A 43888-nucleotide genomic window follows, 5' to 3' on the forward strand; every position below is an offset into this window, starting at 1 on the left:
ATAGTGCGGTGCTCAGTGTAATAAATACACTAAGAATAGCCAATTTAAAGTATGTTGCCCTGGTAAACACGCACGGCAAAAATACAATCATTTTAAAAAACAAGAAGTGTTGGGGCTATTATTTCTTGAGGCAGTTGTTAAATATTTCAGAACTTCGAAAGTATTAATCAATATCTAATCTAGCAGCATATAATCGTTTTTATGGTTAAGACAATTTTGTGAATTGATAAATGGAGCGGATTCGATATATGTGTGCGGAGGTTGTTCTTAAATATGAATTTTAAACAGACTCTATAAGAGTCAAGTTTTTTTAGTTGTTTCAACATACATTTCTACTATGTAGCTTGTGTTATTCTTCTATTTCAAAACAGCACATAAATTTAGGTTTTTCTTACTCTCACAAAATTACATTAACTTAGTTACCTTTTAAAAATGCTAAAAAAAGAATTTAATTTAAGATAACATGTTAGATTTTATAACAAAATCCATATCAAAACTTTTCGGAAATAAATCAGATAGAGATGTAAAAGATATATATCCTATTGTAGAGCAAATAAAAGAAGAGTATGCAAAATTGCAGTCCATTTCCAATGATGAGTTGCGTAATAAGACAGCAAGTTTTAAAGCTGCAATTGCCGAAGCTTGTAAGGAAAATACGGATAAAGTAGCTGCGCTTAAAAAGCAAACGGAAGAGGATACCACACTCTCTTTAGATGAAAAAGAAAAGCTATATAAGCAAATTGATGAAATTGAAAAAGAAACGCTTTCAATAATTGAAAAAACATTGATGGATATTTTGCCGGAAGCATTTGCTGTGGTGAAAGAAACTGCAAGACGTTTTTCAGAGAATAAAACGATAGAAGTTAGTGCCTCGGATTTAGATAAAGAGTTTGCTGTTACTAAGGAATATGTAAAGGTACAGGGCGATAAAGCGTTGTGGACTAATTCATGGATAGCGGCAGGAAGTCAAATTACTTGGAACATGGTTCACTACGATGTGCAGTTGATTGGTGGTGTGGTGTTGCATCAAGGGAAAATTTCTGAGATGGCAACAGGAGAGGGGAAAACATTGGTTGCTACATTACCCTTGTATTTGAATGCATTAGCCGGAAGAGGCGTGCATGTAGTTACTGTAAATAACTATCTTTCGAAACGCGACTCGGAATGGAACGGTCCATTGTTTGAGTTTTTAGGATTAACAATTGATTGTATTGATAAGCATGAACCTAATTCCGAAGAAAGACGAAAGGCTTATTTGGCGGACATTACATACGGCACAAACAATGAATTTGGCTTTGATTATTTAAGAGATAATATGTCTCGTACTCCAGAGGAATTGGTGCAACGTAAACACCATTTTGCCATTGTAGATGAGGTAGATTCGGTATTAATTGATGATGCGCGTACTCCACTTATTATTTCAGGGCCTGTGCCTAAAGGCGATAAGCAGGAGTTTATGCAAATGAAACCCAAAGTAGAAAAATTGGTTAATGCTCAAAAAACATATTTGAATACCGTTTTGGCAGATGCAAAACGATTGCTCACAGAACAGAAAAATGAAAAAGAAGGAGGATTGGCTTTGCTGCGTTGTTACAGAGGATTACCTAGAAACAAAGCCTTAATTAAATTTTTAAGTGAACCGGGTATTAAAACTACTTTGTTGAAAACTGAAAATCAATACATGCAGGATCAGTCAAGAGAGATGCATAAGGTGGATGCTGAATTGTTTTTTGTGATAGATGAGAAGAATAATTCTATCGAGATGACTGATAAAGGGATCGATTTAATTACCTCAAATGACGAAGACTCTAAATTTTTCGTATTGCCTGATGTAGGTGCCGAAATAGCGGATATAGAGCGGTCTGCAGCTACTGCAGAAGAGAAAATAACACGAAAAGAAACAATGCTTCGTGATTTTGCTATTAAATCGGAGCGAGTACATACCATCCAACAATTGCTTAAAGCATATGCATTGTACGAAAAGGATGTAGAGTATGTAGTAATGGATAGCAAAGTGAAAATTGTTGATGAGCAAACAGGGCGTATCCTTGATGGTAGGAGGTATTCAGATGGATTGCATCAAGCAATTGAAGCGAAGGAAAACGTAAAAATTGAAGCTGCGACACAAACCTACGCAACTATTACATTGCAGAATTATTTTAGAATGTACCATAAACTTGCCGGTATGACAGGTACTGCAGAGACAGAGGCAGGTGAGTTGTGGGATATCTATAAGTTAGATGTTGTTGTAATTCCTACAAACAGAGGAATTGTTAGAAAAGATATGGAAGATTTGGTTTACAAAACCAAACGAGAAAAGTATAATGCCGTAATTGATGAAGTTGATAAATGTGTAAAAGCCGGAAGGCCGGTATTGGTGGGTACTACATCGGTTGAAATATCGGAAGTGTTAAGTAGGATGTTGAAATTGCGAGGCATTAAACACAATGTGTTAAATGCTAAGTTGCATCAAAAAGAAGCAGATGTTGTGGCAGAAGCTGGTAAGCCGGGAACCGTTACTATTGCTACGAATATGGCTGGTAGGGGTACAGATATTAAGTTAGGTGAAGGAGTAAAGGAGGCCGGAGGTCTTGCTATTATTGGTACAGAAAGACACGAGTCTAGACGTGTGGATAGGCAGTTGCGAGGTAGAGCCGGAAGACAAGGAGATCCGGGTACCTCACAGTTTTTTGTTTCGTTGGAAGATGATTTGATGCGTCTATTTGGATCAGAAAGAATAGCTGCTATCATGGACAGAATGGGGGCTGAGGAAGGAGAGGTAATTCAACACAGCATTATTACCCGTTCGATAGAAAGAGCACAGAAAAAAGTAGAGGAAAACAACTTTGGTATTCGTAAGCGATTGATTGAATACGATGATGTGATGAATGCGCAACGTGATGTAATTTATACAAAGCGTAAACATGCTTTATTCGGAGAGCGTTTGTCAATTGATATTGCAAATAGTATATACGATATTTGTGAGTCATTGATTACTGAAGCTAAAGAGGCTGCCGACTACGAAACGTTGAGTTTAGATTTTATCAAAATATTTTCAATGGAAGTTCCTTTTACAGAAGAGGAACTTACTAAGAAAGCTACAGCCGAGTTGGTAGATAAGACCTATCATATTTTGCAAGCTAGCTATACCAAAAAAACAGAGGATGCTGCAACTAAGGCGTTTCCTGTAATAAGCAACATATTTTTGAATGCGACTAATAATTTTGAAAATATTGTTATTCCTTTTTCTGATGGAATCAAGACATTAAGCGTGTATGCTAATTTGCGTAAGTCTTTTGAAACCCAGGGTAGAGAAGTGGTATTGTCTTTTGAGAAAGGTGTAACGCTTGCCATGATTGACGATACCTGGAAAGAACATTTGCGAGAAATGGACGATTTGAAACAATCGGTTCAGAATGCGGTGTACGAACAAAAAGATCCGTTGCTGATATATAAGTTTGAGTCGTTTAAACTATTTAAAAAAATGTTGAGCGAAGTAAATAAGGATATTGCATCGTTCTTGTTTAAAGCTCAATTACCTACTTCTACCGATCAACCATTGCCACAGCAGCAAGCTAGGGTTGTTCCGCAAAAACAACAGCTTAAAGAATCACGTGCAGAGCAAACTACCACAACATCTTCTGATGGAACAACTACTGCCCAACCTAAAACTCAACCGGTACGAGCAGAAGTAAAAATTGGCAGAAACGATCCTTGTCCTTGCGGAAGTGGCAAGAAGTTTAAACAGTGCCATGGGAAGTAATAGATAGAAGTGGAACATGAACAACATCAGACGATATAGAAGATTATGGCCAATTTTAATTGGACTATATCAATTAATCAAAGGAGGGTATTCTTATTTTACAAGAGACGATGCTCAATGGCATCATATTGTTTCTCCTTTTGTTGCATTAGGCTTTTGGATTGTGTGTGCTTGGTTAAATAATGGATATTCTTTTAAGGGTAGAGATTGAAAAAAATGGAATCAATTTATTTCTGAATCGGTACTCTGCTCGTAACCTCCACCGGAATGGTTCTTCTAAATAAGAATTTCCCAACGGTGATAGTTCCTTTTACTTGTACGGTGGCATCTTTGCTTTTTGCCAGTTGTGTAGCTTGAGCAAGCAAACCCATTGAAATTCCGGGTAATTCCCCGTGAATGTCAAATTGTATGGTGTGTTCTCCTTTGGCTTTTATTTTAATGTTTTCATCTAGTTTTACTAACCCTAAATCTATATTGTTAATTTTTACATTTAATGCAGAACCATAAATTTTAACCCCCATTTTATTAGGGTTATCAATTGTTGCATTAATAGTGGCATCAATACCCTTGTCTAAAGAAATACTTTTAACTTTTGCTTCGTTCAATTTCTTAAAAACAATTGGCTCTATTGGCTTGCAGGATTGCATAAAGCTACCTATAATGAATACCAACAGAAACTGTACCCCGTATTTTATATTTTTTCTCAATTTGTTTTCGTTTTAATTAAACATTCATAATTCTTAATTCGCAATTTCCTCAATACCCCCAAGCACCCCTAAATGAATCGAAAATATCAATTCCGAATTTTAACATTCCGGAAACGTCTGCATGTGCACTTTTAGATACAACATAATATGTGCCAATTTTAAAACGAAGTTTCCATTTGTTTATGTTTATAGGTTTTTCAATGCCTCCGTAAACTTCTGCATGTTGAAAATTATTTTTATTTATCGCTAAAAAGCCTGCTCCGGCAACTTCCATTAATTTCAATTTTTTTAGTAATGGAATTTTATTTAAAATTTTTCCATTGAACCGATGTAAGTAGTGAACTTGAAAATACTCGTTAGTAGTATTCAAAGAAGTATCTAGCAATTGAAAGGAGCGCAACGGGTCGGAAAAAAAGTAATTATCGGATCTTCTAAAAAATTTATTCTCGGTAAATAGCAATGATTTACTGTTTAAGAATTTACCAGTGTACACTTTCCATTTCGATTCTCCGAAGGAGCCAAATTTCCATGTGTCCCAAACTCGGAGTTCTATAAATTCGTAATTGGAAATACTTTTAAGAATGTTTGGAATGCCCTTTTTATAAGCTACTGCAAAGGTTGGATATTTAGAACCAATCACAATTTTTTTGTAAGGCTCGGTGTAGAACTTCTGTGCGGGTGTATATTTCAAGGTGAATTCTAATGCAAATTTTGTAAAATCAGGAAATGCAGCTCCTTGATTATTGCTGCCAAATGCGTCATTCGACCAGCTACTATATTTTAAATTGGTAATCGTATTTACTTCGGTATATTCAGCCGTTACATCCAGATACGCACCGTTGAATATTTCGATTTCATTTCCAATATCGTAGCCAACATTGTTTACAATATTGCTCATGCTTAAAATGTTTGCAAACGATTCGTACCCATTTACAAATCCATAATCATTGGAATATTTGGTATGAATGCGACCAAATTTTTTGGGCAAATACGTGTACGAAACAGACGCATCGCCTTTTAAATCATTATTGGTAAATCCGTAGTGCAATGCGGTTCCTATTGTTAATTTGTATCCCTTTTTAAATTCTTTGGTATAGTTTCCCGCCAAGCGCTGCCTATATCCGCCAACTCCAAAAATTCCGAAGAGGGTATTATTTATCATTCCATCAATGTACCAGTCTTGCTTTTTAAAGCTATTTTCAAACGATACGCCTCCGAGAAATTCGTACCAATATATTTTATTGGTTAACGAGTCTTGCATAGCCAAATATTTGGGTGATTTGTAGTAAGTGTCTATACTATCTGTGGTAGCAATGAATTTTTGTTCTTCTTCTTTTAGCGTTATGGGTCTTTTGCTATTCCAGTAGGATGTGTCTTTGTCGTAAGCATTATCTGTAATTACACTTAGCTCGTTGTTAAAAAAATTCTTTTTAAAAACCGGATTCAAATTATAATTGCTATACTGAATATAGGTGCTGCCAATCATGGTGGCTTTGCCTTCTTTTGTGTTATAAAAAAATTCTTCTTTTGTTAAAGCCCATTTATTGTTATTTAGTTGTGAGTATTTTTGAAACAGTCTAAAATAATTGAAGTGCGTAAGTACTGATTTATCAATTTCTAAATCGACTGCTTTAATGCACCAAATACTATCTACAATATAAATATGTCCGCTAAATAGTGCTGCATCAGTTCTTCGTGGTGTAACCTTTATTTTATTTACCCACACGTTGTCTTCCCAAAAATACTCTTCCAGTTTAAATCGGTACGACAAAAAAGTAGCATTGTTTAAAGGAGATACTAATGGAGAGCTTAATAGTGTTGGGTTTGCAATCAAGTTGTCGTAAAAATTAAATTCGGCATCTGCAATACTTGTTTTAAATAAGTTGAGATTTACAGCTGCTTGTTTTGGTTTATCCTTGTCATCGTAAAATGATATTGTAAAATTATTATGAGTTGATTTATCTGCCAAATCTTTGTACGCTTCTTTAATTTCTTTTAAACTGTTGGGTGCAGAAAAATAAACAGTAGCAAACGATTCAATAAAATTCATACGTTCTTTTGTAAGCTTTTTTTCTTCCTCCTCTTGTAATGAATCTTTTTTTATTTTTTTAATGTATTCTTTTTCTAACGAAGATTTTATGTATGCATTGCACGTATAGTTGTCGGACAATTCTCTGAAATTACTTTTTGCACCAAGTGCTTTCCGAATAATGGCATAAGCAGGATCTTCTTTTTCAGTAGTAATCGTAACTTCATTAAGCTGCGAAACAGAAGGCAATAGTGTAATATTTAGAATTTCATTTTTCTGAAAAATGGTAATGGGTACAATTTTTTTTTCGTAGCCAATCATGGAGAAAACGATTTCGTAATTACCATTATCTAACTCGATAAAGTAATCTCCTTTGATGTTAGACGAAACACCGTACGTGGTTTTATTTATGTACACACTTACGTAGGGAATCGTATTCCCATCGCTATCTTTTATATTTCCACTTAGTCGGTAGGCAACTATGTTGGGGGATATTAGCAGGAATGCCATTGCCAGTAGCGGTTTCAATGCAATAATAGGAATCCGGAAATTTAGTTGTCTTGGGATATAAACACGCATATTTGCTAATTCAGCAACAATTTCATACTTTAAGATACTAATAAACTGTTAGTTATGAAATTAGGAATTCCTAAAGAAACAAAACTGAAAGAAAATCGTGTTGCACTTAGCCCCGATGTTGTAAAAGACCTTGTGAAAAAGGGATTTGAAGTGCAAATAGAAGCTGGAGCCGGGATAAATTCTTTTTTTGCAGATGAACAATATCAAACAGCAGGTGCAACAATAGTTGCAGACAAGAATAAAATTTACTCCGATTCTGATGTGGTATTAAAAGTAAATGCACCAGCTGTTGACGAAATTGCAACTATGAAAAAAGGTGCAGTTTTAATGTCGTTCATGTGGGCAGCCACAAATCCGGAAATGGTAAGCGCGTGCGAAAAGGCAGGTATATCGGCATTTTCCATGGATGCAGTGCCCCGTATTTCTCGTGCACAAAAAATGGATGCACTTAGTTCACAAGCAAATTTGGGCGGTTATAAGGCCGTATTGCTTGCTGCAGATACCATTGGAAAAATATTGCCAATGATGACAACTGCGGCAGGAACAATTCGTCCAGCTAAGGTTGTAATATTTGGAGCGGGAGTAGCAGGTTTGCAAGCAATTGCAACTGCTAAACGTTTAGGTGCAGTAGTAGAAGTAAGTGATATTCGACCAGAAACAAAAGAACAAGTGCAGTCGTTAGGAGGAAAATTTATCGAAGTAAAGGGCGATGAAAGTATTAAGATGGAAGGTGGCTATGTAAAAGGAGTGTCTGAAGAATTTTTGAAAAAGCAGCAAGAGCTTGTTTCTAAACACGTGAAAGAAGCGGACATAGTTATTACTACAGCATTAATTCCGGGAAAAAAAGCGCCTCTATTAGTTACAGATGAAATGGTAAAAAGCATGCGATTCGGCTCTGTAATTGTTGATATGGCAGTTGAGCAAGGAGGAAATGTGGTGGGTAGCGAATTAAATAAAACAGTTCAAAAGCACGGTGTTACAATTATTGGAGAAGGTAATATTCCAAGTTTATTGCCTATGAATGCAAGCGATTTGTATGCACGAAATATGCAAACACTTTTTCTTCATTTAGCAGATAAAGATAAATTTAAGTGGGAATTAGACGAAGAAATTACGAAGGGTTCGTTGATTGTACACAACGGTGTAGCTGTACATCCCAGTGTTAAAGCCAAAGTAGCTTAATATTTAATTTAAAAAATAAATTTATATGGAAAACGTATTAACTCTTTTTTCAGAACATCGTGATTTAATTTACTTTGTGATACTCTCTATTTTTGTGGGAATCGAAGTTATTGGTGGTGTGCCAACAGTATTGCATACTCCACTAATGAGTGGTGCCAACGCTATTCACGGAGTTGTAATTGTAGGTGCTATTCACGTAATGTTGAATGTAGATACCACAAATTATATAGCACTCGGATTAGGATTTTTGGCAGTACTACTGGGAACATTAAATGTGGTTGGGGGATTTGTTGTTACAGACAGGATGTTGGAAATGTTTAAGAAGAAATAATGTTCTTAAAATTCTAAATACTAAACACTAAATTCTAAGAAATGGGAAATAAGGTGTATGATTTAGAGGAAAGGACATTTTTATTTGCAAAGAAGACTAGGGAATTTGTTAAAAAGCTAGAAAAAAATGTTTGGAATAAGGAAGATATAAAACAGGTAGTAAGGGCATCCGGCTCAATAGCTGCAAACTATATAGAAGCGAACGAAAAATTAGGAGATAAGGATTTTTTAATGAAAATTAGAATTTCAAAGAAGGAATGAAAGGAAAGTATTTTGTGGCTAAGATTACTGGATGTTGAGGTAAAAACAACTGACAAAGAAAGGGTTGATTTAATAAATGAAGCAACTGAATTGAAGAATATATTAGGCGCAATTTATAAGAAATCATTAATCAAGACTACTAATTTTTAGAATTTAGAAATTAGGTATTAGAAATTAAAAAAAAGGTATGAAACACGCACTACTCGAAATTTGTTATTTAATTGGATCGGTAACTTTTATTCTTGGACTTAAAATGATGGGCAATGCCAAAACTGCTCGAAAGGGTAATTTGGTGGGAGCTGTGGGAATGACAGTTGCTATTATTGGCACCATATTTTTGCACGAAGGAGCTGTATCTCCTATTATATATAGTCTAATTTTTTCGGCTATTGCGTTAGGTACTATTATAGGTTGGTTTACCGCAAAGCGAGTTCAGATGACTAAAATGCCTGAATTAGTTTCTATGTTTAATGGTATGGGTGGGGCTTGTGCTGCGTTAATAGGGCTGATGGAATACGAACACAATTTAAATAATACAAGTGCTTTAATTCCAATTGTAGCAGGGTTGGTAATTGGTAGTGTTTCTTTTTCGGGGTCAATTATTGCATATCTGAAGTTGAATGGAACTATGAATAAACCTGTTCGATTGCCTTCCTATAATTTAATTAACAATGTTGTAATGCTTACGCTGCTAGTGTTTGCAGCATGGATAGTAGTTGCATCTCCTTCAGGTGCTGCAATGTTATATGCATTATTTGTGCTAGCTATTTTGTACGGAATTTTATTTACAGTTCCAATTGGAGGTGCAGATATGCCGGTTGTAATTTCGTTGCTTAACTCATTTACCGGATTAGCTGCGGCTTTCGGAGGATTTTTATATGATAATTATGTAATGCTTACTGGCGGTATATTAGTTGGCTCTGCAGGTACATTACTTACATTGGCTATGTGTAAAGCCATGAATAGGCCATTGAGCAATGTAATATTTGGTGCATTTGGTGGTGGAGCTGCTGCTGCAGGTGCTGGCGATGACACAAAAGGAAGTATAAAAGATGTAACAGTTAGCGATTTGGCAGTAATGATGAATTATTCCAAAAAAGTAGTAATCGTACCAGGTTATGGATTGGCTGTGGCACAAGCACAGCACGTTATTCACGAGTTAGAAGTTTTATTGGAAGAGCGAGGGGTAGAAGTTAAGTATGCAATACATCCTGTAGCAGGACGTATGCCTGGACATATGAATGTGTTGCTCGCAGAATCGAATGTAGATTATGGAAAGTTAATTGAGATGGAAGAGATTAATCCTGAGTTTGACCAGACAGATGTAGTGCTTGTAGTAGGCGCGAATGATGTTGTGAATCCTGCGGCAAAAACAGACCCATCTTCCCCTATTTATGGAATGCCAATTTTGGAGGTAGAGCGTGCTAAAAATATTATTATCAATAAACGCTCTATGAATGCCGGTTATGCCGGAATTGATAATTTATTATTCTACAATCCTAAAACAAGTATGTTTTTTGGAGATGCCAAAAAAGCACTCACTGATCTTGTAGCAGAGCTTAAAACACTTTAGCTTACAAATTGTTTAAAGTTCAATTTTGTAACCATTATATGTCATTCCCGCAAATGCAGGAATCTCTTCCAAATAGGCCGGAGATGTCAATTTTCATAGGCATTACAGTTGAATGGACTTTATTCACAGCCTGACTTTAAACAACTTCATTTTAAAATGGAAAACAACAAAAAGACTTCCGTTAATTAATGTTAAATAATTTTGGCACAACTATTGATACACTATGTATAAAAGAATAAGTTTGTATCTTTAGGTTAACAGATTGTTAGGAATGAGAAATATTGTCATAGTTGTATTTACTTTAATTAGTTGGGGTTTTGTTGCGCAAACAACCTTTAGCGATCCTTTTGCTCCAATTATTAAATTTGACAACGAAACATATGATTTTGGTTCGATAAAAAAAGGAGCTGATGGTAGTTGTGAGTTTAAGTTTAAAAATGAAGGACAAGACCCTTTGATAATCGATCGCGTAGAGCCCGGATGTGCTTGTGTAGTTACAAAATGGCCTAAAAGACCAATACGAAAAGGAAGAACAGGTAAAATAAAAGTTAAGTATTACACAGAACGTGTCGGACCAATTGACAAATACGTAACCATACGCTCAAATTCACAAACCGGACCAATTATATTGAAGCTGAAAGGCAATATAGGCGGGTAGTTCCAAACTAAAGTTTGAAATTATAAATGAAGAATTAAAAATTATAAATTGAATAAAATGAAAAAATTAGTAATTACAGGAGCGTTAGCTTTAGCTTTCTTTGCAAATTATAACGCACAAGAAAAAGTAGCACCAAAAGAATCTACACCTGCGGTTGCTGTAAATCCAAATGCTGCAGAACTAAAATTTGAAAAAGAAACACACGATTATGGCACCATAAAACAAGGCGCAGATGGAAATTGTGAGTTTAAATTCAAAAATACAGGAAAAGAGCCCTTGATAATTAGTAATGCACAAGGATCGTGTGGTTGCACCGTGCCAATTTGGCCTAAAGAACCAATTAAGCCGGGAGAATCAAGCACTATTAAGGTTCATTATGATACTAAGCGGGTAGGTGCAATTAGTAAAAGTGTAACCATTACATCTAATGCCAAAAATAGCCCTGCTGTTATTAAGATAAAGGGATTGGTAGAAGCAGCTCCTGCTGAAGAGCCATTTCCAACTAAGAAAACAGACAATGGCGCAACACCTTTTGAAAAAACAACAACCGGATTTAACTAAAAACAGATTATAAAAAAGAAAACTATGAAAAAAGCAATTTTATCAATTGGAGTAGTACTTTGTTTAGTATTTGCTTCTAATGCACAGGAATCTACTACTACATCTATTAATCCGAACGCTCCGGATATGAAGTTTGAAACTGAAGTGATGGATTATGGTTTAATAGAGCATGGATCGAATGGAGTGCGTGAGTTTAAATTTAAAAATGTAGGTAAAGAGCCTTTAATCATTACTAATGCTGTTGGATCTTGCGGATGTACTACTCCGGAATGGCCTAAAGAACCTATTAAGCCAGGTGGAAGTGGTGTAATTAAAGTAAAATACGATACACAACGTGTAGGTAATTTCGAAAAAACTGTTACTCTAACTTCTAATGCAAAAGAAGCTAATAAAGTAATAAGAATTAAAGGGTCTGTAAAAGCGGCACCTGCTGCTCCAGCTGAAGGAGAAAAGAAAGCGAACTAAGCTAGTTAAATTTTTATAACAAAAAAGCCGTTAGATAAAACATCTAACGGCTTTTTTGTTATAATGTTTTTCCTCAAAAGCCAACTGCATATAACTAAAGATTAGTAAGGAGTTTGGTATTTTGAATAAGTAAAATGCCTTCCTAATACCAAATTGAGGCTGCACCTACTAAGATAGATAGTGCGCTTATTACAATAGCTTCTATGATTTAATAGCAACCAAAGCACCATCTTGTAACACAGGAATAATGGACGTTTGATTAGGAGTTAAGCAAAAACGAATGTCGTTTTTTAGTCCTAAACGAGCCAAGCGTTCTTTGTGTGAGGAGTAATTTAAAAATTTAAGGGGATCTTTTTCGGCTATTTGGTATAAATATTTAAGAGCTAGACATCCGTCTCCGTGCGCATATTCTGCTGAACGTTTTTGGATTTCTTCTGTTACGGATCCTGCAAATAGTGCATCTTCCAAGTTGAATTTGTTTTTCCACCCGGAACACAACAATAATATGTTTTTATTTTGCTTTACCAACCAATCACACAACGCATCAATATTTAAGAACGAACCAATTACCACTTTGTGTGATTCTTTGGCAGCTTCAATAGCTTGTGTGCCGTTTGTGGTTGTAAGTACCAGCGTTTGTCCCTTTATGTTTTCACCCATGTAATCGTATGGAGAGTTCCCAAAATCAAAACCATCGAGCTTTACCGCATCGCGCTCTGCACCTACTAAATAGCCTTGTTCTTTGTATTTTCTAGCTTCTTCAACCGTAGCAACTGGAATTATTTTTTCGGCACCATTTTCAAAAGCGATACAGATAGCAGACGTAGCACGAAGTATATCAATGATTACAACAATGTTGTCATCATTCCTGTAAACAGGATATAAGTAAGGGGAGAAACAGGCGTCTATTGTTAAACTCATTGATTGAAAAAATTACTTTCCTAAAAACGGTATTTTTACCACTTTAGCTTTTAATTGTTTATCGCGGATTTTTATAAAGATTTCTGAATCTATTTTGGAGCTGCCTGTAGCAACATATCCTAAGCCTAACCCTTTTTGCAACGTAGGCGATTGTGTGCCCGAAGTAACAACTCCCAAAAGAGCACCTGTAGCATCAACAATTTCGTAGCCATGACGAGGAATGCCTCTGTCAAGCATTTCGAAGCCAACCAGTTTTTTTGTTACACCTTTTTCTTTTTGATTTTTTAAATATTCGCTATTGGTGAATGTTTTGGTAAACTTTGTTATCCATCCCAGTCCAGCTTCTATCGGTGACGTTGTATCATCAATATCATTGCCATACAAACAGAATCCCATTTCTAAGCGCAGGGTATCACGTGCTCCAAGACCAATTGGCTTTATTCCAAATTCTTTTCCGGCATCTATAATAGCGTCCCACATTTTTTCGGCATATTGGTTTTCAAAATAAATTTCAAATCCTCCTGCGCCTGTATATCCTGTATTTGAAATAACCACATTCTCTACACCGTTAAAAGTTCCTTTCTTAAAGCTATAATAAGGAATCTCCGAAAGATTAATAGAAGTAAGCTTTTGCAAGGCTGTTATAGCTTTGGGGCCTTGAATTGCAAGCAGAGAAGTTTTTTCGGAAATATTTACCATCTCTACATTGTCGGAATTAAACTTCTTAATCCAGTTCCAATCTTTTTCTATGTTAGATGCATTTACTACCAACATATAGGTTTTTGCATCAATTCGATAGACCAATAAATCATCTACAATACCTCCTGTTTCATTTGGCAAGCAAGAATATTGAGCTTTGCCGTCTGTTAATGCGGCAACATCATTGGATGTTACACGTTGGATTAAATCAAATGCTTTTTCTCCTCTTATAATAAACTCTCCCATGTGCGATACATCAAACATTCCAAGAGCGTTGCGAACGGTAGCATGTTCGTCATTCAATCCGGTATAACTTACAGGCATATTGTACCCTGCAAAAGGAACCATTTTAGCTCCCAATGAAATATGTTTTTTTTCTAATGCTGTGCTTTTTAGTTCGTTTACTACAGTCTCCATAGTATTGTTTTTTTTAATGATTTTGGATAAGTAAGATACATATTTTTGCTTATAACCCCTTGTAAACACTATCGTATTTTTTAACACCTACTGTCAAATCCCAAATTGGCTGTGCATTTATGCGAATAGTTCTGCTTTCAATAGTTAGCAATTGTGGCAATGCATCTACCACTTTTGCAAAAGACAATTCAGAAAAATCATCTACCAATAATCCACATTTAGTAGCTTGAATTATTTCTTCTACATCGCCAATTTTATTGCCTATCATTGGAATCCCTAATGCCGATAATTCGCCCATTTTAATGGGAGAACTGGCAATCTTGGAATACAAAGGTTTTATAAAAAGCGGACTTACATCAAAAGCACAAACCAATTGCGACACTTCTTTTTTTGTTGCTTTTTTAATAATCAATTTTGAGGTGTCAATTACTAATTCTTTTGCAGCACGTTCTATTTCATGGGCTGGTGTTGCTGTTAGAAAAATAAAATATGCTTCGGGAAATTTTTTCAAAACAGCATTGTAAAACTTTAGCAATTCCGGTAGCATATACCAAGTTCCCAAAGAGCCCAAATAGCCTACCGCTAAAGCATTTTCAGCAACGCCCAGTATTTTTTTTGCCTTTTCTTTTTTCTCAGGAGTATTTACTTCAAAAAAAGAAAAATCGGCAGCGCAGGGTATAACTGTAATAGGAGCATTTGCGTAACTATCCCAACGCTGAATTTCTCTTTGACCTGCAAAAGTTAATGATACAATGGCATCTGAGGTGTTTATATAGTTGGCTTCTTTTCGTTTATATCGTTTGTATAAAAACTTTCCTAGCAAACTTTTTTTATTCCAAATGCCGCCATCTACACGTTCGTCCACCCAAAAGCCGCGCATGTCAAACAAAAATCTAGTTCCATATTTTTTTTTGAATAAATAACCAATCTCTGCTGCTACATAGCTACGACAATGAATAATATTTATTTTATGTTGCGAGCAAATGCGATTGGCTTCTTTTTTCAATAAATGTAAATCGTACAACTTAGCAACAATAGGTGGTTTGGAGTGAAATAAAATGGAATGCCACTGAATATTTTTCCCTTCAAGTAAAGAAAGTATTTCGCTTTTTTTTTCGTTAAGTATATGTTCTTTTTCACAACTAAGGATATGAAATTTATATCCCAGCTTTTCCAATTCTATAACATAAGGAAGAATTTGAGATTGCCCTACTTGGTCGGTTAAACCATCGTAGGTTATGTATAAGATAGTTTTCAAGATTTTATTAAATCGTTCAAGATTCGCAAATAGTTTTGTTTTTGAGAATCGACAGAATAATTCTCTACTATTGTTTTTCTGGCTTCTTTTCCCATTTGTTCTCTAAGTCCTTTCGAATCAATTAACTTAGACAGTACTTCTACCCATTGCTCGTCTGTTGAAGCCAAATAGCCATTTACACCATTGTTTATTATTTCGGTATTCATCCCAACTGGCGACATTACAGCCGGAATTTCCAGTGCCATGTATTGTAATCCTTTAAATCCACATTTCCCTTTCGACCATTCATCGTCTGGCAAAGGCATAATGCCAATGTCAATTTCTTGCAACTGTTCCATTTCGTCCTTCAACGACCATTTTACGCCATTAATTCCCAGAGAATCGTTTTTGTATGTTTCGTCTCCAATTACTTTAAAATAAACACTGTCGCCATATTTATTTTTTATTTGTCGTAAAAAGGAAACTGCAAGCTCAAAATGTTTAATGGTAGTATGGCTACCCGTCCAACCAATGCAAATTCTGTTTTTGCTTTTTCTGTTAGAATAATGGTAATTCAAGTCGATGGTAGTTGGAATGATTGTTACATTGGGATTGTATTTTCTTGCATATTCCGCTAAATAAGCATTCCCAGCAATTACAGTATCGCTTAGTGCAATTAACTTGGCTGTTTTTGCTGGATTTTTTAGCCATTTTAAACTTTTGTTTGCTTCAGAAATATCCATTAACCAAATTGAATCATCAAAATCAAAAACAATTTTTTTCCCAACTCGCTTCAGCATTTTTTCGAAAAAGATAGAGCCAGTCATAAATGCTTCTCTCTGAATAAATATTGCATCGTATGATTTAGCGGAACAGATGTCCCGCAATCTCCTATAGATAGCCTTGATTAGAATAATAAATTTAAAAATCCAATTACCGGAAGAATAAAAATACTTGTCATCAAACGCATCAAGTAAATAGGATAATTGACAGGTGTAGCCTTGCTCTTCTAAAAAAGAAAAATATTGTTCGAATCTAAATCGCTGACTTGGCGACCTGTTAATTCGATGTGCTCCGATAAACAATATTTTTGGCATTTTACACTCTTGCAATTTTTAACGCACAAAAGTAATTATTTAAGCCTATTAATAGCATCTTCTATCGAAAATAAACTACCGTTAAAGCTGACAGAAACTTATTAAATTTGTTCAATGTTTATTTTTGAAAAAAACACACCTAGGTGGATTATATTTTTTATTGATCTTGCATTAGCTTGTGCATCGCTAACATTGGCGTTTTTGTTGCGTTTTAACTTTGCTATTCCTGAAGTTGAGGTAGAGCGCTTTCCTATTGCATTTTCAGCAGCACTGGTAGTTCGCGCCATTAGTTTTTATATTTCCAAAACATACAAAGGAATTGTTAGATACACCGGCAGTAAGGATGCGCAGCGTATTTTTATAGTAAATACACTTGTTTGTGTTTTCTTTTTTGCGGCTAATTTTATAAACGTAAAACTTATTGGTGCCGAACTGTTTTTAATTCCAACCTCGGTAGTAATAATTGATTATTTGGCACTAACTTTCTTGATGATATCGCTGCGAATTATGTTTAAGGCGTTGTATTTTGAATTGAAAAACCCGGCTAAAAGCAAACGAAGTGTAATTATATATGGTGCAGGAGAAGCCGGCATTATTGCCCAAAGGACATTAGATAGAGACTTAGGAACGCGATACCATTTTCTTGGATTTATTGATGACGACAAATCGATAAGCGGACGAAAAGTGGAGGGTGTAACAATTTATCCACTTACTAAATTGGATGAGTTGCTTCAAAACAATGATGTAGCGCATGTAATAATATCGGTTGCAAATGTTCCAATAAGTACTAAGCAAAAAATAGTGGAACTTTGTCTAAAATACAAAACAAGAGTATTGCACGTACCTCCTGCAAGTAGTTGGATAAATGGGGAATTGAGCTTTAAGCAAATTAAGCGGATTAATATTGAAGATTTGCTGCAACGAGACCCTATTAAGCTGAATGAAGATGCTATTCGTAAAGAGATTGCTAATAAAGTGGTTCTTATAACAGGTGCTGCCGGCTCTATTGGAAGTGAATTGGTTAGGCAGGTTGCTCAATACAATCCTATGCAAGTTATTTTGCTAGACCAAGCAGAATCTGGCTTGTATGATATTGAGATGGAGCTTTTGGAAAAATACCAAGAGGAAAAAATTGAAGTTGTAATTGGCGATGTGCGCAACAAAGAACGAATGCGCAATCTTTTTAAAACTTTTAAACCAGCGGTAGTGTTTCATGCTGCGGCATACAAGCATGTGCCTATGATGGAAAATAATCCGTCTGAGTCTATATTTACCAACGTGTTGGGTACAAAAACGGTAGCTGATTTATCGGTGGAGTTTGGTGTTGAAAAATTTATAATGATTTCAACCGATAAGGCGGTAAACCCAACCAGTGTAATGGGAGCATCAAAACGTATTGCAGAAATTTATACCCAAGCGTTAAATAAAAACAACACGGGCACTCGTTTTATTACCACTCGATTTGGAAATGTGCTTGGCTCGAGCGGCTCTGTAATTCCAAGGTTCCGACAACAAATAGAGAAGGGTGGCCCAATTACCATAACTCATCCCGAGATAAATAGATTTTTTATGACCATTCCGGAAGCTTGCCAACTGGTTCTGGAAGCTGCTGCAATGGGCAAAGGCGGAGAAATATTTATTTTCGACATGGGAAAATCTGTTAAGATTGTTGACTTAGCAAAAAACATGATTGAACTATCCGGATTAACACTAGATAAAGACATTCAAATTGTATATACCGGATTACGGCCGGGGGAGAAACTATACGAAGAGCTTTTAAACAATAGCGAAAATACAGTGCCTACACACCATTCGCAAATTATGATTGCCAAGGTGCAAGAGTACAGTTTTGATGCTATTAATAAGCAGATTGAAGAATTAATTTCTTTATTCAACCAACAAAATAACAATGCAATTGTAAAGAAAATGAAACAGATTGTGCCTGAATATGTAAGTAACAATTCTGTTTTTGAGAAACTGGATTAAATAGCTTTATAAATAAAATTAGTATGAAACACCAAACACCTATTCAAATACGTTTTAAAGATTTAGATTCCTTAGGACATGTAAACAATGCAAACCATATAACATATTTAGAGTTGGCTCGTGTCAAGTATTTTCACGAAGTAATTAACGAGCCCATAGAATGGAATAAAGCCGGATTTATTATTGCACGCCACGAAATAGACTATAAACTCCCAGTTTTATTAGAAGATAAACTTGTGGTGCACACATCCGTTACACGAATTGGTAGCAAGAGTTTTGATTTTGAATATCAACTAATTCGTGAAAATGCTCCGGAACATGCTAAAATTGCGGTAGTAGCAAAATCTGTAATTGTATGTTTTAACTTCGAAACACACCAGTCGGTTGCTGTGCCGGAAAGTTGGATAAATAAAATAAAAGCATTTGAAGGCAATTAATCCTTCATTATCATTTTAACAATAGTGTCGCCTTGTCTTAATTTGTCAACTACATCCAATCCTTCTACAACTTTTCCGAAACAAGTATGTTGACGGTCTAAGTGCTGGGTATTTTTTCTCGTAAGACATATAAAGAATTGCGACCCGCCTGTATTTCTTCCGCGGTGCGCCATGCTAAGTACACCTTTGTCGTGGTATTGGTTTTCTCCTGTTAATTCGCACGGAATTGTGTATCCCGGACCACCCGCACCCGTCCCATCCGGACAACCTCCTTGTACAACAAAATCTGGAATTACACGGTGAAATTTTAAACCATCATAATACCCTTTTTCAATAAGCTGAATAAAATTAGCTACTGTTTTAGGAGCATCCTTATAAAAAAATTCCAATTTCATTATTCCTTTATCTGTATGAATTTCTGCTGTTCTCATAGTTTATTTATTTCGATTTTATGGCACAAAAATACTTTTTATTTTTTCATATTCTAACTATATTGTGGTTCACAAAAATTTAATTGTGAGGAAATATATCTTGCTTAACAAGGTAAGGTGAAACTAACAATACAATTCTCATAAAAACACAAGTCTAATCACAGTCACATGAAAAAAATAATTTTTACACTAATTGTAATTCTTTCTTCTCAATTTCTATTTTCACAATGCTCCGTTGGTGTTTCTTCTACTAGTGTTACCTGCAATACATTGTGTAATGGAACTGCCGTGGCAAATGCTGTAGGGACTGGAAGTATATCGTACAGCTGGAGTCCGGGGAGTTTTTCTACACAACATATTTCTGCATTATGTGCAGGTACCTATACTGTAAATATTACAGATTCAATTGGTTGTACAACACATACAACTGTTGTTATAAATGAACCTTCTGCGTTAAGTGCAACTATTACACCTATTGGCATTACGTGCTATGGTGCAAAGAATGGACAGGCGGTTGCTTCTGTATCTGGCGGCACACCCAACTATTTTTTCTTATGGAGTACACTTCCCATAGAAACCTCACCAGTTGCTATAAATTTAGATGCAACTACCTACAGTGTTACTATTACAGATATGAATAGCTGTACACTTTTGAAAACAGTAACGTTAGTAGACCCTCCCCTAATTAATGTAACGATTGCAACCACTGCCAGTGTTACATGTTATGGTGGCACAGACGGAGCCGCAAGTATTACGCTCAGTGGAGGATTGCCTTACAGCAATGGATATAAATATAGTTGGTCGCCAGATGGACAAACAACCAATAGTGCAGCCAATCTAACAGCAACAACCCATACTATCGAAATAAGAGATTCGTTAAATTGTGTTAGAGATACATTTGTTACCATTGCAGGACCTGCACCTTTTGTTGTAGATGCTTATCAAACCGGATTTTGCGGCAATGGAAATAGCGGAGTAGCTACAGTAAGTGTTACTGGTGGAGCACCTATTTATTTTTATCAATGGATATCTACAGGTCAATTTACGCAAATTGCAACCGGTTTAGCTCCAGGTACTTATTCTGTTTTTGTTATTGACAGCAGGTCTTGTTTTGCTTCGGATACACTCAATGTAATGTTGTATCCAGAATTAACGGCAACACTTACATCAACTGATATTGATTGTAATGGGAATCAAAACGGAAGTGTTAGTTCCTCTGTAAGTGGTGGAGGTAATTCGTACAGTTATTTGTGGTTGCCAAGCAATTCAACAACTACAGCTATTTCAGGTCTCTCCGCAGGCACATACACACTACATGTTTCTGACACTTTGGGATGCTTTGCCAAGCAAACAGCAACAATTGCGGAGCCTAGTATTCTTACGCTTTCTATTTCACATTCATCTATTACTTGTGGTTCTAATTCGACTGCCTCAGCTACCGCTGTTGCAATTGGTGGTAATACAGGAGCGTTTAGTTATTTATGGATGCCTGTAAACCAAACAACCGCAAGTGTTTCCGGGTTAGCAGCAAGCACCTATACATGTGGTGTAATGGATAGCAAAGGTTGTGTTGCCGCAAAAACTATTACCATTTCTGTTTCATCTCCAGTGTCGGCATCTGCTACCGCTATCGATGTTTCGTGTTTTGGATCTTCGGATGGGCAAATACAAGCCACACAAAGTGGAGGTGTAGCTCCTTATTCGTATTTATGGAACAATAATTCTATGTATACTACTCAAGCTGTTAGCGGTTTAGTAGCCGGAAGCTATACAATAACTGTAACAGATTCGTTAGGATGCTTTGGTATTGCCACAACTACTGTCAATCAGCCAACAGCTATAACATTTAGCAGTACCGTTTCTAATGCGAGTACTGTAGGTGGAAGTGATGCTGCTATTGCGTTGAGTTCAATTTCCGGAGGTAACGGACAATTTACATTTTTATGGAGTACGAATGATACAACAGCTTCTGTTACCGGCTTATCAGCAGGAACTTACAGTGTTTGTATAGCAGATGCTAAGGGATGCGATACCTGCACCACATTTATAGTTACAGAACCGGGAATGGGAATAACAAACTCGATTGCCGAACAAACAACTATTTACCCGGTTCCATTTTCTAACGAATTAACAATTCGTGCAACTTCTGCTCTAATTGATAGAATAGAAATTTTAGATATGCATGGGAAATTAGTTTATACCAACACCTATCCAACTAACGGAATGGAAATAAAACTGGATACAAAAAATTACGAAAACGGAATATACACGTTGTTAATCCACTCATCAAAAAACAATTTTAGCAGAAAGATTGTAAAGATTAGTCAGTAAACTTATAGCCTACGCCTCTTACAGAGTGAAAGTAAGTTGGCTGTTTGGGGTCTTTCTCGAAATATTTTCGAAAAGCTAAAATAAAATTATCAATCGTTCTGGTAGAAGGATACACATCGTATCCCCATACTTTTTCTAAAATTGTTTCGCGAGATACTACTTCGTTTTTTCGTTCAATTAATAGTTTCAAGAGCAGCACTTCTTTTTTAGATAGTGTGCTTTTAAATCCGTTAACACCTTGTATTTCGTAGGTGGTGAAGTTTATTTTATTCGCACCAAACAAAAATTCATTCAACTGATTCTCCACTTTTTTATTTGCACGCTTCAGCAATATTTGAATACGTAACAAAAACTCTTCTAAATTAAATGGCTTGGTTAAATAATCATCTGCTCCCATTTTTAGTCCTAAAATTTTATCGCTGCTTTCATTTTTGGCTGTTAAAAATAGGATAGGCACTTCGGTATTTTCAATTCGTATTGTTCTACAAACATCGTATCCGTCAAGTTCCGGTAGCATTACATCCAAAATAACTAAATCGAACCGCTCCGCTTTAAATTGCGAAACAGCTTTTGTTCCTGTTCCTGCCACCACTACCTGGTAGCCATCCAATTCTAAATTAAGTTTTATGGTAGCCTGCAAACTAGGTTCGTCTTCTACTAAAAGTATTTTTATCACAGGGTAATTTGTATGAAAAAGTTGTTTTCTTGTTTAAACAAAAATAACAGATATTACTGTAATTTAAACATTACAGGTATTACCTTTGATTATTATAGAAAAAGACATGGACACTTCACTATTACAATTTATCAAAACAGATGCCGTTTTATCGGCAATAACAGATAAAGTAAAATCGAACACCAGAATATCCGATGAAGATGCGCTGTATTTATATAAACATGCAGATGTAGGAGCTGTAGGGGCATTAGCCAATTTTGTTAGAGAGCAAAAAAATGGAGATTATACTTTTTTTAATAAAAATTTTCATATTGAACCTACTAACATTTGCGTATTTGATTGTAAATTTTGTTCGTATTCCAGATTACTAAAACAAAAAGAAGGAGCGTGGGAATTAAACGAAGAAGAGATTTTAAATTTGGTTCGCAACTACGATGGTAAGCCCGTTACAGAAATTCATATTGTAGGTGGTGTACATCCCAAAATGGGGTTGAAGTACTTTGGCGAGTTACTAAAAAAAATAAAAGAACTGCGCCCTGAGATTCACTTAAAAGCATTCACCGCAGTAGAATTGGAATACATGTTTAGAAAGGCAAAAGTGAGTGTTAAAGAGGGATTGGAGTACTTAAAAAGCATGGGGTTGAATTCACTACCGGGTGGTGGTGCCGAAATATTTGATGAAGAAATTCGAAAACAAATTTGTGAAGACAAATGTACTTCTGCTGAATGGTTGGAAATACATGAAACAGCGCATCAAATAGGTGTTCCATCCAACGCAACCATGTTGTATGGACATATAGAATCGTACGAGCATCGTATTGACCACATGAAACGCCTGAGAGAACTGCAAGACAGAACAAAAGGATTTAACACGTTCATCCCTTTGAAATTTAGAAACAAAGACAATCAAATGTCGAATGTGGCGGAGGTGAGCGTTATTGAAGATTTAAAAAATTATGCAGTAGCTAGAATTTATCTAGATAATTTTGCGCATATAAAAGCCTACTGGCCAATGATAGGAAGAAATACCGCCCAGCTTTCGTTAAATTTTGGGGTAGATGATATTGATGGAACTATTGACGATTCTACCAAAATATATACCATGGCCGGATCTGAAGAGCAATCTCCTGCATTAACTACACAGCAATTGGTTGAGCTCATAAAGCAAGTAAACAGACATCCAATTGAGCGAGACACGCTTTATAACACCGTAACAGATTACAAAGATTACGTATTCAATTAGAATCCAATTCAATTCTAATTCTGTGTTTAACCCTAAATACGCAGTTGTATTTTCAATTGCCTATTTATGGCTTAGTAACTCAATGAAACGAAGCTTATTTTCCTGCAAACTTCAGTAAAATATCTTTTGCTGCATCTTTATGTAGTGTCATCGTTGTCATCTTTAATTTTACATAATCTTCGTGGTAGAAATAATATCCCGGGCTGTTTTTATTATTATGTCCGCTGCTGCCGGAATCCTTCAGTAAAAACCAAGTTCCATTCGATTTTTCGGTGTATCCAACTAAGTGCATTGCATGATCGTCTGTTGTACTTTTGTTGTAAAAGCGAAATTGACGTGCATATTCATCAATATACTCAGACGGAATATCATACGTTGGAACCATTGCCACGCCTAGCGTTGAATTGATTCCGCTTTCGCTTACATCACCCCCGATCGAAATAGAGAATCCATTTTTGCTTGCACTTTTTATGATGCTCATAAATTCATTTAAGGGAACGTTGTGGTAATCGTTTGAATGCCACCAATTGTCAGGCACTTCGTACTCCGCCTTTGTCCAATAAGGTTTTTCTACGAACGACATAAAATCTACATAATCATCAGGATTAAGTTTAGTTACATTTTTTAAATACTCTTGAGGTGTCATTGTTTTCCCATCTATAGTAACTGTTGTAGGAGGGACACCGATATAATAATTTAAAATTGATTTGATGGTAGCAACAACAGTTTCTTCATTCCATGCATTGCTTGCTTTAACGCCTTGCAGGTAAGCGTTCATCTCATCATACATTTTGCTATGGTCATGAAATTTTTGTCCGATCTTAACACCGCTGTAGGCACTGTGTGGAACTAAACCATATTTTTTCATCATTAGTTGTACTGCGTTGGTTTGCGAGCCTTCGCCAAATTCCGACTTTCCACGCGCGTTTACAAAATAGCGAGCCTTTTCAACATATTGCCAATACACAGTGAATAGTTCAGATAAGGCAATTTTTTGTTTTGTTAATCTGTAAATTTCTGATTCGTAAAATGAAGTAGTAGAGAAACACCAGCATGTGCCGGTTATACCTTGCGATTCAGGATTTTCGGTATAAACTTTTGTGAACTCATCTGCTGACTTTGGAATGTCAATGCCTGTATAGTCCATCATAAATCGCTTTTCTGGTTTTGGTTTGTCTTCGCTAAACAGTTTGGCGTTTTTTTGAATTTCTTCGTAAAAAAGATTTTTATGTTCTTTGAATTCGGCTTTGTCTTTACGAGTGTTTTGAGCAGTTGTGGTTATTGTTATAACAATAGTTACAAGAAGTAAAAGTGTTTTTTTCACAGTTTTATTTTTTAGAGTTTAAATTTACTAAAAAGGGTTGGCAATTGTATCTGTAAAATGAATATTAAACAGCAAATCATTATAAATATTCTGTTCGGGCAAGTAATAAAGTTGGTAGTTTTGTGCAGTTAGCGAATCCATTTTAAACTCATTTGCATAACCAAGAAGCAAGCCGTTGTTGCATTGTACTGAAAAGCCATTTCTTACCACTAACTCGTTATACCACCAACCACAAATGATTGCTTGCTTTTGGGTAGCTTGTTTGCATTTTGCAAGAACACTTTCTGTGTACTTTTTTTTATTTTTTCTTTTTGTGTAATCTGCATACAGAGGACCTGTTATAGGGTCCAAGTAAATTTCTTGCCCTGATATACTTTTTTTTAATGCAAATTCAGAATGTTCTGAACCTCGCAATTTGTCTGTAATGTTTATGCCCAGAATAAAAGAAGAACTGATGATTGATATACAAAGTGTAATAAATAGTCGAGGTCTTAAAAATTGGTTAAGTAAAATAAGTGTAAAAGGAATAATGGTAATTAAGTACCCGCTTTTTTGAGGTAACCGAATGTAGGAAATACAAAATAAAAGTAGAACGACCAAAGATGCTTTCCCAAGCCTATCAATTGTTAGCAGCTTGCGCAAATAGCGGATTAGAAAAACAGAAAAACTAAGGCAAATTAAAATAAATCCTAAAAATCCCCACACTCCGAAGGAGGCTTTGTAAAACACTTTGGGCAGAGAGGGGTAGGGGAATTGGTCGTAATAATCGAAAAATTGTTGGCCATATTGCATATAGATAGGTAAGTAGAATAGTGTACTCACGAGAACGCATACAATACTCAATTTAAAAAAATTTAGATAAAAGGTTTTATTGTTTTGCCATGTGTAAATTAAAAAAGGAATAAGCATTGCGCCTGATGTTACTCGACAAGCAATTGCAAATCCTAAGAACAATCCCGAAACCCAATAGTTGTTTTTTAATAGTGCTAAAAAAGATAATAGAATAAATGCTATCGTCCACATGTAATCAATAGTATAGGTACTGCTTATAAATACAATGGGAGTAAAAGCAAAAGTGAGCGCTGCTAAGAATGGATATTTCAACTTGTGAATTTTTACGATTTCGTAAAATATCACTGTTGCTATCGCAGAAAAAAGTGCACTAAAAAAATTAAATACGAATGGACTTGCTGAAAAAAAAAGTATGTAAAGTAACTCTTGAAGCGGATGTCCAGGGAATCTTGATACTTCGTATGTTCCGGTTCCTCGTGTGTTATACGCAGATAATGCCAATCCCCAAGAATCTTCTTCCGCCCCAAAACCCTCAAATAAAAAAGGTATCCTAGTCAATAGAACTAGAATGAACAATGCTAAGTGTGTGCTGTATTTTGTCATGCAGAACTAAATGAAGTATCTGTTTTTTGTTTTTTACTATCCTGCAAATAGGGCGCTTTAATGCAACCTATTTCACAATAATATTCATTTTTAATAGCAATTGAAAATGTGTGGTTAAAGACAGTTAAGGTTTTCCTATTTAATCAAGTAAGCTCAAGGTATTATTAAATCTAAGTCTAAGAAAATTGAATTTTAAACTGCCTATTAGGGGAGGAAGTCCGATTTTTTTGTAATTCGGTCTTTTTTGTTGCAAAATATACTGTAAAACGCATGGGGAAGTGCCAAATTGGCTTATTTTTGCGTTGGCAAACAATTTGCTAGTAAACTGACAAATAAAAGATTATGAGCACCAACGATAATAATACCGTAGAAGAAACTACCAATTCAGCGCAAGAGGAAGCAATTAAAAACGAAGTGAAAGAAAATGCCGAGGAGCAAACTGCTCAAAAAATGCCCGAAGAAGCTGAAAAAGAGAAAGATTTGCAAGCTAAAATAAACGAGCTAAACGATCGTTATTTGCGGCTATATTCCGAGTTTGATAATTACCGCAAACGTACGGCTAAAGAGCGAATTGAGCTTTCGAAAACTGCTGGCGAAGATATTTTAAAATCGTTTTTACCCATTGTAGATGATTTTGAAAGAGGAATAAAAATGAATGAAACAATTTCGGATGTTAAAACCATTAACGAAGGATTTCAATTAATATATAACAAATTAAAAACCACTTTGGTTCAAAAGGGTGTTGAGCCTATGGAGTCTATTGGGAAAGAGTTTGATGCAGATATACATGAGGCAATTACCAATATTCCTGCTCCATCAGATGAATTAAAGGGCAAAATAGTGGATGAAGTGGAAAAAGGATATTCTTTACACGGAAAAGTGATTCGCTTTGCAAAAGTAATTGTAGGTAATTAAAATAATTTGAGGATGTGATAATTTGAAGATTTGAAAAATGAGAGAATAATGTCTTCATTTTCAAATTGGCACATCTTCCAGATTTCAAATTTATAGTTTTATGGCAAAAAAAGATTTTTACGAAATATTAGGTGTGTCGCGTAGTGCAAGTGCAGACGAGATAAAAAAGGCATATCGAAAATTGGCGTTGCAATACCATCCGGACAGAAATCCGAATAATAAAGCAGCCGAAGATAAATTTAAAGAAGCGGCCGAAGCGTACGAAGTGCTAAGCGATAAAGATAAACGTGCTCGTTACGATCAATTTGGGCATGCCGGAATGGGTGCTGGTGCCGGAGGTTTTGGAGGTGGTGCCGGAGGAATGAATATGGAAGATATCTTTTCAAATTTTGGAGATATTTTTGGCGATGCTTTTGGGTTTGGCGGTGGCGGTGGCAGAGGCGGTAGGAGAGTTCAAAAAGGAAGCAACCTTAGAATTAAAGTTAAACTTACGTTAGAAGAGATTGCAAACGGAGTTGAGAAAAAAATTAAAGTACACAAACATGTAAGTTGTAAATCCTGTCATGGCTCCGGTGCTGCTTCCGGATCTGGAACACAAAATTGTTCCACTTGTCGTGGTTCGGGCTATGTAAATAGAATTACGAATACCATATTAGGACAAATGCAAACTTCTGCACCTTGCCCAACCTGCCATGGGGAAGGACAAACAATAAAAGATAAATGTAAGCCTTGTGGTGGAGATGGAATTGTACGAGACGAAGAAGTAATTGCCATAAACTTACCGGCAGGAGTAGTAGAAGGAATGCAGCTTTCTATGGGTGGTAAAGGGAATGCTGCGCCCAGGGGCGGTGTGAATGGCGATTTGATTGTGGTAATAGAAGAAATAGAACACGAGTTTTTAAAGCGTGAAGGCATTAATTTGTTTTACGACCAATATATAAATTTTGCCGATGCTGCTTTAGGAACTAGCGTTGAGGTGCCTACCATAGATGGGAAAGCAAAAATAAAAATTGATTCGGGAACACAAAGTGGAAAAGTGTTGCGTTTAAAAGGCAAAGGAATACCGGATATAAATGGCTATGGACGTGGCGACATGTTGGTAAACATAAATGTTTGGACACCGCAAAATTTAACGTCCGAAGAAAGAAAAATTTTAGAAAAATTTAAGGACGCAGAAAACTTTCATCCACATCCCAACAAGAATAATAAAAGCTTTTTCGAGCGTATGAAAGAGTACTTTGAATAATTCTTAATTTATTGGTATATTCTAAGAATGATTAGACGATTTATATTCCGTTTTGTTTTACTAGTATGGGTAATACCTGGTCTAAGTGTTGCCCTTCCTCCAGGTTGTTCCACTCCCGGAACAGACGGACCTTTAGCTCCTAACGTAACTTATACTGTTGCAATTGCAGGGTCAACGTCTGTTTGGAGTAATGTTGATAATGCCAAAGTTTCAGACAATGCCTATGCTACAAATGCTACTGATTTGGCGAATAATAATGAATATACAGACTATTTATGTGCACGTGATTTTGGTTTAACATATCCTGCAGATTGCAATGCTAATGTTGTAACTTTTTCAGTTGAAATTAGTAGTGCAAATGCAAGTACGATTAAAGACTATCAGTTGAGATATATTATTAACGGGGGGATTCAAACTCAATGCGATCATATTAATACTTCGTTTTGGTCAACAACGGACGCTAATAGGGGATATACATTCCCATTGGGAAATTATTGTATTTCGGAATCTTATGTAAAGTCGGCTTATTTTGGCATTGCCATAGCGGCTAAAAGGGCTGCGGCAGCCGGGTCTGCCGGAACTGCAAAAATAGACCGTTTTACACTGTCTGTCCAATACGGAGGAGGTGTTGTTCCTTGTGCTCCTGATGACCCATGTAGCTACTTGTCAAATTTGCCAATAGAACTAACCTCCTTCGAATTATTTTCCACCAAAAGAAATCAAGTAGATTTAGAGTGGACTACCATAAGTGAGAATAACAATGATTTTTTTTCCATAGAAAGATCTTCGGATGGAGTGAATTTCACACCGGTAGGTACAGTTGACGGGGCAGGAAATAGCATGTCAATGCTTCACTATAAGTTTTCCGATGTTTCAGCACCGGCAGGAGAAAACTATTATAGATTAAAACAAACCGATTTTGACGGACAGGTTACCACATCAAGATTACGTTGGGTTTGGGTAAAGAGTGATAATGATATTTTTGTAACCTATTCGGACGATGCAAAAGAGGCCACCATTCATTTTTTAGAATTACCACAAGTTATGCCCCATATTGTTTTTGTAAATGCTATGGGTCAATACGTAAAAGTTCCTGTAAATACAGAAGATATGCTGGATGGGCATCTGAAAATAGATTTATCTACCCTTTCCTCAGGTGTTTATTATATATCCGTATTTGATAATACGCTTAAAGCCAGCAAGCCGATTGTTGTTTCCAATTAAAAGCAATTACTGAAAAGTAGTATTTAAGATTATTTACCATTGTTTTTATAAATAACTTATATTTGTCTAATGAAAAATAGCATTGGTCGATTCGTTTTTTTATTCCTTTTTCTTATACTCTTATTTGTTTTCAATAGTGAATCTCAAAATAAGATGCTTATGCCTCCATGCGGAGGTACTGTAGGTCCAAATAACCCAGGTACAACTTATACAATAGCTATTGGAGGTTCAACTTCTACTTGGAGTGATATTACAAATGTAGCCTCTTCGGACAATGCTTATGCGACCAATACAACAGACTTGGCTGCTAACGGGAATTATACAGACTATTTGTGCACAAGAAATTACGGAATTAGTATAGGGTTGTGTGATCCAAATGATATTACTTTTGGTGTTGAAATAAGTAGTGCAAATGCAAGTACAATTAAAGATGCCAGAGTAAGGCTAATAGTTAACGGTGGCATTCAAACACAGTGCAATCATGCCACCAATTCAGCTTTTTGGACAACTACAGATACGTATAGAAATCATGTTATACCCCTGCCTGTATATTGTGGTTCTCTAACAAAAGCCATCGTTGAGTCGGAGTATTTTGGGCTTGCTCTCGCTGTAAAAAGGGCTTCAGCAGCCGGTGCTGCCGGAACTGCCAAGGTGGACCACATGCGACTTACTGTAAGTTGGGGTGCCGCACCGATGTGTGTGCCAGATGGAGACGATACTTGTCGGGTATTAACAAATTTGCCGGTAGAGCTAACCTCCTTCGAATTATTTTCCACCAAAAGAAATCAAGTAGATTTGGAGTGGACAACTATAAGCGAAAATAATAACGATTATTTTACCATAGAACGCTCAGCAGATGGAGTAAATTATACACCGGTAGGTACAGTTGATGGAGCCGGTAATAGCATGTCAATGCTACAGTATAAGTTTACCGATGTTTCAGCACCCGCAGGAGAAAATTATTATAGGTTACAACAAACTGATTTTGACGGACAGGTTACCACATCAAGATTACGTTGGGTTTGGGTAAAGAGTGATAATGATATTTTTGTAACCTATTCGGATGATGCAAAAGAGGCCACCATTCATTTTTTAGAATTACCACAAGTTATGCCCCATATTGTTTTTGTAAATTCCATGGGGCAATACGTAAAAGTGCCTATCAATACGGAAGATATGTTAGACGGGCATTTGAAAATAGATTTATCTCCCCTTCCAGCCGGAGTGTATTATATATCTGTGTTTGATAATACACTCAAAACTAGCAAGCCGATAGTGGTTTCTAATTAATTTTTGAGATTGCTATATTTATTTTCTCAATCTATTGATTATTAGATTTTTGTCCAATATTATTGTTTTTATCAATCTTAGAACTTTCCAAATTTAGATTGACTAAAATTGTGTTCGGTGGTACTTTTAGTACAACCACCAATTATCTCTATGAAACCGCATATCTTAAACTGCAACAAGCCTATTATTTTTGTAGCCTTTTTTGTAATTCTAAATACACCTTTTTTTTCTCAAACTAAGAATGCAAACATCTGGTATTTTGGTAATAAAGCCGGTTTAGATTTCAATTCAGGAAATCCGGTTGCTCTTACCAATAGTGCTATGAATACAACAGAGGGCTGTGCCAGTGTTGCAGACGCTGCCGGACAATTGTTGTTTTATACGGATGGTCAAAATATTTGGGATAAAAATCATCAAATGATGCCGTTGGCTAATGGCACAACAAATGCAGATTGGAACAGAATGCTATCCGGAACATGGAGTTCTACCCAAGCTGCTATTATTGCACCGGTGTTAAACTCCGCAAACAGATATTATGTTTTTTCTACAGATGGCGCCAGTCTGCCTGCTGCAAATTCTCTTGGGCCTCAACAGCAATGGGATGGATTGTATTACACGGTTGTAAATATGCAGCTAAACGGAGGGCTTGGAGATATAGACACAAGTTATTTAAAACAGTTTTGCAATTATTTACCGGGTGCCAATAAAATACAATTAACAGATAGTGTTTCCGAAAAAGTAACCATTGCAATGAATGCGAATGGTTTAGATTATTGGGTAATTACTACCAAACAAGATACGCGAGATGTATATGCATTTAGCGTAAACTGTACCGGGGTTAATTGTTCTCCTGTTATAAGCACACTTACATCGGGAACTACATTTGGAGGATATGGAATGTTATCGGCATCAAGAGACGGGAAAAGCTTAGCAATGGCTTGGGGTGGGACTCCTTTCTTAGGAGCAACGTTGGTCGATTTTAATAATACAACAGGTGTTGCAAGTAATAGGCAGTTGCTCTTTCAAGGGGAAATATGTTATGGAGCTTGCTTTTCTCCGGACGACAATCTTATTTATATTACCACACACATTTCAGCCGGAACTCCCGGGGCTGGCGCTATTCGTAATTTTCAGCGATTTTCGCCAACTCCTGCAGCAACCATGCTTACATTTAATACCCCAACCGTTAATCACATGAATATACAACAAGGGCCTAACGGTAAATTGTATTCGGCAAGTTGGTCAACCTCTTCAATTACAGAAATAAGCAACCCCAATAATCAGGTTAATCCTGGAGTTTCTGTTGGCGCTGTTTCATTAGCCGGAAAAATAAGCTTGTATGGATTGCCAAATTTATTTGTAGGTTGGACAACACCTCCTCCTTCCAAATTTGTTTCGGCAGCAGATACGGCTATCTGCAATGGTGGTTCTACGCAGTTAGCCGTATCTCTTATTGATCCAACGTTTACATATAAGTGGACTCCTGCTGCTGGATTGAGTAACGCAACGAGTGTTAATCCTATTGCTTCGCCTACAGTGACAACAACTTACACAGTGGCTGTTATGGCGTTGTGTGACACATTGTACGATTCTCTTACTGTACTTGTTCGACCAAATCCTTTCCTAAGTTTAGGTCCGGATGTGTCTGTTTGCCCCGGAAATGCTACTACGCTTAGTGCGCAGCACTCCGGAGTTAGTATTTTGTGGAGTACCGGAGTAACATCAACTTCTATTTCTGCATCCGTTGGAGCTTATTCTGCTGTAGTAACAGATTCTTTTTCGTGTGTTGCATACGATACGGTAGCTGTGCTAGCGCATCTTTTGCCGGTAATTCAAATTTCGTCTCCTGCAGTATGCCTTGGTTCTCCTGCTACTTTGCAAGCAACAGGAGCAAGTAATTATCTGTGGTCAAATGCAATGACAGGAAGTAGTATTGTTATTCCGGCATTATCCAATCAAACAATTACCGCTATAGGAACGGATAACAATGGGTGTATAGACAGTGCAAAGTTTGTTGTTCAGCCTAATCCGAAACCTACCGCTGATTTTGATTTGTTTGTATTGGATTCGTTGTGTTCGTATAGGGTTGCAACACATTTTATTGGAGGCGGGGTTGGGAATGATGTTTTTACATGGAATCTAAATAAGAAATTTTATAGCAATGCAGTTGATTTTAATGATTTGTCGTTGCCATCTACCGGACTATACGAGTTACAGCTTATTTTAACGAGTCCCTTTAATTGTGCTGATACCGCAATCAAGCAAATTAGTGTAAAAGATGAGTTTATAAGCACATTGTATATCCCCAATACATTCACTCCTAATGGTGATGATTTAAACGATACGTGGGGGGTAAAAAGTATTTGTATGGAGGATATGAAAATTGCTATCTACAATCGGTGGGGCGTACTTATAAAGGAATTAGAGAGTTTAAGTGAAGTATGGGATGGAACATTTAATGGCAATTTAGTGGAGTCGGAAGTATTTGTATATAAAGTAATAGCCACCGATGCAATAAATAAAAACAAAATTATGCGTGTAGGAACGGTGTTGGTGTTGAGATAGAAGGTTAGTGAAAAAACTAATTGTACAATACCTCTAAAACGGTTTGCCCTACAGCTTTCAGTGTTTTTCTGTCAATTACATTCATGTTGTCGTTGTGTGTGTGATGAAAACTTCCAAAGTCGCCTGTTTGTGGGCTCATGTGAATGATATCTGCTGTTGGAATTGCCAATATTTTGTTTACAAATAGATGGTCGTCTGTAATTGGTCCGCTGCGAGCTTCAATAAAATATTTTGTGTAGCCTAGTTCCGATGCGGTGTTCCATATTTTATTTACTACTTGTGGTGCATAGTATTCGGAATTGCCTTCTTTGCAGAATGTAGCGTCTGCCGCTCCCACCATATCTAATAAAATGCCGTATTGTGCATAATACCCAGGCTTGTGAGGGTTTGCAGCCCAGTACTGAGAACCCAAGCACCAAGAGTTTTCTTGTCTGGGGAAATTACTCTCGTTCGGTTGGCCATAATCTTCAATGTCAAACAAAACAAAATCAACTCCTAGTTTACTATTGGTTTGCGCAAGTACTCGAGCAATTTCTAATAATACTCCAACTCCGCTAGCTCCGTCATTGGCACCGTCTATAGGTTCGTTTTTTCTAGAAACGTCTCTGTCTGCAAATGGGCGTGTATCCCAATGTGCGCAAAGTAAAATTCTATTTGGGGCATCTTTATTTATAGATGCAATAATGTTTTTTAAGGTGTGATTTTTTCCATCAAAGGTTCGTTGATTGGCAGTTTGCAAAACAACATCACATCCTATTTGTTTAAATTTATTTTGCAAATAGGTTGCACATGCTTCGTGCGCTTTGGTGCTTGGAACGCGAGGTCCAAAAGAAACTTGTTTTTCTATAAATATATAGGCAGAGTCGGCATTGAATTGTGGCGCTGCTATTTTGGGAGTAGGCTTGTTTTTTGTTGTAGAAGTAGGCGTTTCACTTTTTTTAGTTTCTTGATTGGTGCAAGATGCATTTACCAGGCAGCAAGCAGTTGCAACAAAAAAATATTTTTTTAGGTGGGAGTAAGAAAGATTCATGCGCGACAATACGATATTATTTCTTTAAAATTTTAAACTCAGTTCTTCTGTTCATTTGTCTTCCTTCTTCTGTATCGTTAGTGGCGATAGGCTGAGTAAAGCCATATCCTTTATAAGTTAATCTACTTGGCGCTATTCCTTTATTTAATAAATAATCAACTACTGCTTTTGCTCTGCTTTCGGATAAATTTTGATTGTACCCCGCACTTCCTTTGTTGTCGGTATGTCCGGAGATTTCGATTTGTAGGGAAGGGATGTCATTTAATAATTTTATTAATCGCTCCAACTCATTGCCGGATTCCGGACGCAAGGTAGATTTGTCGAAATCAAAGAAAATATTGTTCAATACAATTTTACTACCCACTTCAATTTTCTGCAGGGCAATGTTTTTTTCTACTTCTATAAAAGCCGCAGTAGCAGGTATGTCAAAGTTTTCCGAATGAAATAAATAGCCTTCTGCTTTTACTGCTATTCCGTAATTTTTTCCTGCCGGAAGCGATACTAAATATTTTCCGGTAGCGCTGTTGGAGTTGAAACTTGCAATCACTTCGTTTTTTTGATTGTCAATTAAATCGATAGTCGCTTTTAGTGGTTGTAAAGTGCCTGCATCTGTTATAATTCCTTTAAGCAAGGTAAGTTGAGCTTGTGCAACCTCAACGGCAGATGCCATGACAACTTCTTTTACCGATTCTGTTTTGCTTGCAATTAATCTGTCTTCTGTGCTAAGTATAGGTTGCTTTTCTGGACCTAAAAAATTAATTACATAAATATCTTTTTCTCCATAACCATTTGGATTAAAAGACGAATAATAACCTCTTTTGCCATTTGCCGCCATTACAAAAAACACATCGTCATCGGTTGTATTTATTGGATAGCCTATGTTTTCTGGCTCACTCCATTTTCCATTTTGGTAAACAGATTTAAAAATGTCGTAGCCTCCCATTGTTTTGTGACCTTGAGAGCTAAAGTAAATTGTTTTGCCATCCGGGTGAGCAAACACAGCTTCCTCGCCATAAGGTGTATTAATAGCAGAGCCAATATTCATAGCCGGACCCCAATTTCCTGTGGCATCCATTTTAGAAAAATAAATATCTCTGTCGCCAAAACCTCCCGGACGATTACTTACGAAGTAAAGTGTTTTGCCATCGTAGGATAAAGATGTACTTGTCTCGTGACTTTTCGTATTTATATTTTTATTCATTTTTTCGGGAGCCGACCAAGTAGTGCCTGATAGTGTACACTCGTAAACATTTCCATCTCCTTTATCATCAATATAAATATATAAATGTTGTCCATCCGGAGACAATCCCATGGTAGCATCATGTCCTAATGTATTGATTGGAGGGCCCAGATTTACGGCAGGATTCCATTTGCCACCACGTTTAAAGGAAACAAAAATATCTTCAAAGTATTGATTGTTGTTCGGGTCGATTTGCCCTCCAGTGGTTTGCGCTCTGCGAGAGGTGTACATCAAAACAGATTCATCTGCTGATATTACTGGCCCGTAGTCAGCCATTGGAGAGTTAATTTCCGCCCCAATATTATCTATAAAAACACGAGCAGGTTTTTTTATCAATTCAATTCCCGTTTTGCATTCTTGTATTTTCTTAGTTGTTTCTGCAAGCTTAGCAGCCGCATCATTTCCAACTAGCGAGCTTTGGTAAATATTGTAGTGTGTAATTGCTTTTTCAAAATTCATACTTAAGTGGTATGCTCTAGCTAATGAGTAATGGATTGCCTCGTCTACACTAGGGTTTAGGTCGTATGCTTTTTCTAAATAGGGCAGTGCTTTTAATTTATTTGCTCCATACAAATAGCAGTTTCCTATTCGGAAGTTTAGCAATGCGTTGTTTGGGTTAAATTGCTGTGCAACTAGAAAGTGCTCCAATGCTTGTGCATACACGAACGTTCCCAGTTCATAATATTTTTCTCCTTCGCGTAGTTCTTTCTGCGCTGCTTTTAACCCGTCTTTGTTGTCTGGGAAATTATCTTTCGAAAAATCAACATTTTGTGCAGATACAGAGAAGGAGAGTAATAACGATAAAATAAAAAAAATATTTTTCATTTTTAAATTTTGTTTAAAGTGTGTGTAAGCCAAATATTACTTGCAATCTTGCATATACATTTTTGCCTGAATGGAACCGGATGATTCTGCGATTTCCCAGTCTTTGCAGGCTCCATCCGTGTCTCGCAACATTTCTTTTGCTATTCCTCTGTTTACATATGCGTCTGCATATTGCTTGTTAATACTAATTGCTTTGTTGTAATCGTCTATTGCTCCTTTGTAATCTTTAAGCTTATATTTTGCTGCGGCTCTGTTGTTTAGTGCAAATGCATATTGTGGGTTTAGTGCCAATGCCATGTTGAACATAGACATGGCTTCTTCGTAATTTCCTGCATCATAATAGGCGCTTCCCAAGTTATTGTATAGTGCATAATCATCTTTTTTAATTTTTAAAGCACTTGAATAATCTACGATTGCGCCTCTAAAATCGCCTTTTTTGCGCTTGGTACTTGCCAAGTTATTGTATGTAAAATACATGTCTGGATTGGCAATCAACGCTTTTTTGTAATCTGCAATCGCACCATCATAGTCTTCCAATTGTTTTTTTGCACTAGCTCTGTCGTTGTATGCGTAGGCATAATCAGGTTTTAGTTGGATAGCTTTGTCAAAATCAGCAATTGCTCCTTGGTAATCTTTATTGTCGAATCGAATCACTCCTCGGTAGTAAAATGCTTGTTCGTAAAGTGGTCGCAGCTCTATTACTTTGGAGTAATCTTGTTCGGCACCTTTTATGTCTTTGGCTGCTTGCTTTAGCTTGGCACGCTCGTAGTAAGCGTTATCGGCAGCGGGGTTTAGTTCGATACACTTGTTTAAGTCGGCAAGTGCATTTTCTGGTTGTTTTAGTTCAATATGTACAATTGAGCGATTGTAGTAAGCCTTTTCAAAATCCGATTTAAGTAAAATTGCTTTATTAAATTCGCTCAATGCTTCGCTGTATTTTTTGTTGGTAAATAAGGAAATGCCGTTATTGTAAGCAATGTCGGCATCTTGCGAAGCATCTGTACTTTTTACCTTTACTGTATCTGTTTGCGCACCGACTGAGAGTGTGATGGCGCATAAAAGTAAAACCCAAAAATATTTTTGCATTTGGATAATTGTTAGTTTATCCTAAAATAGAAAGTTTTTAGCGTAATAAACTATACTTACAAAAGATGTTTTGAACGAGAGCGTATTGATAAGTCAAGACTACCCAATTAATCAATAAAGTTGTACTTTTGTTGTAAATGAATTTGGTCTTTTTATGAGAGCCATAAAACTTAAGTGTAGTTTCCAATGAATAAAGATTTATTGATCAATAAAACGCTAGCAATGTTAGCGAAGCTTCCAGAAAAAAGAATTGAAGAGGTTGCTAATTATATTGATTTTATTTTAAAAAAATACGAAGAAGAGCTTTTGCAAAAAGGAATTGAGAAGATGACTAATTCGTCTAAAAGCTATGAATTTCTTGCTAGCGACCCCGATATTTATACAGTAAATGATATAATAGAAAAATATAGTGCAAAAGGGTGATATAGTACTAGTCAAATTTCCTTTTACGGATTTAGCGGGAGCCAAACTTCGACCGGCTTTGATATTAAGCAGTACTGATGCGGATGCGATTTTAATCTTTATAACAACACAACTTCAGTGGAAAGAAAGGTTTGATATTGTTTTGAAGTGTACACCAAAAAATGGGCTTAAAAAAGAATCTTTATTACGAGTAAATAAAATAGCAACAGTCGATAAAAAATTAATTGTTGGGAAAATTGGTTCTGCTGAAGAAATAATAAAAACACTTAATGCAAATCTTATAGAGCTTTTTAACCTAAAGTAATTTTTCTTACAAAAGATGTTTTGAACGAGAGCGTTTTAATAAGTAGGGAAGAATAATTTGCTCAAAACCATTATTGATGTCCGCTTCAATAAAATCTATCTTATATTGAATGCATCGTTGTCGTATTTCTGCATTTCGAACTTCAACTATTTTTTGGTATTGGTCTTTTATCGTGGTTGGATTAAGTTTTACTATTTCATTCGTTTCTAAATCAACAAATTGATATGGCCTGTTTTCTAATTCTAATTTTACTTCCTTCGATTTGTCGAATGTATGAAACAGCACTACTTCGTGTTTGTTGTATTTTAGGTGTTGTAAGGCAGAAAATAATTGTTCTTTGTTATGTGCATCGTCCATCATGTCGCTAAATACAATAATCAAAGAACGTTTGGGTTGTACTTCTGCAATTTGATGCAAAGCAGCTACAATGTTTGTTTTTTGCGACTGTTGAGGCTTTGATAATTGTAATAGTTTTTCCAGTTCTTGTAGTAAATAGATATGATGTGCTGAAGTTGATTTGCTGGGGGTTTGTACGTTTATAGATTCTGTGAAAACAGTTAATCCAATAGCATCACGTTGTTTTTTTAACAATTCTATTAGCACAGCGCAGGCATAAACAGAAAAGCCAATTTTGTTTAATTTTTTTTCAGAAACTGTTTCAACTTCCGGAAAGTACATAGAAGAGGAGGAGTCGATAACTAAGCGGCAGCGGAGGTTTGTTTCTTCTTCGTATTTTTTTACAAACAACTTGTCTGTCCGTCCGTATAATTTCCAGTCAATGTGTTTACTCGATTCTCCTTTGTTGTATAGCCGGTGTTCTGCAAATTCGACAGAAAAGCCATGAAATGGACTTTTGTGCATGCCGGTAATAAAACCCTCTACAACTTGCCGAGCATAAAATTCTAAATACGAATATTGGTGGGTTCTATTGAGCATGTAAAGTAAAACAAAGCCAAAAGTCTATTTCTAAACTTTTGGCTTTAAATGATAAGTAAAATTACAACTGTGCTTTTAGCTTAGCTTCTAGTGCTGACTTTGGAGCTGCACCTACTTGCTTGTCAACTATTTCGCCATTTTTGAAAAACAACAGCGTTGGAATATTCCTAATTCCAAATTTCATCGAAATGTTTGGATTGCTATCCACATCTACTTTGCCTATAATAGCTTTTCCGTCATAATCTTTTGATAGCTCTTCTACCACCGGACCAACCATTCTACATGGACCACACCACTCTGCCCAAAAGTCAACTAGTACAGGTTTATCTGATTTCATTACTAACTCCTCAAAGTTAGCATCGGTTAATTCTAATGCCATAATAATAATTTTTAAAGGTTATTTAAATTCAATACTTAAATTTATGAAATAATAGCAATTAATTTGCCAATTATCAATTTAATGACAGATTGTCGTTTAAACAAATAAATAGAGTGTAAAAAACAACACAAATGAATTTAAAGCTAAACAAACCACTCGCTTTTATTGACTTAGAAACAACCGGAGTAAGTGTGGGTAAGGATAGAATTGTAGAAATATCTATATTGAAATTACACCCAAACGGGGAGAAAGAAATTAAAACTCAGCGTATTAATCCCGAAATGCCAATTCCTATTGTTACTAGCAAAATACATGGAATTTATGATAAAGATGTAGCCTCGGAGCCAACCTTTAAAGAGTTTGCACCGGTTTTGGCGCGATTTTTAGATAATTGTGATTTTGCCGGGTATAATTCTAATAAGTTTGATATACCACTTTTGGCAGAAGAATTTTTAAGAGTAGAAATAGATTTCGACTTGAAAAATAGAAAGTTGGTAGATGTTCAAAATATTTTTCATCAAATGGAACAAAGAACATTATCTGCGGCCTATAAATTTTATTGCCAAAAAGAGTTGGTTGACGCACATTCTGCCGAAGCAGATACTACTGCTACGTATGAAATATTGTTAGCGCAACTTGATAAATATAAAGAGTTGCAAGGCGATGTAAATTACTTGCACGATTTTTCATCTCGCTCAAAAAATGCTGATCTGGCTGGAAGGATTGTCTTTAATGAGAAAAATGTAGAAGTTTTTAGTTTTGGTAAGCACAAAGATAAGTCTGTTGAAGAGGTTTTTGCAAAAGAACCTTCTTACTACAATTGGATGATGGATGGAGATTTTCCACTTTATACCAAAAAAGTAATTACACAAATTCGTTTAAGATTGGTGAATAAAAAATAAAAGTGAGGAATTTCAATAAACATTTCCCAAAGGTTTAAACTTTGGGAAATGTTTATTATTTATGATTTTTTATCTTCTAATTTCTAAATATCCTTTAAACGGATCCATTCCTTCAATGATTAAGACATAATAGTACGTTCCAGGTACTACTTTCCCATCACCAATAGTCATAGCGGTATTAGGAGTTCCGTCCCAATTATTTTGGTAAGGATTAGCTTCATACACTTTATTCCCCCATCTGTTAAAGATTTCTACTTTGTTGTTTCCGTTTCCAAATCGGAGTAAATTTTTAATTACCCAATTATCATTTATACCATCACCATCCGGGCTAAATCCATTTGGGATAGATAAAATAACTTCCGGCAATACTTCTATATAAAGTTTAGCTGTGTCGCAGGTGTTTACACAAAATGGATCACATATAATGTAGGTCAATGAATCATTGCCACTAAATCCTGTGTTTGGATTGTAATCAATTAGTCCATTTGCTATTCCTGTAATGCTTCCATTTACCGGATTTATAAGAACAGTGATGTTTGTATTTCCACCTGATGCATTGTCATTTGCAAAAACATTAAACGATTTAGGGGTGTTAAATTCCGTACTGTCGTAGTCATTTACAGCAACAACAATACCGGTAGATTGGTTCGTGATGGTAAATGTATTTGTGCTCGAACAACCCATATTATCTGTTACGGCTATAGTGTAGGAGCCGGCACTTAATCCTGTGAAAATGCCTGTGCTATTGCTGTTCCCTAATGGTTGAAGCGTGTACGTAAATCCTCCATTTCCACCGGTTACAGTTATCGCAGCCGAACCATCTAGTGTTCCAGGACATGATTCATTTACAATGCCACTAGAACTATTAATTACAATTGCAGCAGTTTGTGTAATGGTAATAATGGCACCGTTTGGAGAATTACAACCATTCGTATCTATTGCTGTTATAGTGTACGTTCCTGCTGCTAAGGAATTAAATATCCCTGTTGTGTTACTTGAGCTACCCGGACTGATTGCGTATGTGTATGTTCCAACTCCGCCACCGGCAATAGCTACAACTGATCCCGTTGATGTTCCGTTGCAACTTACGTTGGTGCTTGATGTTACAGTAAGTGTGATAGGAGTAGGAGGGTTAATCACAATTGCAGATGTACTGCTGGTTGCAATTGCTGTACACCCATTTGCATCCGATACAACAAGAGTATAGGTGTTAGCAGCTAAATTTGAAAACACTCCAGATGTATTGATGGTATTGGTCGGGAATAATGTATACGTGTAAATTGGAGTGCCGCCTGAAGTTGTTGCAGTTAAAACAGCATTAGAGCTTCCTGCGCATGTTAATCCTGAACTAACTGATACTATTGAGCTTAGTGTAGAAGGCTCTGTTACAGTAGCAGTATCTACAGAAGTACATCCATTAAAATCAGTTACGGTAACAGTATAAATACCTGCAGGTATCAAATTAATTGTTGAGTTTGTAGATCCATTGCTCCATGCATAATTGATAGGCATTACTCCGTTTGATACGCTAGTGGTTACGCTGCCGTTAGAACCACCATTACAGCTCACATTCGTAACTGTGGTAGCTACTATTGGCCCGCCACTGGCAGTAACAGTAATAACCGGAATGGCAACTGCACATCCTTTAGAATCAATTACAGTAAGAGAATAACTGCCAATAGAAAGACCGGAGTTGTTTTGATCAGTAGAGCCATTGCTCCAGTTGTAGGAGTAGGAAGCTGTTCCTCCTGTTGCAGAAGTTGCAATTACTGCATTGGATGTGCCCATGCATCCTGCAACACTAACTGTGTAGGTAACAGCTAACGGAGCGCTTGGTTGCGTAATGTTTGCAGATGCTACCGATTTACATCCATTTGCATCTGTAATAGTTACTGAATAAACTCCAGATGGTATTCCCATCAATACTTGACTTGTTGAACTTGTATTCCATAAATAATCGTAAGGTGCAAGTCCACCACTAATAAACGCATTTACTCCTCCTGTAGAATCGCCAAAGCAGTTTACATTGCTAATAATATTTACAGAAGCAACGCCTCCAGATGTATTTGTAATGCTTGTAGATGCAGTATAAGTACACCCATTTGCATCAGTAATTGTTGCATTGTAGGTTCCTGAAGGTATTCCGGAAATAGCAGCTGTTGTTTGTAATGTATTCCAAAGGTAGGTATAAGAACCAACTCCTCCGGAAGCAGTAATGCTTGCAGATCCTGTATTACTAGTACATATGGATGGAACGGTTGTTATTGTTGCTGAAACAGCAGATGCAGGTTGGGTAATTGTTACTACTGTTTGTGTGGTACACGCATTCGCATCGGTAATTGTTACGGTATAATTACCAGCGGCTTGGTTTGTAATAGAATTGGTTGTTGCAGCAGTACTCCATAAATACGTATAGGGTGTAGTTCCGTTTGTAACGCTTACTTGGGCAGATCCGGTATTTCCTCCAAAGCAACTTACATTTGTTAGCGAGCTAATTGAGGCTATTGGAGCGCCAGATGCGGTAATGGTTGTAACTGCGCTTGTCGTACATCCTCGATTGTCAGTAACCGTAAGAGAATAGGAGCCTATTCCTAATCCTCCGTTAACAGCGGTTGTGTTGCCATTGCTCCACGAATAGGTGTAAGGTGCAGTACCATTTGTTATAGAAGCTGTTGCGACCCCGTTTGAATTTCCATTACAAGAGGAAACGCTGTTTGTAATTGTTGCGACAGGCGCTCCAGAACCAGTAATGGTAGTAGTAGCGACAGTAGTACAACCTCTGTTATCAGTAACAGTTAATGAATATACACCGGTGCTTAAGCCAGTATTGCTAGAAGCAGTAGCCCCATTGCTCCACAAGTAGGTATAAGGCGCAGTTCCATTTGTTATAGAAGCTGTTGCGACCCCGTTCGAATTTCCAGTACAAGAGGAAACGCTGTTTGTAATAGTTGCGATAGGTGCTCCAGAACCTGTAATGGTAGTGCTTACAACAGCTGTGCAACCAATGTTGTCAGTCACTGTTACTGTGTAAACTCCAGTGCTCAATCCTGTATTGCTAGCAACAGTTCTGCCATTGCTCCACAAGTACGTATAAGGCGAAGTTCCATTTGTTACAGAAGCAGTAGCTACACCGTTCGAATTACCCGTACATGATGATACACTATTTGTAATAGTTGCAATAGGCGCTCCGGATCCTGTAATGGTAGTGCTTACAACAGCTG

General features: G+C 36.5%; 36 protein-coding genes and 1 pseudogene. 21 read left to right on the forward strand and 16 right to left on the reverse strand.

Going from position 1 to position 43888, the window contains the following annotated elements; genetic code table 11:
* Positions 1-463: 463 nt before the first annotated feature.
* Together secA and J0M08_10645 are read left to right on the forward strand one after the other, a co-directional pair.
* A complete protein-coding gene (gene secA, locus J0M08_10640) occupies positions 464-3763 on the forward strand; it encodes a preprotein translocase subunit SecA (GenBank protein ID MBN8703514.1) in 3300 nt (1099 codons plus the stop codon).
* 16 nt (positions 3764-3779) lie between these two features.
* On the forward strand, positions 3780-3974 hold the full coding sequence (locus J0M08_10645) for a hypothetical protein (GenBank protein ID MBN8703515.1): 195 nt from the start codon (positions 3780-3782) through the stop codon (positions 3972-3974).
* A gap of 16 nt (positions 3975-3990) precedes the next feature.
* Here the strand turns inward: J0M08_10645 and J0M08_10650 are convergent, their stop codons facing one another.
* Together J0M08_10650 and J0M08_10655 are read right to left on the reverse strand one after the other, a co-directional pair.
* Positions 3991-4470 (reverse strand): LEA type 2 family protein, encoded by a 480-nt coding sequence (locus tag J0M08_10650; GenBank protein MBN8703516.1) that lies wholly within the window; start codon positions 4468-4470, stop codon positions 3991-3993.
* Between the two features lie 49 nt (positions 4471-4519).
* A complete protein-coding gene (locus tag J0M08_10655) occupies positions 4520-7078 on the reverse strand; it encodes a carboxypeptidase-like regulatory domain-containing protein (GenBank protein ID MBN8703517.1) in 2559 nt (852 codons plus the stop codon).
* Positions 7079-7132: 54 nt separating this feature from the next.
* On the opposite strand from J0M08_10655, the gene J0M08_10660 reads away from it, so the two are divergent.
* From J0M08_10660 to J0M08_10690, 7 genes and pseudogenes are all read left to right on the forward strand, one after another.
* Entirely contained in the window at positions 7133-8260 is a 1128-nt protein-coding gene (locus J0M08_10660; GenBank protein MBN8703518.1) for a Re/Si-specific NAD(P)(+) transhydrogenase subunit alpha, read from the forward strand.
* 25 nt (positions 8261-8285) lie between these two features.
* A complete protein-coding gene (locus J0M08_10665; protein MBN8703519.1) occupies positions 8286-8591 on the forward strand; it encodes an NAD(P) transhydrogenase subunit alpha in 306 nt (101 codons plus the stop codon).
* A 41-nt stretch (positions 8592-8632) separates the two neighbouring features.
* Positions 8633-9001 (forward strand): annotated as a pseudogene (locus J0M08_10670) (four helix bundle protein).
* Positions 9002-9038: 37 nt separating this feature from the next.
* Positions 9039-10424, forward strand: coding sequence for an NAD(P)(+) transhydrogenase (Re/Si-specific) subunit beta (locus J0M08_10675; protein ID MBN8703520.1), 1386 nt, complete (start codon positions 9039-9041; stop codon positions 10422-10424).
* A gap of 271 nt (positions 10425-10695) precedes the next feature.
* Positions 10696-11082, forward strand: coding sequence for a DUF1573 domain-containing protein (locus J0M08_10680; GenBank protein ID MBN8703521.1), 387 nt, complete (start codon positions 10696-10698; stop codon positions 11080-11082).
* Between the two features lie 57 nt (positions 11083-11139).
* Positions 11140-11643, forward strand: a complete 504-nt coding sequence (locus J0M08_10685; protein ID MBN8703522.1) for a DUF1573 domain-containing protein — start codon at positions 11140-11142, stop codon at positions 11641-11643.
* 24 nt (positions 11644-11667) lie between these two features.
* A complete protein-coding gene (locus J0M08_10690; GenBank protein MBN8703523.1) occupies positions 11668-12108 on the forward strand; it encodes a DUF1573 domain-containing protein in 441 nt (146 codons plus the stop codon).
* A 201-nt stretch (positions 12109-12309) separates the two neighbouring features.
* Here the strand turns inward: J0M08_10690 and J0M08_10695 are convergent, their stop codons facing one another.
* From J0M08_10695 to J0M08_10710, 4 genes are read right to left on the reverse strand one after another with little or no spacing between them, the layout of a single operon-like run.
* Positions 12310-13029, reverse strand: a complete 720-nt coding sequence (locus J0M08_10695; protein ID MBN8703524.1) for a 2-phosphosulfolactate phosphatase — start codon at positions 13027-13029, stop codon at positions 12310-12312.
* Between the two features lie 12 nt (positions 13030-13041).
* On the reverse strand, positions 13042-14145 hold the full coding sequence (gcvT, locus tag J0M08_10700; GenBank protein ID MBN8703525.1) for a glycine cleavage system aminomethyltransferase GcvT: 1104 nt from the start codon (positions 14143-14145) through the stop codon (positions 13042-13044).
* Between the two features lie 49 nt (positions 14146-14194).
* Entirely contained in the window at positions 14195-15403 is a 1209-nt protein-coding gene (locus J0M08_10705; GenBank protein MBN8703526.1) for a glycosyltransferase, read from the reverse strand.
* Positions 15400-16479, reverse strand: a complete 1080-nt coding sequence (locus J0M08_10710) for a glycosyltransferase family 4 protein (protein ID MBN8703527.1) — start codon at positions 16477-16479, stop codon at positions 15400-15402. Before J0M08_10710 ends, J0M08_10705 begins: the two co-directional genes overlap by 4 nt.
* Before the next feature lie 114 nt (positions 16480-16593).
* On the opposite strand from J0M08_10710, the gene J0M08_10715 reads away from it, so the two are divergent.
* Entirely contained in the window at positions 16594-18465 is a 1872-nt protein-coding gene (locus tag J0M08_10715) for a polysaccharide biosynthesis protein (protein ID MBN8703528.1), read from the forward strand.
* A gap of 23 nt (positions 18466-18488) precedes the next feature.
* A complete protein-coding gene (locus J0M08_10720) occupies positions 18489-18902 on the forward strand; it encodes an acyl-CoA thioesterase (protein ID MBN8703529.1) in 414 nt (137 codons plus the stop codon).
* Here the strand turns inward: J0M08_10720 and J0M08_10725 are convergent.
* The gene (locus J0M08_10725; protein MBN8703530.1) at positions 18899-19333 is read right to left on the reverse strand and encodes a peptidylprolyl isomerase; all 435 of its coding nucleotides are present in this window, start codon (positions 19331-19333) and stop codon (positions 18899-18901) included. The two genes, J0M08_10720 and J0M08_10725, sit on opposite strands and share 4 nt — an antisense overlap.
* A 168-nt stretch (positions 19334-19501) precedes the next feature.
* Between J0M08_10725 and J0M08_10730 the strand changes: the two genes are divergently transcribed.
* Entirely contained in the window at positions 19502-21664 is a 2163-nt protein-coding gene (locus tag J0M08_10730; protein MBN8703531.1) for a T9SS type A sorting domain-containing protein, read from the forward strand.
* Here J0M08_10730 and J0M08_10735 read toward each other — a convergent pair.
* On the reverse strand, positions 21654-22340 hold the full coding sequence (locus J0M08_10735) for a response regulator transcription factor (GenBank protein ID MBN8703532.1): 687 nt from the start codon (positions 22338-22340) through the stop codon (positions 21654-21656). The two genes, J0M08_10730 and J0M08_10735, sit on opposite strands and share 11 nt — an antisense overlap.
* A gap of 106 nt (positions 22341-22446) precedes the next feature.
* Here J0M08_10735 and mqnE point away from each other — a divergent pair, with 106 nt between their 5' ends.
* The gene (gene mqnE / locus J0M08_10740) at positions 22447-23583 is read left to right on the forward strand and encodes an aminofutalosine synthase MqnE (GenBank protein MBN8703533.1); all 1137 of its coding nucleotides are present in this window, start codon (positions 22447-22449) and stop codon (positions 23581-23583) included.
* A gap of 94 nt (positions 23584-23677) precedes the next feature.
* Here the strand turns inward: mqnE and J0M08_10745 are convergent, their stop codons facing one another.
* Positions 23678-24877 (reverse strand): peptidase C1, encoded by a 1200-nt coding sequence (locus J0M08_10745; GenBank protein ID MBN8703534.1) that lies wholly within the window; start codon positions 24875-24877, stop codon positions 23678-23680.
* A 57-nt stretch (positions 24878-24934) separates the two neighbouring features.
* Positions 24935-26302 carry a glycosyltransferase family 39 protein gene (locus J0M08_10750; protein ID MBN8703535.1) on the reverse strand — a complete coding sequence of 456 codons (1368 nt, stop codon included), beginning with the start codon at positions 26300-26302 and terminating at the stop codon, positions 24935-24937.
* A 342-nt stretch (positions 26303-26644) separates the two neighbouring features.
* On the opposite strand from J0M08_10750, the gene grpE reads away from it, so the two are divergent.
* The 5 genes from grpE (at position 26645) to J0M08_10775 (ending at position 33542) form a co-directional block, all read left to right on the forward strand.
* The gene (grpE, locus tag J0M08_10755; GenBank protein ID MBN8703536.1) at positions 26645-27217 is read left to right on the forward strand and encodes a nucleotide exchange factor GrpE; all 573 of its coding nucleotides are present in this window, start codon (positions 26645-26647) and stop codon (positions 27215-27217) included.
* A gap of 100 nt (positions 27218-27317) precedes the next feature.
* Complete coding sequence (dnaJ, locus tag J0M08_10760; protein MBN8703537.1) at positions 27318-28463, forward strand: molecular chaperone DnaJ; 1146 nt, start codon at positions 27318-27320, stop codon at positions 28461-28463.
* A 27-nt stretch (positions 28464-28490) separates the two neighbouring features.
* Positions 28491-29687: a hypothetical protein gene (locus J0M08_10765; GenBank protein MBN8703538.1), complete on the forward strand. Its 1197-nt coding sequence runs from the start codon at positions 28491-28493 to the stop codon at positions 29685-29687.
* Between the two features lie 69 nt (positions 29688-29756).
* Positions 29757-30977: a hypothetical protein gene (locus J0M08_10770; GenBank protein ID MBN8703539.1), complete on the forward strand. Its 1221-nt coding sequence runs from the start codon at positions 29757-29759 to the stop codon at positions 30975-30977.
* 150 nt (positions 30978-31127) lie between these two features.
* Positions 31128-33542, forward strand: a complete 2415-nt coding sequence (locus J0M08_10775; protein ID MBN8703540.1) for a T9SS type B sorting domain-containing protein — start codon at positions 31128-31130, stop codon at positions 33540-33542.
* Between the two features lie 16 nt (positions 33543-33558).
* Here the strand turns inward: J0M08_10775 and J0M08_10780 are convergent, their stop codons facing one another.
* The 3 genes from J0M08_10780 to J0M08_10790 are packed head-to-tail and all read right to left on the reverse strand — an operon-like array spanning position 33559 to position 37723.
* A complete protein-coding gene (locus tag J0M08_10780) occupies positions 33559-34572 on the reverse strand; it encodes a M28 family peptidase (GenBank protein ID MBN8703541.1) in 1014 nt (337 codons plus the stop codon).
* 16 nt (positions 34573-34588) lie between these two features.
* Positions 34589-36637, reverse strand: a complete 2049-nt coding sequence (locus J0M08_10785; protein MBN8703542.1) for an OmpA family protein — start codon at positions 36635-36637, stop codon at positions 34589-34591.
* A gap of 36 nt (positions 36638-36673) precedes the next feature.
* Complete coding sequence (locus J0M08_10790) at positions 36674-37723, reverse strand: tetratricopeptide repeat protein (GenBank protein MBN8703543.1); 1050 nt, start codon at positions 37721-37723, stop codon at positions 36674-36676.
* Between the two features lie 222 nt (positions 37724-37945).
* Between J0M08_10790 and J0M08_10795 the strand changes: the two genes are divergently transcribed.
* Complete coding sequence (locus J0M08_10795) at positions 37946-38146, forward strand: hypothetical protein (GenBank protein ID MBN8703544.1); 201 nt, start codon at positions 37946-37948, stop codon at positions 38144-38146.
* Positions 38133-38450, forward strand: a complete 318-nt coding sequence (locus J0M08_10800) for a type II toxin-antitoxin system PemK/MazF family toxin (GenBank protein MBN8703545.1) — start codon at positions 38133-38135, stop codon at positions 38448-38450. The genes J0M08_10795 and J0M08_10800 overlap by 14 nt, the downstream gene beginning before the upstream one ends.
* Before the next feature lie 6 nt (positions 38451-38456).
* Here J0M08_10800 and J0M08_10805 read toward each other — a convergent pair whose 3' ends face one another.
* Entirely contained in the window at positions 38457-39386 is a 930-nt protein-coding gene (locus J0M08_10805) for a DUF58 domain-containing protein (protein ID MBN8703546.1), read from the reverse strand.
* Positions 39387-39447: 61 nt separating this feature from the next.
* Complete coding sequence (gene trxA / locus J0M08_10810; GenBank protein ID MBN8703547.1) at positions 39448-39765, reverse strand: thioredoxin; 318 nt, start codon at positions 39763-39765, stop codon at positions 39448-39450.
* Positions 39766-39896: 131 nt separating this feature from the next.
* Here trxA and J0M08_10815 point away from each other — a divergent pair, with 131 nt between their 5' ends.
* A complete protein-coding gene (locus J0M08_10815; protein ID MBN8703548.1) occupies positions 39897-40667 on the forward strand; it encodes a 3'-5' exonuclease in 771 nt (256 codons plus the stop codon).
* 69 nt (positions 40668-40736) lie between these two features.
* Here the strand turns inward: J0M08_10815 and J0M08_10820 are convergent.
* The coding region (locus J0M08_10820) for a gliding motility-associated C-terminal domain-containing protein (protein ID MBN8703549.1) at positions 40737-43888 on the reverse strand (3152 nt) is incomplete at its 5' end.

The organism is Bacteroidota bacterium, assembly GCA_017303975.1.
In the GTDB taxonomy this organism is placed as follows: Bacteria; Bacteroidota; Bacteroidia; order JAFLBG01; family JAFLBG01; genus JAFLBG01.

Bases quoted from the DNA above. Each gene is read 5' to 3' on its own strand.
- secA (MBN8703514.1), top strand. From the start codon at position 464: ATGTTAGATTTTATAACAAAATCCATATCAAAACTTTTCGGAAATAAA.
- J0M08_10645 (MBN8703515.1), top strand. From the start codon at position 3,780: ATGAACAACATCAGACGATATAGAAGATTATGGCCAATTTTAATTGGA.
- J0M08_10655 (MBN8703517.1), bottom strand. From the start codon at position 7,078: ATGCGTGTTTATATCCCAAGACAACTAAATTTCCGGATTCCTATTATT.
- J0M08_10660 (MBN8703518.1), top strand. From the start codon at position 7,133: ATGAAATTAGGAATTCCTAAAGAAACAAAACTGAAAGAAAATCGTGTT.
- J0M08_10665 (MBN8703519.1), top strand. From the start codon at position 8,286: ATGGAAAACGTATTAACTCTTTTTTCAGAACATCGTGATTTAATTTAC.
- J0M08_10675 (MBN8703520.1), top strand. From the start codon at position 9,039: ATGAAACACGCACTACTCGAAATTTGTTATTTAATTGGATCGGTAACT.
- J0M08_10680 (MBN8703521.1), top strand. From the start codon at position 10,696: ATGAGAAATATTGTCATAGTTGTATTTACTTTAATTAGTTGGGGTTTT.
- J0M08_10685 (MBN8703522.1), top strand. From the start codon at position 11,140: ATGAAAAAATTAGTAATTACAGGAGCGTTAGCTTTAGCTTTCTTTGCA.
- J0M08_10690 (MBN8703523.1), top strand. From the start codon at position 11,668: ATGAAAAAAGCAATTTTATCAATTGGAGTAGTACTTTGTTTAGTATTT.
- J0M08_10695 (MBN8703524.1), bottom strand. From the start codon at position 13,029: ATGAGTTTAACAATAGACGCCTGTTTCTCCCCTTACTTATATCCTGTT.
- gcvT (MBN8703525.1), bottom strand. From the start codon at position 14,145: ATGGAGACTGTAGTAAACGAACTAAAAAGCACAGCATTAGAAAAAAAA.
- J0M08_10710 (MBN8703527.1), bottom strand. From the start codon at position 16,479: ATGCCAAAAATATTGTTTATCGGAGCACATCGAATTAACAGGTCGCCA.
- J0M08_10715 (MBN8703528.1), top strand. From the start codon at position 16,594: ATGTTTATTTTTGAAAAAAACACACCTAGGTGGATTATATTTTTTATT.
- J0M08_10720 (MBN8703529.1), top strand. From the start codon at position 18,489: ATGAAACACCAAACACCTATTCAAATACGTTTTAAAGATTTAGATTCC.
- J0M08_10725 (MBN8703530.1), bottom strand. From the start codon at position 19,333: ATGAGAACAGCAGAAATTCATACAGATAAAGGAATAATGAAATTGGAA.
- J0M08_10730 (MBN8703531.1), top strand. From the start codon at position 19,502: ATGAAAAAAATAATTTTTACACTAATTGTAATTCTTTCTTCTCAATTT.
- mqnE (MBN8703533.1), top strand. From the start codon at position 22,447: ATGGACACTTCACTATTACAATTTATCAAAACAGATGCCGTTTTATCG.
- J0M08_10750 (MBN8703535.1), bottom strand. From the start codon at position 26,302: ATGACAAAATACAGCACACACTTAGCATTGTTCATTCTAGTTCTATTG.
- grpE (MBN8703536.1), top strand. From the start codon at position 26,645: ATGAGCACCAACGATAATAATACCGTAGAAGAAACTACCAATTCAGCG.
- dnaJ (MBN8703537.1), top strand. From the start codon at position 27,318: ATGGCAAAAAAAGATTTTTACGAAATATTAGGTGTGTCGCGTAGTGCA.
- J0M08_10765 (MBN8703538.1), top strand. From the start codon at position 28,491: ATGATTAGACGATTTATATTCCGTTTTGTTTTACTAGTATGGGTAATA.
- J0M08_10770 (MBN8703539.1), top strand. From the start codon at position 29,757: ATGAAAAATAGCATTGGTCGATTCGTTTTTTTATTCCTTTTTCTTATA.
- J0M08_10775 (MBN8703540.1), top strand. From the start codon at position 31,128: ATGAAACCGCATATCTTAAACTGCAACAAGCCTATTATTTTTGTAGCC.
- J0M08_10780 (MBN8703541.1), bottom strand. From the start codon at position 34,572: ATGAATCTTTCTTACTCCCACCTAAAAAAATATTTTTTTGTTGCAACT.
- J0M08_10785 (MBN8703542.1), bottom strand. From the start codon at position 36,637: ATGAAAAATATTTTTTTTATTTTATCGTTATTACTCTCCTTCTCTGTA.
- J0M08_10790 (MBN8703543.1), bottom strand. From the start codon at position 37,723: ATGCAAAAATATTTTTGGGTTTTACTTTTATGCGCCATCACACTCTCA.
- J0M08_10795 (MBN8703544.1), top strand. From the start codon at position 37,946: ATGTTAGCGAAGCTTCCAGAAAAAAGAATTGAAGAGGTTGCTAATTAT.
- J0M08_10805 (MBN8703546.1), bottom strand. From the start codon at position 39,386: ATGCTCAATAGAACCCACCAATATTCGTATTTAGAATTTTATGCTCGG.
- trxA (MBN8703547.1), bottom strand. From the start codon at position 39,765: ATGGCATTAGAATTAACCGATGCTAACTTTGAGGAGTTAGTAATGAAA.
- J0M08_10815 (MBN8703548.1), top strand. From the start codon at position 39,897: ATGAATTTAAAGCTAAACAAACCACTCGCTTTTATTGACTTAGAAACA.